General features: G+C 35.7%; 44 protein-coding genes and 1 tRNA gene (2 of these 45 running past the window's edge). 28 read left to right on the top strand and 17 right to left on the bottom strand.

Annotated features, from left to right (window positions below):
- The 3 genes from AAGF08_RS09835 to AAGF08_RS09825 form a co-directional block, all read right to left on the bottom strand.
- Positions 1–3,717, bottom strand: the 5' portion of a protein-coding gene (locus AAGF08_RS09835; protein WP_343510984.1) for a translocation/assembly module TamB domain-containing protein. The gene continues 1,242 nt to the left of window position 1, outside the view; 3,717 of the gene's 4,959 nt are visible here — the first part of the coding sequence; the start codon lies at positions 3,715–3,717; the stop codon falls past the left edge of the window.
- Between the two features lie 267 nt (positions 3,718–3,984).
- Positions 3,985–4,419: a VOC family protein gene (locus tag AAGF08_RS09830; RefSeq protein WP_343510983.1), complete on the bottom strand. Its 435-nt coding sequence runs from the start codon at positions 4,417–4,419 to the stop codon at positions 3,985–3,987.
- Positions 4,416–5,048, bottom strand: coding sequence for a hypothetical protein (locus tag AAGF08_RS09825; RefSeq protein WP_343510982.1), 633 nt, complete (start codon positions 5,046–5,048; stop codon positions 4,416–4,418). Before AAGF08_RS09825 ends, AAGF08_RS09830 begins: the two co-directional genes overlap by 4 nt.
- A gap of 297 nt (positions 5,049–5,345) precedes the next feature.
- Between AAGF08_RS09825 and AAGF08_RS09820 the strand changes: the two genes are divergently transcribed.
- Complete coding sequence (locus AAGF08_RS09820) at positions 5,346–5,885, top strand: hypothetical protein (RefSeq protein ID WP_343510981.1); 540 nt, start codon at positions 5,346–5,348, stop codon at positions 5,883–5,885.
- A gap of 76 nt (positions 5,886–5,961) precedes the next feature.
- Positions 5,962–7,074, top strand: coding sequence for an endo-1,4-beta-xylanase (locus AAGF08_RS09815; protein ID WP_343510980.1), 1,113 nt, complete (start codon positions 5,962–5,964; stop codon positions 7,072–7,074).
- Between the two features lie 71 nt (positions 7,075–7,145).
- On the opposite strand, the gene AAGF08_RS09810 is transcribed toward AAGF08_RS09815, so the two are convergent.
- From AAGF08_RS09810 to AAGF08_RS09785, 6 genes are all read right to left on the bottom strand, one after another.
- Positions 7,146–7,868 (bottom strand): 3-ketoacyl-ACP reductase, encoded by a 723-nt coding sequence (locus tag AAGF08_RS09810; RefSeq protein ID WP_343510979.1) that lies wholly within the window; start codon positions 7,866–7,868, stop codon positions 7,146–7,148.
- A gap of 67 nt (positions 7,869–7,935) precedes the next feature.
- Positions 7,936–8,667 (bottom strand): subclass B1 metallo-beta-lactamase, encoded by a 732-nt coding sequence (gene bla, locus AAGF08_RS09805; protein ID WP_343510978.1) that lies wholly within the window; start codon positions 8,665–8,667, stop codon positions 7,936–7,938.
- Positions 8,668–8,770: 103 nt separating this feature from the next.
- Positions 8,771–11,779: a PVC-type heme-binding CxxCH protein gene (locus AAGF08_RS09800; protein WP_343510977.1), complete on the bottom strand. Its 3,009-nt coding sequence runs from the start codon at positions 11,777–11,779 to the stop codon at positions 8,771–8,773.
- A gap of 165 nt (positions 11,780–11,944) precedes the next feature.
- Positions 11,945–13,738 (bottom strand): hypothetical protein, encoded by a 1,794-nt coding sequence (locus AAGF08_RS09795; protein WP_343510976.1) that lies wholly within the window; start codon positions 13,736–13,738, stop codon positions 11,945–11,947.
- 175 nt (positions 13,739–13,913) lie between these two features.
- A complete protein-coding gene (locus tag AAGF08_RS09790) occupies positions 13,914–16,577 on the bottom strand; it encodes a heme-binding protein (protein ID WP_343510975.1) in 2,664 nt (887 codons plus the stop codon).
- Between the two features lie 274 nt (positions 16,578–16,851).
- Positions 16,852–18,237, bottom strand: a complete 1,386-nt coding sequence (locus AAGF08_RS09785; RefSeq protein ID WP_343510974.1) for a metallophosphoesterase family protein — start codon at positions 18,235–18,237, stop codon at positions 16,852–16,854.
- Positions 18,238–18,604: 367 nt separating this feature from the next.
- Here AAGF08_RS09785 and AAGF08_RS09780 point away from each other — a divergent pair, with 367 nt between their 5' ends.
- The 6 genes from AAGF08_RS09780 to AAGF08_RS09755 all read left to right on the top strand — a co-directional run bounded on the left by AAGF08_RS09780 (position 18,605) and on the right by AAGF08_RS09755 (position 24,871).
- Positions 18,605–19,324, top strand: a complete 720-nt coding sequence (locus tag AAGF08_RS09780; RefSeq protein WP_343510973.1) for a hypothetical protein — start codon at positions 18,605–18,607, stop codon at positions 19,322–19,324.
- A 9-nt stretch (positions 19,325–19,333) separates the two neighbouring features.
- Positions 19,334–21,166 (top strand): CHAT domain-containing protein, encoded by a 1,833-nt coding sequence (locus AAGF08_RS09775; protein WP_343510972.1) that lies wholly within the window; start codon positions 19,334–19,336, stop codon positions 21,164–21,166.
- 185 nt (positions 21,167–21,351) lie between these two features.
- Positions 21,352–21,942 carry a hypothetical protein gene (locus AAGF08_RS09770; protein ID WP_343510971.1) on the top strand — a complete coding sequence of 197 codons (591 nt, stop codon included), beginning with the start codon at positions 21,352–21,354 and terminating at the stop codon, positions 21,940–21,942.
- A gap of 1 nt (position 21,943) precedes the next feature.
- Positions 21,944–22,630 carry a DUF2490 domain-containing protein gene (locus AAGF08_RS09765; protein ID WP_343510970.1) on the top strand — a complete coding sequence of 229 codons (687 nt, stop codon included), beginning with the start codon at positions 21,944–21,946 and terminating at the stop codon, positions 22,628–22,630.
- Between the two features lie 276 nt (positions 22,631–22,906).
- Complete coding sequence (locus tag AAGF08_RS09760; RefSeq protein WP_343510969.1) at positions 22,907–23,383, top strand: DUF4440 domain-containing protein; 477 nt, start codon at positions 22,907–22,909, stop codon at positions 23,381–23,383.
- A gap of 273 nt (positions 23,384–23,656) precedes the next feature.
- Positions 23,657–24,871: a tyrosine-type recombinase/integrase gene (locus tag AAGF08_RS09755; protein WP_343510968.1), complete on the top strand. Its 1,215-nt coding sequence runs from the start codon at positions 23,657–23,659 to the stop codon at positions 24,869–24,871.
- Positions 24,872–25,093: 222 nt separating this feature from the next.
- Here the strand turns inward: AAGF08_RS09755 and AAGF08_RS09750 are convergent, their stop codons facing one another.
- The 3 genes from AAGF08_RS09750 to AAGF08_RS09740 are packed head-to-tail and all read right to left on the bottom strand — an operon-like array spanning position 25,094 to position 28,996.
- Positions 25,094–27,754, bottom strand: a complete 2,661-nt coding sequence (locus AAGF08_RS09750) for a UvrD-helicase domain-containing protein (protein ID WP_343510967.1) — start codon at positions 27,752–27,754, stop codon at positions 25,094–25,096.
- Between the two features lie 50 nt (positions 27,755–27,804).
- Positions 27,805–28,425: a hypothetical protein gene (locus AAGF08_RS09745; protein ID WP_343510966.1), complete on the bottom strand. Its 621-nt coding sequence runs from the start codon at positions 28,423–28,425 to the stop codon at positions 27,805–27,807.
- A 1-nt stretch (position 28,426) separates the two neighbouring features.
- On the bottom strand, positions 28,427–28,996 hold the full coding sequence (locus AAGF08_RS09740; RefSeq protein ID WP_343510965.1) for an SH3 domain-containing protein: 570 nt from the start codon (positions 28,994–28,996) through the stop codon (positions 28,427–28,429).
- Positions 28,997–29,678: 682 nt separating this feature from the next.
- Between AAGF08_RS09740 and AAGF08_RS09735 the strand changes: the two genes are divergently transcribed.
- The 16 genes from AAGF08_RS09735 (at position 29,679) to AAGF08_RS09660 (ending at position 50,872) form a co-directional block, all read left to right on the top strand.
- The gene (locus tag AAGF08_RS09735) at positions 29,679–30,020 is read left to right on the top strand and encodes a hypothetical protein (protein ID WP_343510964.1); all 342 of its coding nucleotides are present in this window, start codon (positions 29,679–29,681) and stop codon (positions 30,018–30,020) included.
- 141 nt (positions 30,021–30,161) lie between these two features.
- The gene (locus AAGF08_RS09730; protein WP_343510963.1) at positions 30,162–30,737 is read left to right on the top strand and encodes a hypothetical protein; all 576 of its coding nucleotides are present in this window, start codon (positions 30,162–30,164) and stop codon (positions 30,735–30,737) included.
- The gene (locus AAGF08_RS09725) at positions 30,734–31,513 is read left to right on the top strand and encodes a BrxA family protein (RefSeq protein WP_343510962.1); all 780 of its coding nucleotides are present in this window, start codon (positions 30,734–30,736) and stop codon (positions 31,511–31,513) included. The genes AAGF08_RS09730 and AAGF08_RS09725 overlap by 4 nt, the downstream gene beginning before the upstream one ends.
- Positions 31,491–32,030 carry a hypothetical protein gene (locus AAGF08_RS09720; RefSeq protein ID WP_343510961.1) on the top strand — a complete coding sequence of 180 codons (540 nt, stop codon included), beginning with the start codon at positions 31,491–31,493 and terminating at the stop codon, positions 32,028–32,030. Before AAGF08_RS09725 ends, AAGF08_RS09720 begins: the two co-directional genes overlap by 23 nt.
- A gap of 4 nt (positions 32,031–32,034) precedes the next feature.
- The gene (gene brxC, locus AAGF08_RS09715; RefSeq protein ID WP_343510960.1) at positions 32,035–35,634 is read left to right on the top strand and encodes a BREX system P-loop protein BrxC; all 3,600 of its coding nucleotides are present in this window, start codon (positions 32,035–32,037) and stop codon (positions 35,632–35,634) included.
- A 6-nt stretch (positions 35,635–35,640) separates the two neighbouring features.
- Entirely contained in the window at positions 35,641–39,306 is a 3,666-nt protein-coding gene (gene pglX / locus AAGF08_RS09710) for a BREX-1 system adenine-specific DNA-methyltransferase PglX (protein WP_343510959.1), read from the top strand.
- 54 nt (positions 39,307–39,360) lie between these two features.
- A complete protein-coding gene (locus tag AAGF08_RS09705) occupies positions 39,361–41,595 on the top strand; it encodes a hypothetical protein (protein WP_343510958.1) in 2,235 nt (744 codons plus the stop codon).
- Positions 41,596–41,605: 10 nt separating this feature from the next.
- The gene (brxL, locus tag AAGF08_RS09700) at positions 41,606–43,657 is read left to right on the top strand and encodes a protease Lon-related BREX system protein BrxL (RefSeq protein WP_343510957.1); all 2,052 of its coding nucleotides are present in this window, start codon (positions 41,606–41,608) and stop codon (positions 43,655–43,657) included.
- A gap of 140 nt (positions 43,658–43,797) precedes the next feature.
- Positions 43,798–44,478, top strand: coding sequence for a hypothetical protein (locus AAGF08_RS09695; RefSeq protein WP_343510956.1), 681 nt, complete (start codon positions 43,798–43,800; stop codon positions 44,476–44,478).
- A gap of 116 nt (positions 44,479–44,594) precedes the next feature.
- Positions 44,595–45,233 carry a hypothetical protein gene (locus tag AAGF08_RS09690; RefSeq protein WP_343510955.1) on the top strand — a complete coding sequence of 213 codons (639 nt, stop codon included), beginning with the start codon at positions 44,595–44,597 and terminating at the stop codon, positions 45,231–45,233.
- A 103-nt stretch (positions 45,234–45,336) separates the two neighbouring features.
- Complete coding sequence (locus AAGF08_RS09685; protein WP_343510954.1) at positions 45,337–45,816, top strand: hypothetical protein; 480 nt, start codon at positions 45,337–45,339, stop codon at positions 45,814–45,816.
- A complete protein-coding gene (locus AAGF08_RS09680; protein WP_343510953.1) occupies positions 45,813–46,124 on the top strand; it encodes a hypothetical protein in 312 nt (103 codons plus the stop codon). The genes AAGF08_RS09685 and AAGF08_RS09680 overlap by 4 nt, the downstream gene beginning before the upstream one ends.
- A gap of 28 nt (positions 46,125–46,152) precedes the next feature.
- Positions 46,153–48,231, top strand: a complete 2,079-nt coding sequence (locus AAGF08_RS09675) for a hypothetical protein (protein ID WP_343510952.1) — start codon at positions 46,153–46,155, stop codon at positions 48,229–48,231.
- Between the two features lie 302 nt (positions 48,232–48,533).
- Entirely contained in the window at positions 48,534–49,409 is an 876-nt protein-coding gene (locus AAGF08_RS09670) for an AAA family ATPase (protein WP_343510951.1), read from the top strand.
- On the top strand, positions 49,390–50,364 hold the full coding sequence (locus tag AAGF08_RS09665) for a DUF3871 family protein (RefSeq protein WP_343510950.1): 975 nt from the start codon (positions 49,390–49,392) through the stop codon (positions 50,362–50,364). The genes AAGF08_RS09670 and AAGF08_RS09665 overlap by 20 nt, the downstream gene beginning before the upstream one ends.
- 52 nt (positions 50,365–50,416) lie before the next feature.
- Complete coding sequence (locus tag AAGF08_RS09660) at positions 50,417–50,872, top strand: JAB domain-containing protein (RefSeq protein WP_343510949.1); 456 nt, start codon at positions 50,417–50,419, stop codon at positions 50,870–50,872.
- A gap of 141 nt (positions 50,873–51,013) precedes the next feature.
- Here the strand turns inward: AAGF08_RS09660 and AAGF08_RS09655 are convergent.
- The 5 genes from AAGF08_RS09655 to mltG form a co-directional block, all read right to left on the bottom strand.
- Positions 51,014–51,098 (bottom strand) — tRNA-Ser (locus AAGF08_RS09655).
- Positions 51,099–51,226: 128 nt separating this feature from the next.
- On the bottom strand, positions 51,227–53,062 hold the full coding sequence (locus tag AAGF08_RS09650; RefSeq protein WP_343510948.1) for a DUF885 domain-containing protein: 1,836 nt from the start codon (positions 53,060–53,062) through the stop codon (positions 51,227–51,229).
- An 81-nt stretch (positions 53,063–53,143) separates the two neighbouring features.
- Positions 53,144–54,127 carry a YihY/virulence factor BrkB family protein gene (locus AAGF08_RS09645; RefSeq protein ID WP_343510947.1) on the bottom strand — a complete coding sequence of 328 codons (984 nt, stop codon included), beginning with the start codon at positions 54,125–54,127 and terminating at the stop codon, positions 53,144–53,146.
- 12 nt (positions 54,128–54,139) lie between these two features.
- On the bottom strand, positions 54,140–54,544 hold the full coding sequence (locus AAGF08_RS09640; RefSeq protein ID WP_343510946.1) for a thioesterase family protein: 405 nt from the start codon (positions 54,542–54,544) through the stop codon (positions 54,140–54,142).
- Positions 54,545–54,546: 2 nt separating this feature from the next.
- Complete coding sequence (gene mltG, locus AAGF08_RS09635) at positions 54,547–55,590, bottom strand: endolytic transglycosylase MltG (RefSeq protein WP_343510945.1); 1,044 nt, start codon at positions 55,588–55,590, stop codon at positions 54,547–54,549.
- A gap of 89 nt (positions 55,591–55,679) precedes the next feature.
- Between mltG and AAGF08_RS09630 the strand changes: the two genes are divergently transcribed.
- The 4 genes from AAGF08_RS09630 to AAGF08_RS09615 all read left to right on the top strand — a co-directional run.
- A complete protein-coding gene (locus AAGF08_RS09630; RefSeq protein WP_343510944.1) occupies positions 55,680–56,108 on the top strand; it encodes a (deoxy)nucleoside triphosphate pyrophosphohydrolase in 429 nt (142 codons plus the stop codon).
- 6 nt (positions 56,109–56,114) lie between these two features.
- Positions 56,115–56,744 (top strand): L-threonylcarbamoyladenylate synthase, encoded by a 630-nt coding sequence (locus AAGF08_RS09625; RefSeq protein ID WP_343510943.1) that lies wholly within the window; start codon positions 56,115–56,117, stop codon positions 56,742–56,744.
- A 32-nt stretch (positions 56,745–56,776) separates the two neighbouring features.
- The gene (locus tag AAGF08_RS09620; RefSeq protein ID WP_343510942.1) at positions 56,777–57,397 is read left to right on the top strand and encodes a WbqC family protein; all 621 of its coding nucleotides are present in this window, start codon (positions 56,777–56,779) and stop codon (positions 57,395–57,397) included.
- An 84-nt stretch (positions 57,398–57,481) separates the two neighbouring features.
- A protein-coding gene (locus tag AAGF08_RS09615; RefSeq protein WP_343510941.1) for an ATP-dependent Clp protease ATP-binding subunit crosses the window boundary here: on the top strand, positions 57,482–57,671 show its 5' end (the start). It continues 2,342 nt past the right edge of the window; only the first 190 of its 2,532 coding nucleotides appear in the window; the start codon lies at positions 57,482–57,484; its stop codon lies off the right edge, out of view.

Raw genomic sequence — 57,671 nt, 5'->3', positions numbered from 1 at the left:
TAAGTCTGTACTTTCTTTTACATTTAATTCTGCTTCAACAATTGGGAGATTTAAATCACCTTCTATAGTAACATCAGCATCAATTGTCCCTTTCCCATAAAAAAGCTCATTATCCCGATCTGTTGAATTTATTACCATAAAATTCTTAGCGGTCAACTTTAGATCAAATCCAGGGTTAGTGAAATCCGATGTGAGAACCGATCCGTTTATTTCAAAAGTGTTATTTTCAGTGTCCCTGATGGTAAACTGATCAAAATAGATTCCATCATTATCGGCTTTAATCGTTTCATCAGAAAGAAGATATTTGGTGCTCAGTTGAGCTGGAATAAAAGAAGTTTCGATGAACTGAAAATCGCCAGTATACCTTGGGTCGTTTGTAGATCCATTTGCGGTGAAGGAGCCCTTCAAATAACCTGATGCATCTAGAATTTGATCTTGGGAAAGTGAAGCTATTTTCGACATCTCGGCCTTCAACAAATCTAGTTTAAGATCAAACTCCCCACCAGTTTCATTCGCAATGAATCCCCCATTCAAATCCAGATCTAACCCTCCGTCTCTTAAACTTAATGCAATAATGTAGTTGCCGAGACTCTTGGCTGTAGCTTTTAAATTTAAGTTGCCAATTGGGACTCCAATTGCTTTCAAGCTATCTATTTGAAGTTCTCCCATCAGACCAATCGCACCAAAAGGGTTTTCCACTACAAGTTGCCCGTTTAATTTTCCACCAGCAATAGTTTCCTCTGGGTTGAGCAATCCTGTGAACGTAGAAAGTCTGAAATTTTGGAAATGGACAGCTATGTTTTCTTCTGTAAAGCCAGGAATATTCTTTTCAAACGAAATCTCCTGACCATTTCTAGAAAAACTGAAATCTTGAAATGCCAAGTTTCCTGTGGAATATATGATTTGGTTGGAGATTGGTACAGACCAATTATTCTTATTTAGAATCAGGACTTCTGGGTCTATATGAAGGACTATTGAATCTCCATCTAAGCCAATATCAGACGAGATATGATAAAGTTGTTCTTCTTCCTCAAATGCATCAAAATCAAAATATATTCTTGAATCTGCTAACTCTCCTGTGAAGAGGGTTCTTTCCATATTTAATGGGCCCGCTGTAAGGTTTTGGAATCCCAAATCGAGTTGTAGTTTTTCAATAGAAGAATTGAGATTTAACTCTAAACTATCTATCTCACTTCCTGAATAGATTACGAAAGGAAGATCTAACCTTGCCGTAAGAGAATCGAGATTTTGATAAAAAGATAATTGAACACCTGCTGAATCCAATTGCTCTAGGCCTTGTAAAAATACTTCACCTAGAATGGGATCATCAACAATTGATAATTCCATATTCATCACAATATTACTATCTAAAGGTACTTGGGTTGAATCAATTTTATCTAAATAATGAAGAAAATGATTTTCAAGTCCCTGTGCTAATGCTGTTGGGTTTGTATTGGTTTCCAAGAATCCTTTCAGCAGTTTACTATCAATAGAGATATTGGTGGAATCTTGATTCAGAAGGGCATTAATATCAATTTGACCGGTCTGATATGTTTTTTTATCATAAAGCACTAATCCATCATGCAAAAAGGCTGAAGCTCTGAAATCATCTAAATCTCCTTCAATATCTGCTTCAAACATAAATTTCGCTCTCGACTCTTTAGAGGAAAACCCTAGTTTATAAAAATCTGCTCCTTTTAAATCCAATTCCAAACCAATTTTGGAATTCATTGAATCCAAAGCAAGACTGCTCACAAAATCAAAATCTAAATATTCTGAATCTAGTAAAAGACTAATATCCCCAATTCCATTATTGAGATCACCATTTAATTGAAGACCTGAGTAATCAGCCCCATAAAGCTTCAGCTTTTCAAAGTCTGATTGGAGATTCGCATTCAGTTTATAAATACTTGTGCCATTTCCATTGGCTTGAAGATTAAAAGAGAGCGTGTCTAAATCCGGATTATTGAGTAGAACTCCTAATTGCAATTGGGATAGCTCAAGGTCGATATCAAATGCAATCTGATCCAAATTCTGGTAGCTTGCATCAAGAAAGATTTTTCCTAAATCGGAGTCTAAATCCAATTTTGCGATCATATCTTGGAGAGTTCCTTTTGTAAGTGCTTTAATGGAAATACTTTCTGGGAACTGTATTCCATAGTCTTGCTCGCTGACAAATTTTGCCAGGTTATTTCTTTTTGTCTCTAAAGTGATAGCTGGGAAATCAATATAAAGTGAATCCATTTCAAGCAGGTGACTTATACTCCCATTCGTTTGAAAAAATGTGTTTCCCCAGCCTAAGGTTAACTCAGCGATTTCTAATGTTGAGAGGTCTCCATTTGCCGCTAGATTACCCGTAAATGGGTTCTTGGCCAATTCTTGGATCAGCGTATCTTTTGCTAATTCTGGAGCAAAAAAGTAGCTGTCTTGAATATCAAGTTTTAGGTCGTTTATATCTAGTTCAAATTTCGATTGATCCGGATTTTTTATTAAATCTTGAATTGATAAATACGACAAACTAGCGGAAGACAAAAGTTGACTTCTATTAGTTTTTACATAGAAATTTGAGACGGTTAGTTGCTGATTTCCAACTGAGGCTGCTAATGCAAAATCCTTCAATTCAAATCCACTTCCCTCTAAAAATTGAAATTCGTCTAGGCTAATGCTTGCGGATTGATCAGCTAAAGTAATATCGCTGGCTTGTAAATTTAGATTCTCTAGAAGAATTAACTCTGGATTAAAGACCCCAATCTGAGGATCTTTGTCTTTTGTTTTGTATTCAATTTGATTGTTTTCAAGGGCCAAAGATTTTAAATCTACCAACCATTCAGGCCATGTAAAATCACTTGAATCATCTTGTGTGTCATTTGATTCAAGGCTATCAGAAGCCGAAAAGTCATGGAATAAAATATTTGAATTCGAAAGATCGATTTTGTTAATAGCTATTTTTTGATTTGGCAAATCGATTTCAGGGATCTCTAGTAATAATCCTCCAATTCTAACCTGTGCTAATTGCTTATCTAATGGATTTTCATAGTCTAGACTAACATCTAGAAGATTCAATTTTTCAATTCGGACTATTGGCAAAATTGACTCTCCATCTGATTCTTCGGAGGGAGGAAATGGCTTGGTTTGTTTGTATTGAACGGATGATTTTTTTAGGGAAACATATTCTATCCCAAAAATATAATTCTCCAAATCCAAGGTTGGGATAGCCAATCCGAAATCGTCAAACTTTAATGATGCTTCAATTCCTGAAACTTCATCTATATAGCTGATATCAAATTTTTTGAGTGAAATGGGAGAAAGAGAAATGTTTAAAGCAGTGCTATCTTGAGTTGTGGTATCGGAAACAGTTTCCTTTTCAGGAGAGGAAAAGGAATCTATTAAATATTCATAATTAAATTTGCCGTTACTTTCCGGTCTCTTAATTCTGGCAATTAATCCTTCCCAATCGAATTTACTTACGTGTATGGAACCGTCTTGAATAAGAGGGAGAAATGAAACACCTGCTTCCAGGTTTTTGGAATAAACCAGTGTATCTCCGTTCACATCAGATAGGTAAAATTCTTCAAGACTTATATTTCCTGAGAAAGTGATAAAGAGTCTCCCTACACTGACATCAGCCCCTGTTTTCTCATGAAGATAGGAAGTAGCTTTGTCCACAATTATCCCTTGACCCCAAGGGCTTCTTATAAATAAGATCAAGGCTATCATCAGGATCAAAAGAGAACCTAAAACAATACCGGATATCCTCAGAAATTTTAATAGGTAGCGTTTGATATTAACAGATTAAAGAATGAGTCTTATGCGAATTTTAGTTATCCTTAAATAAAGACCAAGAAATAGGCCAGAATTTTAGCGATATTGATAAGATTAACACTTTCGAGCTAGAATTATTAAAATACTCAGAAAATAATTAACCCTGAAGTTGTAATGAATATTTAAGCTTCAGGGTTTTGATTTATACTTAGAAGATTTCTTTTACTCTTCTCCTTCTTTCAAGTTATAATTAACCATCCATCCATTCCCATATTTATCTTTAAAACTTCCGAAGTAAGAACCCCAAAATACTTTTTCGTATGGCATTTCGACTTCCCCTCCCTCAGATAAACCATCAAAGAATCTTTTTCCTTGCTCTTTGCTATCTGGCATTAGCGAGATGTAATTGTGATTTCCAACATCCAGTTTGTGGCTGAGACTTGGCATGTTGTCACTAGCCATGATTTTTACTTCCTCAGAGATTTTTAGCGTCACATAAATCACTCTTTTTTTCTCCTTTTCGGTGAACTGATCCATTCCTGGGATTTCGCTGAAATAATTAATTCCGCCATCAAAATCACCTCCGAGTATACTTTTATAAAACGACATGGCTTCTTCGGCCTGTCCGTCAAAATTTAAATATGGGTGGATTTTCATAGTTTTTGGGTATTAAGTGGAGTGTCTACTCCATTCTTTTTATCCAGGTAAAAACTTAAGGCCGACAATAGCAGGCCCAATAATACTACCGAGCATGCAGCTATCCAATTGATATAAGAAACCTGAATTGCAATTAGTTGTAAAGAAAGCCCTGCAAGCCAGACTAAATGTCCATTTCCAGTTCTTAAAAATCGAGCCTTTACATTATAATTACTCCTTCCTTCATCAATAATAGGCCTGAAAAAATCCCGGTATTGCCAAAGCAGAATCAAATTTAGCAGCATTAAAAATCCGAGAACGAAAGGCGTGCCTCTCCAGTCAAGAGATATGGTCACCATCAAAATATTTCCAATCAAAGGAATCATCATAATGCTTCCCAAAAGTTTATAGCGAGTAGTGACTAAAAGATAGCCGATGACTATTTGGCTATAAGCTATAAATCTTCCATAAAAACCAAGCCCGTATGGTTCAAGCTCATCAATCAACCATACTGGACCTATCCAACCGAAAAACTGGTGTTCATGGAATAGTTTTGCCATCCCAGCTCCCCAAAAGGTAAATCCTAAGAATATGGAAATCCCTTGAATCAAAAAATAGGAAAGCTTTTTCTGGAATAGTTGATTGATCATTTATAAAAATATTCAATTATTCATGAAAATGGCAATTCTTAAATCTGTGTTCTTTGATTGAAAAATGCTATAAGACAGTTTGAATTCAAGAATCTATTAGAGCATAAATAAGAAAAAATGAAAACTGTATCCTTCAAAATATTAGTAGTAATAGATTAAATAATGATTATTTGAAAGGGGTTTGCCATACTTTGAATTTGAAAGCATGGGAGAACTATTATTCTTCACCGTTTGTATTTTTTTCTATAACTAATTCTATCAATTTCATTATTTTGGATTCTACAAATTTTTAAAAATATGGCAGATGCAAGTGAACTAGCACCGGGAAGTAAGCTCAACCATCCTAAATTTGGAACTGGGATGATTTTATCTGTAGATGAGACTTATTATAAGATTTATTTTTATGATACGGAAGAAGTCAAAACTTTGGCAAGGGATTATGATGGTTTTACCATTGAAGAAGCAAAAGTTCCCGATTTTCCGATGCTGACTATGAAGGATGTTGAGAGAGCAATTAGAGAAGCCTTAATCCAAACCTCAGAGCGGGCACCAATTGTCCCTTTGGGTGGGAAATGGATGGGTGGAAATGTGATTTTTGAACCCAATGATGAAAATCTTCAAACGAAAGAAATTCCAATGGCTACATTCTTTCACAAAATCGTGATGGTCAGAGAAAAACTTCGGGTATTGGAACAAAACATCAATAATCATCCTAAATTGGATGATGAGGACCGGGTACATCTGCAGCAATATATTACTCGCTGCTATGGTTCGTTGACAACTTTCAATGTACTCTTTGCCTATAAGGAAGACCAATTTAAAGGAAGCGGATCCTAGGATTTGTGATATAAGATTTTTGATTTCGAATTCTCGAATCCAGTAAAAAATAAGATTACCTTAAACCTATTTAACAATGATCAAAAACACGATTCTTTTCTTAGTAATGACCTTGCTTTTGGCTTCTCATAAACCAAAAGATCAAGGGCTGAAGGACATTTTTAAAGAGAGCTTTTCTATAGGAGTTGCGTTGAATTCCAGGCAAGTTTCTCCCGATGCCACCCAGGAGTTTAACTTGATCGAGACACATTTTAATAGTTTGAGTCCGGAAAATGGATTGAAATGGGCATTGGTTCATCCTCGACCTGAAACCTACAACTTCGATTTTGGAGATGAATATGTGGCCTTAGGTGAAAAACTAAAAGCCTTTACTGTAGGACATTGTTTGGTTTGGCATCAACAGGTACCTAATTGGGTGTTCGAAGATGAAGCGGGAGATTTGGTAAGTAAAGATGTGCTTTTAGGTAGAATGAAAGAGCATATTCAAACAGTTGCTGGAAGGTATAAAGGCCAAATCCATGGATGGGATGTGGTTAATGAAGCTTTTAACGAGGATGGAAGTTTCCGCGAATCCAAATGGTTTCAAATAGCAGGAAAGGATTTTATCAAAGAGGCGTTCATAAATGCCCAAAAAGCAGATCCTGATGCAGAGCTTTATTACAATGATTACAATGTCTGGAGAGCATCCAAGAGGAAAGGGATTTTGGATTTTGCCAAGGAAATGAAAGCTGAAGGAATTAAAATTGACGCCATTGGAATGCAAGGTCATTATCAACTGGAATCACCGACTTTGGAAGAAATTGAGCAAGGAATCATAGATATCCATGAGGCTGGATTTAAAGTGATGATTACTGAATTGGACGTGGATGTGCTGCCAAGACCTAGAAGGGCAGAAGGAGCTGACTTGAATATGAACTTTGCAAATTCTGAAGAATTTAATCCGTATAAAAACGGTATCTCTCCGGAGGGAAAAGCCAAATTGGCCCAGCGCTATTCGGATATCTTCGCTATTTATGAAAAGCACAAAGACAAAATCACGCGTGTTACTTTCTGGGGCTTATACGACGGTAGATCCTGGTTGAATAATTTTCCGGTTCGGGGAAGAACAAATTATCCCTTGCCTTTTGATAGGGATATGAAATTGAAAGAAGATGTCTTCAACAGTATCAAAGAGGCAGTTGATAATTAATAAAAAAGCGGAACATAATGAGTATGTTCCGCTTTTTTGTGCTGGTTTAAGAATGACTTAAAGATATTTTCTCAAGGGTTTGTTGACCAGAGACCCACTTCCTTCACTAATGCGCGTTTTGGCAGTTTTAGATGAGCTATCAACAATTCAGCAAAATCTTCTGGTTGCAAGACTTTTTCTGGATTTCCATCAGTCAAGTTATTGTCCATGGCTAGGTCTGTTGCAATGGTACTTGGGCTCATGCTAAAAACGCGGATATCAGACTTCCTCACTTCCATCATCAGTGATTCGGTCAAGCCATTTAGGCCAAATTTGGAGGCACTGTAAGCACTTGTCATCGCATTTCCTTTTTGGCCAGCTGTGGAGGAGACATTTACGATATCGCCTGATTTCCGTGCTAGCATTCCGGGAAGAACTTCATGGATGACATAGTAAACGCCGAATAAGTTAACCTTTACAATGTTTTCCCATTCGCTTACTTCTAGATCTAGGAATTTGCCAAACTTCCCAGTTCCTGCATTATTCACCAAAATATCAGGAACTCCAACTTCATAGATTAATGATGCAATGGCACTTTGGATACTCGAAAAATCAGACTGATCAGCCACTGCGATTGCTACTTTCAATGAGGAGTCAATTCCTGCAACTTCCTCTTTTACTTTTAATAGATCGGATTCTGTTCTTGAAAGTATTGCTAAGTGAACGCCCTCCTGGGCCAAAGCTATTGCAATTGCTTTTCCTATTCCTTTTCCTGCGCCTGTAATCAGCGCTACTTTTCCTTTTAGTGATTGCATATTTTTCTTTTTCAATTTCTATTTGATTAATCAAAAAGTAAGTGATAGAGTTCAAAAGGAAGTAGTTTTACTTTGAAAACAATTCGATCGTGTAATCAAGCAATTCCACTCCTCCAATTTTCCCATGACCGGGAATCACAATCCTGGTTTCTGGGAATTTAGATTTTACCTTGCTGACTGTGGATGGCCAAGCAGAAACATTGGCATCTTCAAGATTGCCATTTCCGGCTCCTATTGCTTTAATCATGCATCCACCAAAAATCACCTTGTCTGAATGCACATAGGACACAAAATTGTCTTTGGTGTGTCCTTCTCCCAAAAATTGATTGACGATTTTTATTCCTCCTGCTTCCAAATTTAATTTCTTTTTAAAACTGATTTCTGGAACTGGATATCCAGCTGACTTCGCCAAGTCGATTGTTTTGGCAGACGCATAGGAGGGAATTCCTTTGGAATGAAATTCATTTAGTCCACCCAAACAATCCCAATGAAAATGAGTGGCAACGACTCCTTTGACTTTTGCTTGCTGGTCATTTTCTAACCAGTCGATCAATTCCAAACTGGCTTCCTCATTTGCAGGAGTATCAAAAACTAAAGCATCACCGGCATTGATTACGATCATTCCATTGCATGCCACTTTTCCAAAATCATCCGTGTTTAGATAGCTAATATGGACAAAGGTATTGTCGCTGATTTGCTCGATTTGAAGGGTTTCTGATTTGTATACAAATGTGTTTTCTTGAGCAAAAAGGGAAAAGGTCAGCAAAAATAGAACAAAGAAAAAGTATGTGCTTTTCATTTTTTTAAAAGGAATTCGATGGAATATTATACAAAGGGATTTACAAACAAAATCCCAGCCTGTTTTTACAAGCTGGGATAATCAATGAATAGTTTAAGAAAATTTATTTCCTTAAGGTTTCCATATAACTCACCAGATCAACAATTTCTGTCTCAGAAAGCGGGAATTTCGGCATGAGCGATTCATTCTGCTGGGTTACACTTTCTACATCCACTAGCTTGTAAATTTTTTGTTCCCCACTTCCCACTAATTTCACTACCAGATCATTTTCGGTTTTAGAATTGACAATGCAAGTGAACTCAGTCCCATCCTTCATTTTCACCAATTGTGTTTCATAGCCAAATCCCATTCCTTCAGATGGATTGATGATAGCATTGATCATAGCTTCCTTGGATAATTTATCGCCTATTTCTGTAAGACCCGGACCAAAATCAATTCCCTCACTTCCTATTTTATGACAAGCCAAACAGTAATTAGAAGCAATGGTTTTTCCCTTTTCTACTGAACCGGAGGCTGCAAGCATTTTGGGTACATCATATTTATTTTCAGAAGCATCCCCAAAGAAATCATTTGCCTCGGCCCGGATATTTCCGTTCCAAGAAGACAATAATATTTTCTGTGCAATAGGAAGCACATCCGCTGGGATTTTATTGGTTTTTGCCAGCTCCCATAAATAAGGTTCAGAATTAAATCCTTTTGCTGCTTCTGCTGCCGCAGTTCTGATTTCAAGAGATTTTGAATCATCAGTATAGATAGCAGCAAGCAACCTTGCCATGCGCTCATTATCAATAGTACCAAACTTCTTAATGGACAGAATTGCTTTTTCCTGATCCGGATTCTCAAAAGACTTTTCTATGTCATTCATTCCATATAGTGAAGCATAGATATTCGCTGCCATTTGAGAATGCTGATTGTTATCACTTTGGTACACCAAGGCTTCCAACCGATCTTTGTCTTCTCTCAATTGATACTTATTTACGATATCCAAGAAATCCCGATCATCGCTTATTTCTTTCGCAGTTTGCTTGGCAAGTGTTAGAACTTGGTTGTCAGGGTTTTTTGAATCAAAATATATTTGTCTTAAAATAATCAACTGGTCTTCTTCTGGAGCATTTGCCAAAAGAGCCTTTAAAGTACCATTCTTTTCAACTGGGTTTTGAAAATCCAATGCTCTATAAAAAGCCTGATTATTTCTGCCTGGCTGTGAAAGAATGATTTTTCCTAAAAGTTCAGATGTGTTTTTGGCTCTGGATCTCCAAACAATATCTTTGGCAGCTTGGCTCTCCATCCAGCCGGAACCTACCTTATCCAAGTAAATAGGTAGATATTCATCCCAAAAGCCTTCTGCTGCAATTCCTAATGCCTCCAGATACCACCTGTCTCCTGGCTCATAATTGGCAGCTAGTTTTTGCCACACTTCAGAATTGTCTTTATAGCGAATTGCTAAGGCAACCTCTCTTCGTACGGCAGCGGATTCATCACCAGCCATTTTTAATAAAAAGTCAGTATCATTCATTTTATTGATCCGATAGGCACGTACAGCTGCTACCCGGACATTTTCATCCGTATCAGTGGAGGCAGTTTTGATGTAATCGTCACCGTTTGGCAACTTAGTCAAAACCCAAAAAGCCCGAGCCCGCATTCTACTTTCACCAGTTGTAAAAAGTTGTTCCAACTCATCTTTTGCTTCTGCTCCTTTTGCCTGCAAAGCCATAAAAGCTTTGAAGTGCGTTGCCCGATTCGGGTTTTGCAATAAATTGATCAAAGAGGGAATGGAAGAATAATCAGGTTTTTCAACTTTATAATTCACTCCTTTTGGGGCTACTCTATAAATCCTTCCTTTATCCAAATCACCCATCGCATGACCACCTACTCCTGGATCGTACCAATCGGATACAAACAAAGAACCATCCGGAGCTACAGTTACATCCGAAGGTCTGAACCAATTGTCACGAGGATTTCCATCCAAAATGTTTATGATTTTTGCTTCGAAACCTGCACCAGCTGGAGTAATGGGATAAGATCTCACAATGTTTGGTCCCGCGTCGGAATGGATCATTTGATTTTGATATTCTTCAGGAAGTAATTTCCCTTCGTAAATCAATATTCCCGTAGGAGAACCTGCATAGGTTTGCAATAGATTAGGAACTACTCCCGGATCATTTAAATGCCAGTGTTGCTTGAAAACAGAATCCTCCATATTAATTCTTCTTGCTCTCCAATCTTGGCCTGTCATTTCATCTTTGAAGCCATAATTTCCATAATCCATTACATAGTTGATCCTGGTACTTCGATTACCATCGTCATCATTATCGGATTGCCACATTCTGCCATAACTGTCAGTTGCGACCTCAAAGTTGTTTCTGAAGTTCCAAGCTAAAATTTCCACCTCAGATCCATCGGGATTCATTCTAAATACCATTCCTTCACGATAGGGCGGGGTTTGGCTATTGACAGGTCTTCCTAAAGGATCGAGAATTGGTGAGCCATCCGCATAATGGATTCCTTTACCTTCATTGCCATAGTTGAAATATAATTTTCCGTCAGGTCCAAAAGTGAAGGAGTGCATCCCATGATCATGCTGAACGCCACCTACGCCTTCGAAGAGAATTTCTTTTTTTTCTGGTACATCGTCTCCATCTGCATCTGTGAAAACATAGACATAGGGACTGACAGAAACATACACTTTATCGCCAAAAACCGCGATTCCTAATGCGGCATTTATATCATTGCCTTGATAAAACACTTTTGATTCATCTGCCACTCCATCCCCATCGGTATCTTCCATGATTAAAATCCGATCGCCTTCGTCTCTCGTTGGATTTCGTGGATTCAGTGCTGTTCGGTAGTTATATGCTTCAGCGATCCAGACTCTTCCGCGATCATCGATATCCATATTGGTTGGATTAGACATCATGGGTTCGGATGCAAAAAGTGTTAATTCCAGCCGATCATCTGCGACTACTATTCCGTCAACAGCATGTTCTACTGAGCGTTTTTGCTCCTCAGTCAATTGTCCATATTCTTCATCAGTAAGCTTAGTTTTTTCAGGTTCCGAACAGGAAAAAATCAGACTAGCTAATAAGGCAAAAAAATAAAGAGGCTGTTTCATAAGTCCAAGGTTTTTGGGCAAAATTCAAAAGTTAGGAATTTATCCAATTTCTAAAGTAAAATATTGTTGGTATTGAACCAAAAGAGGCTAGAAGTTAGGTAGAAAAGTATTGTCAAAAAAAAATCCCTGTTTTACAGAAACAGGGATTTATAAAACTAGTCTGTGTTAGATTAAATTGGGTTTTAATGAATATAACTCTTGTTTAAGGATTTGTAATTGATCCTTCATTTTTAAGTAAATTTCTTCGGAGTCCACTTGTACAGATTTTAATAAATCCTGATAATATTCTATTCCTTGCTCCAGATTACCTCTGAATTTTTCCAAATAGTTTTCCTGCTTGGAAGAGGGGCTTGATACTAGTTTTTGAAATTCTTGCTTCAAGTGGGCCACGTATAATTGGGCTTCCTTCACAAATACATGAGGTCGATCAGGGTCTAGGTTAAGATTCAATTTTCCGTAGATATGGGCGACCATTTCTTTTAGACTGAAAACACCTTTGAAATAGGCCAGATTCGGACCTGGACAAATTGTAACAGCATTTAGGTTTCTCCGAGGAGATGCACCATTAGATAAAATTGCCGAAGCACTTAAACCTTCACATAAACAATCTTTTTCCTCGATTTCCTTTAATTGATCAACGGAAATTTCGCCATTTTGCAATTGTTTACTTTTCAGGTTTTGGTACTGTCTCGATGCAGTACAAATGGGTTTTTCAGTAAACTCAGTACTAAAAGAAAGAAACTTTTTATAGCAAGGGCTTCCTGGTCTGTTTTTTTCAATTCGTTCTATCCTTTGTTTTTCTCCAGAACTAGTCCTTAGATTATTGAATGGAACCCCCAAAGGAGAAGCATGGCTTAGATAGTAATCCGATTTTTTAGAATTGATTATTCTTTGAAGGGTGTCATCGTCTACAGAGGTAGCTTCCGGAACGAGAAGGAAAGGACTTCCCCAGCCTGTTCCGTCCAATTCATAGTAATTTCTAAGAAAGGTATCTTCCTTAGCATTACCAATTCCACCTTGATAAGTGATCTTGATAGCTATTTGATTTGAGGAAACCTCAATCCCTTTTTCTGACAAAGCTTTTTGGTATACTTCAAAAAGAGAATCTTTAAGAGAATTTCTATTACGCTTGAATTCCTCCAAAATGGGACCTATCAAAAAGCCATCTGTGGCAAATGCGTGTCCTCCACAGTTTAATCCTGATTCAATTCGAAATTCCGAAACCCAAAGCCCTTTTTTTGCGAGGAATTTACCTTGAATCAAAGCTGATCTATAATCTGAAACTTTCAGAATAATTCCTTTTTCAGGATTCTTGTTTCCTTTTGGAAGAAAACAATCGAATTTTTCTGCATAGCTATACAGGGCAGGGTTTAATCCAGCTGAAAAAACGACTGATCCGTTTATTTTTGAGTTAGCAAAACCACGGAGGGCTGAAAGAGCATCCGAAAACTCTCTTGGAAGCGTATCACCATTTTTATCATAATTAAGTTTATCCACTTTCGTCATGATATTCACGTCAATTGCTCCGGGTTGAATCAATTCTTTAATTTTTTCAAAAAGTAGAATTCTCTCTTCGCCATTACTTGCAAGAAAACCCTCGATCAGTGATTTCAGTGGATTTTCTTCAGGAAGCAATTCTGAAAATTCTTCGAGTAATTCAGCGTTTTCCAAACCTTGTTCTTTGATTTTCTGAATTTGACTTGCTACGATATCAAAAGTTAAATTTAAGAAGGCCGTTATTCTATTGGCTCGGTAATCTTCCTGGTTTTCAGGGATTTCCTTGAACGGGATTCCAAATTTTTGAGAATAAATTTTTCTCATATCCTCTAGCAGGTGATCATCCATAATTGAAATCACACTGGAAATACCAAATTTTGCAACTTTCAGAGGACTGTCAACAGTGAATCCTAATCCCATTACCGGGATGTGGAAAGAATGTGGAGGTTTTGCTTGAATCATATTTTTACAACTGATACGAAGCTTCAAAATTACTTGCAAAAATTCCCCAAATAGATCTTTTAGGTATGGCTTTACTCAGGATTTGAAGTGATATAAATCAGTTTATTAATTAAAAAAGGGCGAGGAAAACAGACCCTCCTGTTTTCCTAGCCCTTCTTCGTTACTTTATTTCAACCTATTTTTGCTGCTCCAAGAAAGTGATCAAAGAGGATAACTCCTCATATGAAAGAGAGTTTGCCAATCCAGCCGGCATGATAGAATTCTCCATTTCCTTTCTGCTTTTAATATTCTTTTTTTCCAAAGTTGTAGCAATGCCGGTAATATCACGCAGGGTAAGCTCCTCGGCTGACTCTGCTGTGACAAATCCCATGTAAGATTTTCCGTCATTGGTTTCAATTAGAAATGAAGCAAATCCTTGAGAGATTGAAGCGTTGGGTTTCAAAATGGATTCTGTGATTTGGTCACGGTTCATAATTGATCCGATTTGTCCCATGTATGGGCCCTTCATTACTTGCCCTTTTTCAATACTATGACAAGCAATACAGCCCTGACTAGTAAATAATGCTTTACCTTTTACTGGGTCCCCCTTCACTTCAGCCATCGCTAAGATCACATCTTCTATAGAAGATTGCCCCACTTGACCTTTTTTGTTTTTAATGGCTTCAAAATCAACATTTGTCTCTTCTTCTACCACTACTTCTTCCATTACCGTTCCCAATTCTACAATTTCCATTCTATTACGATCATTCAAACCAGCAAAGAAATTCCTCTTTGAGGGATTGGCCTTACTTAATTCTTGTAATAAGAAATCTTTGATTTTTGAAGAAGACTCCCATTCTATCGCTTTGTAGTATGGGCCATGTGTATCTGGTCGGGTACTCCACCACCAACTTCCATCATAAGGCGCCTCTTCCTTATATAATCGGGACAACGTACTTAATACTTCATCCTTCAAAGCCTGATCATCTGATTTCTCATATGCAGCAATCAATCCATCAACCGCCTTTGGATCATGCATGTAGCGAAGTGCCCAAAGTGCTAATTTTGGATTGGAATTTATCGCTTCTACAGTTGCATCTACAGCATCTAATTCTACCAAAGACCTGACAGCTAGATGAGATAAAATAATATCTGAGTTAGGCGTAGCATGCGGCCCTTCTTTTCCCGATTCAGGAATTTTAGTAGAAGCCGGAGCTTTAATCTCCAATAATGTTTCTGCAGCATCAAGCTTTCCTAATCTACCCAAGCCTACAATTGCAGCTGCTTGAACTCTTGGGTTAGCGTCATGAACCGCAGCAATAAATGGTTCTTCCGGAACAGCTTGCAAGCAGGTTTTTCTATCAGCTAAAGCCCGTAAAGCAAATTCCCTTATTTTATCTTCTTCACTCAACTTCAATAACTCTTCTACTCCGTTAGCACAAGTTGCTTGCGCATACGTATAAATTCCTGCAACTCGATTCTGAAGAAGGAGTGATTTGTCTTGAGCGATTTTCAAGGCTGCCATTGCCGCCTGATCTAGCTCTCTGGTCAGTAATTCTTGCTGCGCATGAAAGCGGGTTACTGAATTCCCAGCTTTTAAAAGTTCTCCTAAATCTTCAACCGAAGCTGCTTTAAGGTTGGGGAATGCCTCATAAGTCCAGTCTTTTGGAACAACCTTAACTACATAGCCTTTGTCTGGGCTTCCTTTGTATCCCGCTCCATCCCATGCTGCCATAAACATTCTTCCTGAGCCATCTAGATCTACGTCGGTGATCTGGGAAAGCTTGATAAAATTCTCGTCTTTTTGGGTAAAGCCCGGACCATCCATGGTCACTCGATGAATGTACAATTGACTTTTTCCCCAGTCCGCCATCATCGGAACGTGATTATATTCCGCAGGCCATCGATCATCGTCCATAAAATAACTTCCGGTTCCGGATCCTCCACCAAGATCAGCCAATGCAGGAATGATTTCATCTGTAAAGTTTTTGAATAGCGTAGGATATCCGAATTCACCACTCTGTACATAATGGATAAAACGGATATTCCAGCCCCCACCATCATTGGTGTTTCCACGGGTATAAATATTCATAAATGGGTCAATGGCTACGTCATATATGTTTCTGGTGCCATGCGCATAAACTTCCATTTCTGTGCCGTCAGGTCTCACTCTTACAATACCGCCACCAAGCATTGTCATTTTTTTGCCTGTTCTATCTTCAGCTTCATGGAAACCAAAGTCACCCACTGCGATGTATATCCATCCGTCTATACCCATTCGGATGCCATTGGTAGCATGGTCCGTTCCTCTGCTTCTTAAGGATGCAGGAGAACAAATATTTTTAATTAAAGGATTGGCAGGACCATCCGCTACTCCATCTTGGTTTTTGTCTACAAACTCTACTAAGTCCATTCTTTCGGCTTCGCCGGTTGATTCGTTGAAAACGGTATGTAACACAAAAACCTGATCTCCAACAGCCATGATACCTCTAGGATTATCCACTTTCACGAATTCAGTATGGGTTTCGTAAGTACCGTCATTATCAATATCGATAAGTTTGATGATACTCCCTTTTCCAGGTTCTTTTCCAAGCGAACCCATCATATCAACGCCAACAAATACTTCTCCGGTTGGCAAAGCAGCAAGACAAGCGGGGCTAGGCACAAGATCAGGACCGGCAATATTTGTCATTTCCAATAAGGTACTGTCTGGAGGAATGTTATTTGGATCAAACCCTGTAGGGCTATAATATTCCATAAGTTCCTTGTTATCTACCGTGGTTGCTGGTTTGTATTTAGAACATCCAACAAGCCATATGAAAGCAAAGGATATGAATAGTGTTATTCTGGTTTTATACATTCTAAAAATATTAATAGGTTTATATTATCGATCTTTATATTCATTTTCTAAGCTTCAAATATAAAGGATTCATATACTTAAAGTCTTAATTCCCATCCTTTCATTAACCGATTGAGAGGTGGTTTTTGATGAGCGGTTTCGATTGAATGAGATGAACAGAAAGTTTCTTTGATTACATTTTTCTTAGGCTGAGTTTAATAAAGATCAGGATAAAAAATACCCTTGATGAGTTGCAACAAGGGTATAATGAATAGCTTTTTAGAAATAATTGGAGCTAATTTTGATCACTTTCGATTTTCTCATCAATAGCTTTTGCTCGTAGCTCTATAAATTTATTTGGTCCATTTTCTGTTTTGATCAATTCAAAAGAATCATATAATTCACCGATGGCAGTTCGACTTTCAAAGAATAAATGATCTCCCTTAATGGTAATCACTTGAAAGAGTTGGATGTTCTCACCACTTCTATCTTTAGTAGCTCCCAGTTCAGTCCAGTCTCCGCCAACTTCATACATTTTTCCACCGCTTACTGAGACTACATAGACCGTTCCCGTTTGGTCAAGAAGGTTTACTCCTTCCAGTATATTTTCTCCCGGGGAAACCCTCCCTCGTGCATAGCTATGATCGTGACCTTGCAGTGCTAAGTCGACTTTATATTTATCAAAAATAGGCTTCCATATTTCTCTTAATGTCGGATTATCTCTTCCTGAAGATGCAGAATACATGGGGTGGTGATATGTAACGATTATCCACTTTTGCTCCGTATTTTTCAATAATTCCTCCAACCATTCAGCTTGGATCTCTAAATCTTTATTGCTATTCAAAGAAATGATTCTAGTATCCTGATAGTCCATGTAATAAACAGTCTCTTCCAATCCCTCAGGGCCATTTTTGGGGAGTGTAAATTGTGGATTCCACTGCAGCGATAAACTTCTTGCTTTTGCCACCATCTCCACAGAGTCTTTCGCGCGGTATTCATGGTTTCCTGGCGTTGGAACTGAAGGAATCATACTATGAATAAAGCCTCCTGCAGTAAACCATTCATGCCATTCCTGCTCACGATGAGCTGAATTAATTAAGTCACCTGCGTGAATGAAAAACTTAGCTTCCGGCGCTGTTTTAAATCCTTCTCTAATCAGTCTGGACCAAAGTTCCAAAATATAGTTTTGGGCATCTCCAACATATAGAAATGAGAATTCTTTTTCCGGATTTGTAGAAGCAGTTTCAAATTGGAACCATTCACTCCACCTTTCTCCATCACCCACTCGGTAAGCATAGATTGTTTCCTCTTCCAGTTCTTTGATTTCTAAGGAATGATAATGAGCTATGACTTCAGCTGTTGCTATTTCACTAGCATCAAAGATTTCGGTATTAGCAAGAATGGTCTTTTTATTTTGCCAAAATTTTGGATCACCACTTGCCTTAGCAATTTCTACGAAGGCTGAATCAATTTCTGGAGAGGTTCTCCAAGTGATATTTATTTCTTCTGATGGGTTTTGCCCAAAATTCAAGATAATTCTGTCTGGATAGTCTGTTGGTTTGCTCCAATCAGTATGGAATTTTGGCTCTTTATATTCCACTGTTTGTTGTGATAATCCGGGGAAATAAAAGTGTAAGAGAGGTGCGAAAAGGATTAGGTGTTTAATGATCTTTTTTTTCATTGCTAGGTTTATTTCAGGTCTCAATCCCTAAGTTATGTTTAAAAATGACTTTCTTCTTATAGTTGGTTGACACTTCATGTAAAATAGATAAAAACTAACATACAGGTGATTTATGATTCAATTTGGGTACTCAGATAGAGTTGTAAGATTCTTAGTGAACCTAGCGATAAGTGGAGAATTGAAATAATCCAGACCATGAAAAGTAAATTATTGGCTGAAAAAGAAAGTATTTCACCTGTCAAAAGTAGCGTGCTTTCTATTTTGGAAAATCAAATTGAATAAGAAGAATTAATCGAAAAAATAGGAGGATTAAAATTTTTGAATGTAAATTGATTCTTTTAAAACTTTAACTTTTAACTATAAATCTATGGCTGGCTTAGCACAAAAATTTAATGATGTATTACAAAAGGAGCTTAATTTACATGCAGCTTGGTTCCCAATTACTAACACATTTGAAATTGGCGATTTTGGTCTTTTTGATAATGGACTGTTTAGAACCGTAGGAAATATTAAGCGCGATTATCCAGAAATTGAGCTAGTTGTAGATAAAGGGAATGAGGCTTCAATAGATTTCAAATCAGATGGTACATCGATGCAATCTCTAAATGCAAATGGAGAAGCAGCTACTCTTGGTTCATTAGGGAATGCAGATGCAAAACTGAAAATCAAATTTACCCAAGAAAATTCAATCGTATTAAAAGCAAAAATGACCAGCGATGAATTGAAAAATATTGATGAGGTAGGAAGAAAACTGGCTTTAAAGAGTTCGTGGAATAAAAAGTACAAAGTTGTTTCTACCGTATATAATGGAGAAGGGAGTGTGATAATTTGCTCTAGGGAAGCCGGAACTGAAGTGACTATTTCTGCATCTGCCGATGTTTTGAAGCAGGTAGAGGGAGGAAAAGTTGATGGAGGGTTAGAGATTCAATCCAATAAGGAAAGTGTCTTTTCCTCAATAGGAGACTCAGGAGTGATTGGGCTGAGATTTTTTAAATTAAAATGGTTAGGACAAGGGATTAATGTTTTAGGGGGATCAGAGGGAGAAGTCGAAGTTCTCAAAGATGTATTAGAAGGAGATGATTTTTAAAGATATTCTATGCAGTCTATTTTAATAGAATATCTACGGTTTGATGACCTTGCCACCGGTGTTATGATGCCTGATAAATCTTATTTAAGATTGAAAGCTTCAGAACCTGTTGGAAGCGTGAAAATCACTATCGGACATAAAGAATTACTCCAAAAGCTATATGATCTTCGATATGAGGTGAATTTTTCGCAAGAAGAGAAAAAGGAAAAGATAATTGAGCTTTCAAAGCTTATAAAAAGTTTTATGGCCGATTTTTCAGCAAGTGAGGAAGAGCCTATTCAAATAGATTTGGTGCTAAATCCATCTGAGTTGGGGTTATTGCCTTTTGAGCTTTTATTGGATGACCAAGATATTCCTTGGTTTACTAAAGAGGACAAAAAGGTAATTCTGACCAGAAGAATACGGCAAAATTTTATAGCTAAAGAAGAAAAATGGCCTATAATTCCAAAAGTCCTTTTCGTCTATTCTAATCCTACATATGGGAGTTTTCGTGAAGTGCCATGGAAAGAACATAGAAGCTTTTTGAAATACGCACTCAGGTCATGGATTACAGAGGATATGGATCAAAATGACGAAAATGAAGTTTTTACTATAATTCCTAATGCAAGCTTACTCGACTTAAAAAGCAAAATAACTGAAGCAGATAATTCCGGTAAACCCTTTACTCATATTCATGTCTTAGCTCATGGCACAGAGATCATTGAGCCATTCGATCGGGAATTCGGTGTTGCTTTAAGCAATGAAAATAATAAGCCATCAAAAGTTGAGGACTTTGTTACGATTTTTGATGAATTGAAAATCAAGCCATTTACAGTTACTTATTGTATCTGTGATAGTGGAAATTTCATTAGTCCGATTAGTGGAGAAAAAAATATTGTCCATTCTACACATAAAAGAGGCGTTCCTATCGTCATAGGCTCTCAACTCCCTCTATCATTCGGAGGTGCCAAAGTAATTGTTAGAGATTTTTATAATTCTTTATTGGGAGGGGAAGATGTCAGAAGGGCAATTCACAAAACCAGATGTAATTTATATACGACATTAAAGGAAACCCACGACTGGATGAGTATGGTTGCGTATGTGAGATTGCCTGAGGGATATGCCGATTACTTATTGGAAAATAATATTAAAAGGGAATTGGCAGCTTTAAAAACAATCCGGTCAAATGCAGATAAATTAATTGAAAGTCAATCGGGAACGATCGATGATTATGATTCCTTGATCAATGATTTAAACTCCCGAATTAATATACTCGGTATTCAGATTGAAAATGATGATAAACGAGATAGCCAATTGTCACTGGAAATGGTCGGTTTGATGGGGAGTGCCAGTAAAAGATTAGCAGAAATTTATTTTTACAAATCTAGACTAAGTGATACCGATAGTTTGGAATTAAGGGCCCAGCAAAGGAAATGCTTGGAAGAATCGCAAGTATGGTATAAAAAAGCTTCCTTGAGTAATTTATCACATCATTGGTCTTTAGTACAATTCATAAGTTTACATTATGTATTGACTGGGGAGGTGTTAGTAAAGTATGCAACAGCAGCAGAAATTGCAATTGAAAATGCGATAATAGAAAATCCAAATGAGGTATGGGCCTATGGATCTCGACTAGAGCTGGGGTTATTATTAAATCAACCGGAGAGTGAATTAATGGAAACATTAAAGAAGTTGGAGGATCAGGCAAAAAAGATTGACTCTCAAGATAATTTTCCTTTACGCTCCACGCATCTTCAATTGATGCGCTATAAAGAATGGTGGATTGCGGATAATGAATATTCTGAAGTTAAGGATAAAAGCTGTTTACAGAAACTGATTTCTCAGGTTGAATCAACTTTTTGATTTTATCTTTTGAATAAGGATTATAATTTTTTCCAAAAAACCTTCTATTACTTTTAATCCATCTAAACTAAATTCAAAGGATTTGTATGCTTATTTATCCTTTGTCTTGTCAGTTTGGTGATTTCTAAGCTTTTTCTCAAGGGAGTCGTATATATTTGAATCAGTTTTGGGCAATAATGAAATCTATGATTAATCATCTTCTCAGACTTCTTTTCATACTTCCCTTTCTTTGGGTGTTCAGCCAGGCAGCTATGGCACAGGATAAGATGGAAAGAGAGCTTCGTATAAAAGAAATAGAAGTTCCAAAAGAAGCGAAAGAATGGATTTCTGACACTTTTGAAACCACCAAAAGACTAAAATGGTATCAGGAAATCTATGAGTCAGGATATTCTTTCGAAGCAAAATTCAAAAGTAAAGGTAAATTTTACAGTGTCGAGTTTGACTCCCTGGGACTTATTCAGGATGTAGAGATTGAGATTGATTTTAAGGAAATTCCGAGAGATGTTCGAACTGGTTTAGAGAAAGAGCTATCCCCAGATTATAAAAAGTCGGATATAAAACGATTACAGATCCAGTATTCAGGAGCCTCAGAAGATTTAAAGGATTTTTTTCATAAGAATAGCTTCAAAAGAATCTTGACTCGCTATGAAATCGAGTATATAGGTCTTGATGAAAAAGGAGTTTCAGAATTTTGGGAGGGGTTATTTTCTGATGAGGGAAAGCTTATTAGAAAACGTAAAATAGTAGTAACACCAAGCGAAAATCTGGTATTCTAAGATGGAAAGATTTTACTTGGTCCTTTTCTTTCTTTTCCTAAACATTGCAAACTCTTTGGGTCAGAAACATCAGTTTTTTTCTGGGTTCTTTCCTGAAGCGGCAATTACGAAGAAGCTAAAAAATGATCAAAAAATTATTGTCAAGATTGAGCATCAGGATATTTTATATAATAATTCCGGTGAACAAAAAGATGAATTTCAATTCACCCATTATAGAACGGACCTGATGGCTTTTTATGATCTCAAGTTAAATCCATCTAAAAGTATAGCTGTTGGATTATTTCACAGAATTCAGGATGGTGCGAATGCTAATCGCTTGATTCAGCAGTTTGCCTCCGTAAATAGGCTGAGAGGGATGAAATTGGCACATCGCTTTAGGACGGATCAAACGTTTACCAAAGGAGAGGCGGCGGAAATCAGACTTCGATACAGGGTAGCAACAGAGATTCCCCTTTCTGGAAGCACGTTAGATCCTGGAGAGCACTATTTAGTTTTATCAAATGAGCCGATTTTCAGTCTTCAGGATGGGGAATTTGAGATTGAAAATCGTTTGGTTTTTTCATTTGGTAAACTGATCCAATCGAGCCAAAAACTTGAATGGAGCATAGATTATCGTACTGATAAATTTATCCAAGAAGGTTTTCGAACCCGTCTTTGGGCCAAGGTTGGCTATTTTTACAGTTTTTAATAACAGAAATAAGCAAGTGATCCTGTATACCAATTATCTTTTTTAATAGAGCATTTGATTTAGAATATTGAATCTGAAAAAAAGTGATTGGAAGCTTTCTTGGTGATTATAATTTTTATTGATATCATTTTGTGTGTTATGTTATTTAGCAAAGACAGAGTTTAAACTATTTTTCCACTTCAAATCATGTGATGAGCTTTTGCATTAAAAAAAGTTTTTATAGTTTTAGTTAGTAACCATTTAATTATTAATATTTTAACTATAAAAATTCAGATCATGAAATACGTAGTTACATTATTTTTTCTATTAATTTTTACTTCCTGTCGACAAAGGACTAGCCAAGAAGAAATAAAGCCAAGCTTTGATATTCCTTCAGAGCTTGAGAAAATCGAACAACTGAGAAGTGCATTTGAGAATACGGTCAAAGAGAAGCGATATGATGAATTGAGAAAATTTGCAACTCCAGACTTAATATCGATTGGACCTGGAAGTGAGGATTGGATAGCCTATAGAAAATTAAGGGAAAAACATGGCAATAAGTTTCGGTATGACAGTATAAAAATGAGACCCAAAGAAACTGTAATTATTTCAGATTCAATTGCCTATGATTTTGGAGTCAGCTCCATTTATTACACAGATGAAAATGGGATCGTCCATGAATTGGAGGATACATTTATGCTTCTCTTGAAAAGAACAAAAGATGGAGAATGGAAAATGTTTCGGGAAATCGCCTCTGCACTTGTAAAAGAATAAACCTACTGGTCAGTTTCTTAAATTGAAGCTCATTTCAAAATGTCCTCTTTGGTTTGTAGAAGCATAATAATTGTCTTAAAGATTGTAAACGAAAAAGCCCAAGCAAAATGCTTGGGCTTTTGATGCAGAGGAGGAGGGATTCGAACCCCCGGTACCTCGCGGTACAACGGTTTTCAAGACCGCCCCTTATAGCGTTTAAAGCCATGTTTTCATTTTGAGTAAAATAAATTCTGGTGCTGTTTGGATGGTTTTGCCACCAAATAGCCACCAAAAATGTTCCGTACTAAAATCATTCTAAAATCAGTCAGTAAGCTTACAAATCTTGGAAATTTAGCCATAGAGGTCACTTTTAAGTCAAAGTCCAAAAGAACAAGGGTTTATATTCCAACTAAAGAAAAGGTAATTAGCCACCATTTTTTAGGTAGTAAAATATCTAGATCACATCCAGATTACAAGGCAATTTGGGTGAGAGTTGAGGGAATTCATGCAGAAGTGAAGCAGGTTTTGAATGATCTTGAGAAAGAATTTGGATTCTGTACTGCAGAATTATTCAGAGAGAAGTTCTTTCAGCAAGAAGAGCCTAAGGATGAGGATTTAATCTCTTATTTAAATGGGTTTATAGAGCTCAAGAGGTTGACCCTAAAGCCTAAACTAGTCTCAAAACTTGAGGCTATTAGAAATCATTTAAATGATTTCTTAAGTGGAAAAAAGATTTATCCCATAGAATTCAATCAAATGTTCGTTAATGAATTGTCTAAATTTTGGAGGGATGAAAAGGGGTTACAACCCAATACCATCGCTAAGAATTTTAAGTTTATTAGACAGTTTTTAAATCATCTTTATCATGAAGAAATTCTGACCTCTTCAAAATATCAAAGACTCCAATATCCTAAGGAAGTAGAGACTTTTGCAATAGTTCTTACAAAAGAAGAAGTGAAATGCTTAATCAACTATCAACCTGAAACCTCTTCTTTGGAAAGGGTAAAGGATTTATTTTTGGTGTTGATATTTACTGGACTCAGATTCAGTGATGCTGTCAGGATAGCACCTTCTTGGGTCAACAGAGACTTCTTAATGGTAAACACCCAAAAGACAGGAGAGAGAGTATCCATACCTTTGCACTCTCATTTAAATGAATTACTTCTGAAATATGAGTTTGATTTGAAACCCCTGCACATTTCAAATCAAAAATTCAATGACTACGTGAAGGTTCTATGTAAAAATGCTGGAATCAAAGATAAAGTGGAGGTAGTGAAATATTTGAAAGGAACCAAGGTATATGAAACAATTAGTAAACATAGGCTCATTTCCAGTCACACAGGTAGGAGAACCTTTATTACTAATGCAATCTTAGCTGGGATCCCTTTATCTGTAATTCAGAAAATAACTGGACACAGGAAGTTGAGTACTCTTCAAAACTACGTTAAGATTGTGGATGATTCTAAAAAGAATGAATTTGAGAAATTCTCAAACTACTTTAGTCAATAGGGATAATTTAATCTCCCCATATTGGATTAAGAAAATTAAAAGTAATATCTATAATATTTTTTTCCAGCCCTAGCCAAAAGGTTTGGCTATGCGCAGTGGTGGATTTTTGAGCACAAAACTGTCAACACACCACATAAATTGATGCGAGGTAGAATGTTCAATTAACCACTTCACCCACCCTTGGGCCAAAACGTCTGTTATTAACTACCCTTCTTTCCGTTTTTAGTTGTTTATCCATTCTGTTGTGGTGTAGTCGCAACCGTATAAGTAGTTAGTGCAACCGTAAAATTTATATATATTACCATTTTTTGATTTACCTGATTTTCTCAGCACAACATCTGCTGTTTTGCAAGTTGGACACTTCTTATTTGGTGACTGTCCGCTTTCAACTTCTAATTCTGCGATGAATTTAGATTTGTAAGAACTGTCAGTTACAAAATAAACTTTTTCTTTTGCTCTTGTCATTGCAACATAGAACAACCTTCTTTCTTCGCCATTTTCAAATTGGTCTGCTTCACTTAATAACAAATTCAAAACTTGGTCGTCAGACATTTCGGAAGGGAAACCAAATTTTCCAGAATTACAATTAAGGACTAAAATTATATCACCTTCTAGTCCTTTGGCTTTGTGAACAGTCATAAACTTAGCCTTAAGTCTTTTAATTTCTCCTTCTTCTGTCTTTACGCTGTATGAAATCACTTCATTTGTTTTGTCAATTTTGAATACAAAATTTCCGTTTTTAATTCTATCAATATCAAATCCATATCTACCAAGAATTATAATCTCTTTGTCTTCAATTTGGTCATCAAATTCAAATAGTTCATTAAATATCTTTTGAACCGCTAGTGTATCATCTTGATTGTCTGTTATTGAATAATGAATTTTATAATCTGTGTTCTTTGTGCTGGAAATTCCCTTTAATTCTTTTTTAGCTTGGTTTGGGTTTTTCTGTATGAATTCGCTCGATAGACTAATAAGTGGATTGTGAAAACGATAGGTTGTTTCAATTTTTGATTTTATTGTAAATCCAAAATAATTTTCAAACTCTTTGAAAAGTGCTATGTCACTACCACTGAAACGGTAAATTGACTGCCAGTCATCACCTACGCAAAATAGTTTGCAGGATGGATTACTGGTTTTGATTGCCTTTACTAATTGATAACGACCAATTGAAATATCCTGAAACTCATCAATGATAACATAGCTAAATTTCCGTTTGTGTTTGCCACTCGCGATATGCTTAGAGGCTTTGTTAATCATATCACTAAAGTCTATTTCGTTCCTTTCCTTTAGATGATTTTCGTAGCGTTCAAAAATTGGTTTAATGATTTCAATAAATAATGAATTTCTATCTCTGGAGAATTTGTTCTGAGTTTGTTTATTTCTATTGATAACATCTTTTATTGAATAATTATTTGATTTCATTAATGTTATGAAAGTCCCAAACAAAGTGATAAAACTATTTATTTCATCTTTTGCAGCCTCCGAAATAATTTTCCAAATCTCTTCTGGTGATTTAGGTTTAAGAATAACTCCTACAGACTTTAAATTTTTCGTTAGGTTTTCAAATAAAATACCTTCTCTCATTTCATAGCTGTAACTTTCAATTAATATTGTTCCATTTCTTCTATGAGTGTCTCGCTTCCATTCCATATCTGCACGATACTTTTCACTTGGAGAACGTGTTCCATCTCCTGTGAACCAACTCGGCACATTCCCGTTTCTAGAAATTCCAAAATGTTCTATATAAATTTTTTGTCCATTTTGAATTACTGTGAAATCAGGTTTGTATTGTCTGTAAGCTTCCGTAGCGGTGTCGTGTTCATAAGGGAATTCGTATTCATAGTTCACGCCATTAAACAAGAGGAAATTTGCTATTTTACACTCTTCAATGCTTTTGACTATTTCCATTTTGTAAGTTTTCTTTCCGTTTACTAGAACTTCTTTTAGTTTGTAGCTTTTAAAATTTTGGTCTTTAATGTATTGAATGTATTCACCTTTATTTTCAAATTCAAATTGCGATTTAGCTGTTTTTAAGAAGTTCGTAAAATACTCAGTGACTAATTGAAGGTAATTTGCACTCTTTATTAACTCCGAAAAATATCGTGTAAGCAAGGGTTTGAATTGTGCTTCTTCAAAAATACTTGGTTGTCTTCCTTCTACTTCAACTATAATGTCTTTTCCAAATTTGTGGAAGGTTTTTGCTTCTACTCCTTCAATATCAATTCTCTCGGCAAGTGTTGTGGCAGATTTATTTGTGAATGAAATGAGTAAAATCTCTTCTGGTCGAACTTTATATCTTTTAAGAACATAGTTTACTTTTCCAACAATAGTTGTTGTTTTACCAGAACCTGCACCTGCAATAACAATGTTATTGTCTTCATCTGTTACAACTGCGGTTCTTTGTTGAATATCAAGTTTTCTTCCTTCAATATTGTCAAAGAACTTGCTGTATGTTTTTAGTTCTTCCTTTATAAATTGTTTATTGAAGTCATTTCTCAAAGCCGTAGCATTATTGAAATAATAATTAAAAGTCTTGACTGAATTAACTTCTTCACTTGAAAGATTAATGAATTCAAAGAGTTTCCCTTTGATTTCATTAAAAAGATTTGTTTGCTCTGTTTTCCAAGTTGTCAGTTGATAGTTTGTGAAATATCCGGTTTTAAGGTCGATGTATTTTGCAAATTTGTTTTTAGCTGTCCTTATCCTGTCTAGCTTTGATTTGAAAAAGTCGTATAGCTTTTGTCTTTCTATTTCACGTTGTCTAGCTTTTTCAGCTTCAAGTTCTTTCTTCTTCCGTTCATTTTCCTGATGTCTGCGGTAAAACCAAACAACTATTATAGTCAATAAAATAAGTAATAGAAAACTTCCAATTTCTTTCATTTAATGCTGTTTGTGGAGTACTGTTGTCTTAGGGTTGCTGATAACGTTTCTTAGGTGCTGTTAGCACCAGAATTTTTTGTACCAATTAGTTTTTGGAATTCATCCTTCAGCTGAATTTTTACTTGGAATATATTCTCGTTCAATAGCTTATTAATATATTTTCTTAATTCACTCTTTTCTTTCACAAGTGATTTGTCTATTGAAATCAAGGTTTTATTATTCCCATAACTCTCAAAAATCCCCAACTGAACAATCAATTCATTGTAGTTTATCATTTGATGGTAAAATATTTTAGATGTTTCGTCAGCAAAAAATATTTCATTCTTATGAAAAAAGATGTTTAATGAATAAATATCTTCTGCTATTTCTTCAATAATTTTATCTTCTGGATTCTGAATAGCTTTTTTTGCTTTGATTTCAATTTCTATAAGCTTTCCATAAACATCTTTGATAACATTAGCTCTGTCTTTGTGTAGGTCGGAAAATTTCACTTGATGTTCAAAATCGATTTTTCTCAACTTATATTCAAATTCTTTTAATTGACCCTCTAGCTTGTTTTTGTAAGTTTCTAATCCTGCTGTAAAGAATTTTTCAATGAGTAGTTTTACCATCCAGACTGTAAAGCCTAAAACTGATGAAAGAGATAAATATTTTACAATTTCAACCCACATTTTATTCGGATTTAACAAAATCTTGATGTATGTAACCTTCCTTCCAATTTGCTCTCACTTTTACCCATTCTCCTTGCCTTTCAATCAAAAATATTTCGGTGTCTTTATCTAAGGATTTGAGTATATCATAATTTGTTCCTGGGCCTGCTCTCAGATTTACTTTTGAACTTGTTTTTCCTTCTTTATATTTACTAAGGTCAACCCGTTTGAATATGCAACCTTGGTAAGTGATTGTATTATTATCTACTAATTCAAAAAGACCTACTCCGCCTTGGTTAAACATATTTGAATTGATATAAATTACTCCGTTATCTATATGGTAATCTACTTTCATTTCTTGCTTTACGCCAAAGAAAGACATTGAATAATAGCACTTGCCATTTTTAAATGTAATCACCCCAATACTTGAGCAAGCTATCTCTTTGCCAAGTTCAACTCCCCATCCAAAAAGGCTTTCATCTTTCTTTTTCTCCTTAGGAACTTCTGTATATATGAAAGTTCCTTCCAGTTTATTGTAATTACAAGATGAAAGAACTATCGCGATGATAAAAAGTAAAATTATTGATTTCATGGTTCTTTAATTTTGGTGCTAACATTGGTAAAAAAGCAATTACGTGTATATCCATTATTGATTTTATTTACAGTTAGTTGTTAATCCATTGAATATCAATATTTTAAAATAATTAATCGACAACAAATGACAACAAACGTTTGTTGTTGGATAAATAGAATTGATAGAGAAATATATCATTTTACTTCTGATACCTTAACAAAACTATAAGAACGGCAACAAATTTTTTAGTTGCAATACCCAGTACAGGGTATTTTTTATTCAGGCTAACACTAAAAAAAGCCCACCAAATCATTTTGGTAGGCTGCGCGTTAAGTTAATAGGGTATTGCAACTTTTAATTAATTTAAGGATTAGTTTTCAAAAAACAAGCTTAACGTTCTTTAAATCCATTGAATCTTTGGCTAGGTTAAATTACATTCCATTATTATCCATATTACATAGCTACAGCCACCTTTTTTTCTTTTGTTTCCTGCATAAATTCCTTTTATCGATTGATTTTTATTGCTACAATAAATGAAAATAATCAATTTCATACTACACCCAGCATTGGGTATTTTTTGGCCAAAAGAATAACTTTTTTAAAGAAACACTTTAGTTTATTGAAATGACTACTCTTAATAAACTAAAATTATGACTAGTGTTTCACTTAAGAATTTGATCATATTGTAAAAAGCTTTTTAATGAAAGATTTATACTATAACACCATAAATGACGAGGAATTAAAAGCGAGACAGATCATGGCTAAAGAATGGAATCAATTTCAAGTTCCACAGGAGATTGATGAGCGAATAACTGAACTTATCTATTGGAATGAAGAAGATGAGCATGAAGTACTTTTAAAGCTCATGGATGAATTTGAGGCGATAGAATGTTACATCCAAAAGTGTCTCTGGTTTAGTTCAACAAATTACTATAAACGGAAGGAAGAAGAGGCTAAAGGAGCCTTTTATCAGAGTGCCTTTTGCAAGGATGCATGTGTCCCCAAAAGATTTAGAAGTTCTAGACAAGACTCAGCTATTTAAAAAGGAAAAAACTCACCCTTTCCAGTTGCTTTTATCAGTGGTCTAAGGAATTTCAAATTAAACTCTTATTTTTAACTGACTTATTTTTCAGCAAAAGCTCTAAAAAAATGACGTACAATTCACCCTTTAGAATTACTTAAATTGGAAAAACTAAAAGATGCGATTCGAAAAATTGATTTCGATGCTGAATCTTATGGTGGATTCAATGCTGGAGATTTTCAGTTTCAAAGGATGTTTTTTATGGAGGAGAAAACTCTTGAACAAACTTTTGAAGAGATAAATGTTTTTTTAACTCAAAACGGTTTCGAGAAATTAGATTTTTCTTTTTTTAAAAGGGAATTAAGTATTGAAAATGAGGTTGTCAGTGTATCAGCTGACCCTTATGTTAATGAATCAGATAGAAGACTCATACTTACTATTCAAAGATTTGACCCAATTGAAAACCCTATTGATCGTGTTTTTTTGGAGCTAATTAAACTTAAGAAAAAGTTTTCTGACCCAAAGTTTAATAGTAGCAAAGACTTATCTTTAGTTTTGAGTAAAGAGGCTCTAAAATTTTCGGAACTTTTTGTATTGAATGGTAATGAGAGTCCAAATCCAGAAAGATTAAAAGAACATCTGGCTAATATGTTTTTTTATGGTTTATTAATTCTTGGAAATCATGGGTTTGATTTTGAAGAAATCTTAATGGAGAAGATTAGAAAAGGTATAAAATGAAGTACAATACCGATATAAATGCATTTGGAGGAATCCAAGACTATCATATGGTGCATGAGGCACTTAGAAGCTATGCAAATGGTGAAATGGACCTAAAAAAAAGGATGATCCAAGACAATGTGTTTGGGATTCGAACTGAGGAAGGGAGAGGGAGATTTTATCGAGGAATAAAGTCTAGCATTCTTACATTTCAAAATGATGATCATCAAAGAATTTACAACTCATTTTTTAATGAATTGGACACAAGATTCCCATACAACTTGCTGGTTTTTTGGCAACTCGTGATTAATAACAAATTGTTCCAAATTTTGACACGAGACTTATATTTAAAATTTTATTTCCAAGGGAAAGCTACTATTACTGGGCAGGACGTTTTGTTTTTTATTGCTGATCTTAAAGAAAGAGATCAAGAATTTAAAGATTTGAATTGGACTCCTAAATCCATTGGACCAGTAGCATCAAAATATTTAACAGTATTAAGAAAGCTAGGACTTGTAGATGGTACGCAGAAAAAGGTTATCAAACATATCCAGATTTCAGATAATGAATTTACAACCTTCCTCTATTTGCTTAGTACGCTTTATCCAAGGAATGAAAATCTATTGAAAAATGATTTTCAGATATTTTCATTTGTATCTCCAGAAAGTTTTCCTGAACGAGTCAAGAAGGTCGCAAAAAAAGGGTTGATAGGAATGAGCTACACTGGTACTAAGCTTACAATAGAACCAATCATTGATTATAATAATCTAGCCGATGGCATTTATAGACGAGCATAAAGCAAAGTTTGATAACCTAAGAGCAAGCTTAGAAATCCAGAACAGGGATCAACTTCGCAGAAAAGCTAATGGAGGAAACAGTATCATCTTTATTTATCCCCCTAAAGAGGAAAAACTTTATTTGAATAAGTTGACTGAGTTTGATGACCAATTAAATCTAGTACAAATTGATATTGCAAAATTATTAATAGAATTTATTGATGAGGTTTCTATTGAGTCTATCGAGCGTAAGTACTCTATCTTTAAGGCCACACCACATAAAGTATTTTTGCCTTTTGTCCAAAGGATAATTAAAGCGATTCAAAAAGTTAATGATGAAGGAAAAAGCCCTGTTTTGGTAAGAACTGGTGCTTTGTATGGTACAGGAATAGAAAATGTAAACATCATGGAAAATAAAGTGGTCATGGGATTGACCCATCCACTCATTATTTTCTATCCAAGTAAAACTGAAAACGGCAACCTCTACTTCCTTAATTTCAAACCTGCATCTAAGTATAGATGTACTGTAATTGATTAAAATTATGACTACTATAAAAGATATTCTTAAGCTTGATCTTCAAGAAGATATAAAGAATGTAATTGACCTTGAGGATGTTTCTCAGGATGAGATTCAATCTGAGATTGAATCTTATATAATCACAGATGGATTGGGGAAACATTTATCCAAGTTCATTTCTCAATACACAAGTAATATTAAGGAAACAGGAGTTTGGTTATCTGGATTCTACGGTTCTGGGAAGTCATATTTTGGGAAAATGTTGGGCTACTTAATAGCAAACCCTAACATAAATGGAACTAGTGCTAGAGATCGCTTTATTCCAAGGCTCACAGGGGTAACTAACCAAAGTTTAATAGAGAACGATATTAGGAATCTGAATGCCATTAATAGCAAAGTGATTTTTCTGGATATCGCTAAGCAAAATACAGATAATGGATTAGCATTTACGCTCTTTGCTAACTTCCTAAAAAGCATAGGTTTTAGAGATGATGTTCTAGGTTACTATTCATTTCACCTTATGCTTAAGGACAAGTTTGATACTTTCCAAAGAGACGCAGCCCAATTATTAGGTGACTCTTGGGATCAAGATGAGGAAAACTTTATAGAAGCAATTTTTAAGGTTAACTCAGAAAAATATGGCAAGAGTGAAGAAATCACATCTCAAGTAATCAATACTTACAACAGCAACATTCAAAACTTTTCTTCAAGTAAGTTCAAAGAGGAGTTGGAAAAGTATCTGGTCAAGTTCCCAGATGAAAACTTGGTCTTTATTTTCGATGAAGCCAGTGAAGCACTAGCTCAAAAGAAGTTTAATTTATTGGATTTAGAAGCAATAGCAGAAAGCCTTTCATCAATTAGTAACAAAGTCTGGACAATAGCCATTGCCCAGGAGAAATTGGATGATGTAATTAACAATGCTAATGTTAATAAAAGTCAACTCACAAAAGTGACAGACCGCTTTAAAACTAAACTGCATCTTGAATCAACAGAGGTGGATGTTATTATTCGCAATCGCTTATTACTTAAAAAAGAGGATGCCTATCAAGATTTGGTAAATTACTACAAGAAGAACGAAGGCCAAATTAGTGATGCAACCAACTTAAAATCATCATTCCCAACTAAAACGACCACAGCTGAGCAGTTTGCCACCTACTATCCATTTCACAAGTACCAATTTGATTTATTACAAAAGTTTCTCTTCAGTTCAAATGCGCTCGTGGCAACACAGATTGCTGCTAGAGGCATGATCATTACCACATTTGATGTGCTAAGGAAAGAGATGAGAAATAGAAAGCTATATGGTTTCACCACAGCTCATGATCTATGCACAGAAGCACAAACTGCTCCACCTGCGGATCTGGTAAACAAATACAGCAATGCAAAAATTATTTTAGACAATAAAGGTGTATCCGTTGATGGTGAGCTTCTATTGAAGACATTACATTTTATCAATGAATCTGAACTCACTTCACCTACGGCAGAGAATATCACCAAAACCTATATAGCTGACATGGCATCGTATTATGATGTCAAGCCTAGTATTGAAAAAGCATTAGACTTACTGGTGGAGGCTAAAATTCTGTTGGTTTCTAACAACAATTATAAAATCACATCCAACCTAGAAGGTAAACTTCTGGAAGAGATGAAGGATTTTGATGTCGAATTGTTTGTAAAGAAAAGGGAGTTAGTAACATACCTTAAAAAGCTTCCTGTATTTAGACAAGTAGCAGTAATCAATGAAGACGCTGTTCCCTATAATTTTAATATTCTTACTGATTTGGATGATGAAATTATCCCATCCAACAATAAAAACCTTAGGCTTACTGTATACAGTTTATTTAATATTAATGAGGATCGACAAGATTTTATTGAAGGGATAAAATTGGACACTCAGTATCAAAAGGATTTAATAACACTTGTCCCTGATAACGGCAGATTTAATGAAATCGACCACTTACTCGAAGAAGTAAAACGCTATGGGTATATGGAAGGGAAGTATGCTAACGATGATGATGCCAGCAAAAGACAGATTATCCGTGAGTTTTCTACCATAAAGGAAGAAAAAGAGAAGGACCTAATCAATCTCATTGCTGAAGCCTATGCAAATGGCTCACTGATTTATTTGTTTGATGAGAACCTTTTAAATAAGGATAACTTCAAGGTGTCCACAAATGAGATACAGAGAAAGCTAATAAAAAATATTTATACCAAGCGGCTAAGTAAGCAACTTTCTGAAGCAGTAGGTATTCAGCTAATTAAGGAGGATAATGATGAGAAGCTACACAGATTCTTCTCTGGAGATGAGTTCAAATTCTTTGATACCAAAGGAAACTTTACAGGAGATCACTTAAAGATTATTGAAGAAATAAGTGCCAAAATAAAGACTAAATACATCGATGGGAAAAGTCTAGAAGAGGAATTGTCAGCAGCTCCCTGGGGTTTTTCCTATGGCTCTATCTCCACAGCACTAGCAGTTTTGTTTCGGGCAGGTAGGTTGGTTGTGAAATTTAATGATACAGAGTATTTCTCTTACACAGACAAAGCCTCTCATGAAGCATTTAGTACCAGTACAAAATTTAGATCTGCTCGTTTTAAGGCGATCACTAAAAAGTTAGACGCATCTCAGAAAAATTTACTCGTCCAAAGTCTGCTTGATTTAGATTTTGAAAAGTATACTGGTAATAAAATCACTTGGAATGTTAGTGATTTTGAAGCAGCGGATGCAATCACAAAATTAGCTGAGACTTTTATCACCTCTTTGAGCACTCTAAATAATACTCAAAGTGATTTTGATAGTTTATTCCCTAAGGCAAAGGAATATAAAAATACTCTTCAGTCATACAATTTTAAGACTACTGAAGCGAACTACATTGAAAAGGTCCAAGACTTTCTTCATGATAAGGAGAACTACATCAACGCAATAAAGAGTACTATACAAATAGAAAAATTCATTAAAAAGAATTTAGATAAAGTTAAAGGCTTTAAGCGATTTGTCAACTCTGTAGAAAGTGAGTTGGCAAAAGCAGGGATTCAAAATTCAACCATTGAAACCAATACGGTAACCTTTAATAATGCTATAAAAAGTGATGTAATTGAGCAATTTAAAGATATTCAAAATACTGCGCAAGCCATCAAGGATGCTTATTATGAGCTGATGACTGACAATGCAATTTCAATGAGCAGTGCCTATGAAGCCTTAAAAACTGGAATAGAAAAGGCTCTAGTATACCTTCACCAGAACTACCCTCCAGAGCTAAACTCTGTTAATAGAAATAGGCTTAATTCACTTTTAAACTACTGTGAGCCAAAAATTATTAATGGTGTTAAACTGGAATATCATATTGAATGTCAGGATTCCAACTTCTCCTTATCAGACATTATTAACTATACTGCTATTGCTCCTTCAAAAGAAGCGGAGCTAGAATTGGTCAAGGCTAGTTTTGTTAAAGAAGTTCCCCCAACCCCAACATCTGGGAAACCTAAATCACCTAAAAAAATGAATCTGACCATTGATAAGAAGGTGATGACCGCTGGGGAATATAGAAAGCTCTTAGCCTCTCAGATTCAGGGAATGGCAGGTATGCCTGATGAAGATCAAGTAGAAGTAACTCTAAATAATTAAGTAACCATGAAACTTTCAGAACATGTAGAGCAAATTCGTTCACTGATCATTAAGTCATTTGATAATCAATTCTCTCGATTAGGTGTGGGGACTTCTAAAATGATGGATCTAGAGCGGATTCCAACTGAATTACATAGCAAGCGAGAAAAAGTAGAAATTTTAATAACAAATCATATTGGAGAAACAGGAAGCTATGAAGAAGCCAGAGAAAAGGCATTAGATGAGCTTACTTTTACCCTATTCAATCGTCTAGCCGCAATTAAGGTCATGGAGGCACATCATCTGTTTCCTCCGATACTGACAAAAGAAGCTGAACATGGAGACCGTTCTTTTGGCCATAAGGTTTGGTTAGAAGAGCATCCTGAAATGCAAAATGAGGAGTTAGAAGGCATTCGTAACTATTTCAAGCATGAGTTCAATCTCTTAGGAGAATCCATCCCTTTATACCATAAAGATTACCCCTATGCCTTATTGCCTTATGTAATAGACCTAAACGAAATTGTAGATGCATTTAATAAGGTTGAGAAAGATTCAACTATTGAGGATGATATCTGGCAAAGTGATGATATTCTTGGTTGGCTTTATGAAAGCTACAACAACGTAAAAAAGCAAGCCCATAAGGATAGTGGTGATAAAACAGAATACAACAAAGTAAGTCTTCAATCTCAAGTATATACTCCCCGTTGGGTGGTTGAGTTTTTGGTCCAAAACTCACTAGGTAAATTATATTTGGAAATGTACCCTGATTCTGAAATCAAGGATGATTTCAAAATTGCCAATGCTCCACAAAAACGAATTAGAGAACCCAAACCTTTACATGAAATCAAGCTAATTGATCCTGCTTCAGGCTCAGGTAATTTTTTATTGTATGCCTTCGAGTTTTTCTACAAGCTCTACCAAGACCAAATAGACAATTTTGGGGCGGATTATGATGAAGACGGTATCGCACAACTCATTATAGAAAATAACCTGCATGGGGTTGACTTAGATGACCGAGCCATACAGCTAGCTCAATTGGGTTTATGGGTGAAAGCCAAGAAGAAGGTACGCTCTATTGGGAAATTGAACTTTAATGTGGTCTCGTCTGATTTCTTTTTGCCAGACTTTGAATTCGTGAACCACATTTTTAAAGAGGGTACCTCTGGTGCTAAGCAATTAGCCATTATAGAAGAAATTTGGGCTGACCTTCAAAACGCCTATAAGTTTGGCAGTTTAGTGCGGGTTGGCGAAAAGCTGAGCATACAATTGCATGGCTTACAACAGTCTAGTGGAATAACTCTTTTTGGGGAGCAAGAAGTGGAGGAATATGAACGCTTTAAAGGTGAATTCTTTAAGAACTTAGAAACAGCCGTAACACGCTTTGCTGCACAACAAGGCAATTCCTTTTTGACGGATAAAACCAAAGATGCCATTACCTTTTTAAGGCTGATTACCCAACGCTACGATATAGCTGCCGCAAACCCACCATATACAGATAGTGCTGATTTTGGACCTGACTTAAAAACGTTTGTTGACACCAATTACAAAAAGCCATACAAGTTCAATACAAACCTTTACGCAACGTTTATTAAGCGCTGTTTTGAATTAACAATTGAGCATGGAAAAGTAGCCATGGTTCACCCACCAACATTTATGTACATCAAAACTTTTGAGGATGTACGTAAATACATACTGGAGAAATCACACATTGATTTATTTGTTGAATGGGGTTACTTAGGAATGTTCAACCCATCAGCTAGGGTTGATGCTGCCATGTATGTGTTGGATAAAAAAGCTAAAGAAGGGGATTCAACATTTATTAAACTCAATCATATTTATGAAGGGAGACGTTATGAAGCTTTTGTCGATGCCTATGATAATTTAATTACCAATAACCAACACTCTAATAACTATAAACTCCCTCAATCCAAACTAAAAATCATCAAATCCTATCCTTTTATTTATTGGATTAGTGATGAGTTTAGGGAGAAGTTTACAGTTGGAATAGTTTCAGATGAAATAGATGTTGTTAAAGGTATCTCTTCTGGAAATAATCATCGTTTTTTACGTTTCTGGTATGAATTGAATAATGAAAATGAATTTGAAGAGGGGTGGAATTATTATACTAAAGGTGGCCCTTTTAAAAAGTGGTACGGTAATAACTGGCTCCTAATAGACTGGAAGAATAATGGGGATAATGTAAAAGATTATCCGTCATCAGTAATTAGGAATGAGAAATATTATTTCCAGCAAGGAATAACATATAGCGCAGCAGGCTCAAAAGGCACATCATTCAGATATATGCCAGAGAACTTCATCATTGATGCAGGAGGTCCAGGTATTTATCTTGCAAAGAATTATAAAAACATTAATTATACTCTAGGATTTTTCAATTCTAAACTAGCATTTTACATTATTAATTGTTTGAACCCAACAGTTAATACTAATCAAGGTGATTTAAAAAGGATTCCTTTTCTGATTCCAAAAACGACATTAGAAAAGCAGGTTGAAGAATTAACTTCTCAAAACATTAAGATTTCTGAATTATTTGATAGCTTCAGTCTTGTCGAATATAATTATGACAAATCTCCTTTTCTTTTCTATAATAACGGTGAATTAAAAATAAGGATAAAGAAGTTTTTTGATTTTGAGAATTATCTAAATACTCAAGTACTTATCAACGAAGCCATCATCAACGAGAAAATCTTTGAGGTATATGAGTTGACAGAAGCCGATAAAGCCATGGTATTGGCGAAAGAGGGTGAAAGTATTGGAGCATTGCCTGTAAGCTCAGCTGCCAAAGCTGCTTATCTCGCTAATGAGGTAGCAGAGTTTCCTTTGGATAACATTCGAGAATACATCCAAAACCTACCAGAACGAGAGTTTGAAGAAAGCACAAGAGAAGCCATAGAAAATGAGTTTCCACAACTCTACCAAAGCAATAACGATTTGGAAGAGTTTTGTATTCGTCATCAAATCAACCCAATAAACGTATGGTATTGGTTTAAGGAGAGTAACATTATCCCTAAACAACGCATGAACGATTTAGCCATGGAGTTCTTAGCAGATTTATTGCGTGAAATCTTAATGGAAGATGATGATGGTATTATTCCGCTCGTGCCTAATGCAGGAGAAAAAGTATTGCTCGATCGTATAGAAGAAAAGTTTATAGAAAAAGGGTTTAGCATGGCACAATATTCTAGCTTCGACAGTGTATTGGGTAGAGAGCTAAATCAATACATCAACAGCCACTTCTTCAAGGTATTTTCAGATCATCTCAACCTGTTTATGTACTTACCCAAAACACCGTTTATTTGGCATTTAACCTCTGGTCTAGAGCAAGGCTTTGACTGTTACATCATCATTTATAAATGGAACAGAGATAAGCTGTTAAGCATACGCTCACGCTACATAGAGCAAAGAGAACGCTCCCTAGAAAATCGTCAAAGTGATCTAAGAGCCAAAGGGTTGTTAACTGCGGCAGAGCAAACAGAACTGGATAAGATATATAGACAGCTGAAAGAAATAGAAAGCTTCAAGCAGAAGATAGACGAGCTGTTGGCTGAAGGTTATAACCCCATCTTAGATGATGGTGTGGGTAAAAACATAGCTCCATTACAAAAGAAAGGAATGCTAGCGTACGATGTGCTCAATGCTGGGCAGTTAAAGAAATATTTAAATGCGGATTGGTAACACGGTAATAAAGGAGCAATGTTTAATAAGCTTTTTAATTTTGATAGGAAATAAATGATTGACAACTGGTTCAATTCTGACATAAATGATATTTACACTTCAAGCAATGTTGTGGTATTTATTGATGAATCTAAGGAAGCACGGTTTCTTGTAGACAGTCTGGTTAAAGGCGTCAAAGTTTTTGAAACTAAAAATGAGTTTGATGAATTAAAGGTGAAATACGAAATTGAAAAAGGAAATAAGAATGAGAACAAATATTTCATTTATACTTCAGTTTCAAGAGGAAATTTAAAATTCATCCGTGAATACTGTGAGACGAACGGTTGCGTAGAAATAAAGTACCTAGATCATTATCTAAAAAAGAAAGTAGCCCAGCATCTTAATTTAAATATCAATCTCCCCAAGGAAGAGCTTATCTCTGCTGCCAAAGTGAGTGTGGGAAAGGGAAAAACCTATTGGATGGATTTGAGTCATAAGGGGGCCACTGAGATATTTGATTTAGAAAAAGAGTTACTGCCCTTTTTGGATAACCCGAAAAACTACCTGAAGAAATTTGATAATTCAACTCAAGAAATATTCTTTAAAAAAGTCAATGAATTAATCGATCAAGAATACTTAGAAAAGCCTGCCAACACTTTGGCTACTGAAGTAGTAAAAAGTCTATTGGATGGCTTATTTAATAACAATCCCCATCCTACCCTTTTAAATATATATCACAATTGGTTGGATAGTCTTAGCTATAAGAAGTCTTTTCAAGGATATTTATCGAAATACAAGCTTTCACAAAAGTCAAAAATTTTTGAAATTCATCCATCTCATCCATTTCAAAAAATTGATGAGCAATGGTTAAAGGTTATTGGGGAAAATATAACCAATGAGCAATTTATATCCTCCATTATTCCCAAGATCAATCAGAGAATAGCTGATAAGTCAGCTCAAAATTTAGAAATTACTTTCTGGTCTGATGTTAAAACTCTTCTTGAATTTGATGCTAAGGATATCAATCAATTAAGCTCCTTTAAAGAAGTTGTTGAGTTCTATACAAGACATTTCTATAAAGTAGATAGAGCAATAAGACGGTTATACAGTTCATTTTTGCATCAAAAAAATATTATTGAACCAATACAGGAATACTATAAGAGCTTGACTGTTGTTTTTTTAGATAAATGGTTCAAATACATTGATGCATATAGTTCAAATCAAACAGGTACTATTCAGAAAATTCTAGATCAAAATGAGGGGAATATTGCTATTATAGTTGGTGATGGTGTTTCATGGGAGTTTGCAAAAGACATACTCGATGCTTTTGATATGTCTCAATATAGCTTTGAAAAAAATATCATGTTGGCTGGGCTACCATCAGAAACAGAACATAACATGAGTCAATTATACGTTGATTCAGGTTTGGTCCTTGGAAGCAAAAAAGAACGGGAGGAATATCTAGTAGTTAAAAATCCTAATAAAGAAATCGCATTTACAGATTTAGAGAAAGTAAATGAGTCTACATCTGTAATAGATTGCTTAATCTGTAGTTGTAAAGATCCTGACAAACTTGGAGAATCTTACCAGCAAAGTGCCTTAAAGTACTTTTTAAGTACTGCAAAAATATATGCTGATAAGATTAATCAGTTACTCCGAAATGGTTTTAAGAGTGTCTATCTAGTAACTGATCACGGTTACACCCTTACAGGTATCCTTGAAAATTCCGATAAAATAGATGTGAATTTTTCTGGTGTTGTGAGTAAGAGCGAAAGATTTATTAGAACAAAAAGTCCTCAAGATTACAATAATGACCTGTTAATAGAAAGAGAAATAGAATACAAAGAATTCAAGTACTGCTATTTTGCTAAGAGGTTAGGACCATTTAAATCTCCAGGAGTATATGGATTCAGTCATGGAGGTTTGTCTCCACAAGAAACCCTGATTCCATCCTTTAAATGGTCAAATAATAAGATAGGCCAAGATTTATTGAACGTTCGTATTACCAATAAATCAGATTTACTTAATGTTACTGGGGAGTTATTTTCTCTAAAATTGATAGGAGAAACAGAAGGGTCAGGTTTGTTTTCTATGGAAAGGAAGGTGGTTGTTCTCTTTTTTTCAGATGGCAAAAAATTCAATGAAAGCGATATTTTGACTATTGAAAAGGGAAAAGAAGTAAAAAAAGAATACCAATTCAATAAACACTCAACTATTTCCGTGGTGATAGTAGATGCAATAACCAAAAGCCAATTGGACAAGGCTACTATTACCCAAAATTCAGCAAGAGACCTAGGTGGTCTTTTATAAAAAATAGGATATGATTATTCTGGATAAGCTAGATAATAAATTACTAGATGCCTTTAGAGGATTTGTGGTTAAAAAGGACTTAGTAAGACTTGTGAAAGTTGGAGCCAATGTTCCAGTATTCGTGCTTGAATATTTAATAGCTAATTCATGCTCTACTGATGATGAAGAGAAGATCAAGCAAGGAATGGCAAATGTAAAGAAAGTCCTTTCTGAGCATTATGTAAATCCTGAGGAAAGTGACCTGATTCAATCCAAAATTAGAGAAAGAGGAACTTATAAAATCATAGATAAAATCTCAGTTAAGCTTGATACTACAAAAGATGTCTACTGGGCACAATTACAAAATAGCAACATAAAAAACGGGGTAATTTCTGATGCTATGGTTAGTGCTCATGACAAAATGCTGATGGGGGGAATCTGGGCAATTATTGATATTGAATACGATGCCTTCTCTAAAGATGGGAACAAAGGGACACCTTTTATCATACAAGACATTAAACCTATTCAACTTTCTTCATTTGATAACACTAAGCTAATTGATAAGCGCAAAGAGTTCACCAAGGAAGAATGGTTAAATGTGCTTCTCAGAAGTTGTGGGTACGAACCAGAATCTCCTGGAATGACAGAGAGGGTGAAAATGCTTCTGCTTTCGAGACTAATACCCATGGTAGAGTCAAATTTCAATTTTGTTGAATTAGGCCCCAGGTCAACAGGAAAATCATTTGTTTTTAAAGAACTCACTCCCTATGCAGTTTTGGTTTCAGGAGGTCAAGGAACAGTAGCCAAGTTGTTTGTACATGGCAGCACTGGTAAAGTTGGTGCTGTGGGTCAATGGGATGCAATTTGCTTTGATGAGGCTACTGATAAAATATTTAAAGAAAGAGATGCGGTGCCATTGATGAAGGATTACATGGAATCTGGTTCCTTTTCTAGAGCAGGATCTGGAGGAGAAATCACAGGTGTAGCTTCTATTATTTTAAATGGAAATATCAACCAACCCATTGAAACAGTGCTTCAAACTAGTCACTTATTTAGTGCGCTATCAGATGAAGTAAACAACGATACTGCTTTTTTAGATCGTATTCATTTCTACTTGCCAGGATGGGAGATGATTAAATTTTCTCCTGAAAACTTTACTAGTAATTTTGGTTTTAGTACAGATTACTTTTCAGAGTGCCTTAAATCATTCAGGAAGGTGACTTTTACAGATGTGATTGAGGAGTATTTTACTCTTGGGTCACATTTGAAGCAAAGGGACACAAAGCCTGTTAAAAAGACTGTCTCGGGCTTGATTAAATTAATGCATCCAGATGGGAATTTCACCAAAGAAGATGTACGTGAATATCTAGAACTTGCCATTGAGATGCGCAGAAGAGTCAAGGAGCAGTTGAAGCGAATAGGAGGTATGGAGTTCTGGGATACAAACTTCTCCTATATTGACAAAGAAACTCAAGAAGAACACTATATAGGCTTGCCAGAAGAAAAGGGGTCTCATCTAATTGAAAACACACCACTACAACCTGGTATTTGCTATACAAGTACAAGCGATGGTGAAAACCTAGCTTTGGTAAGAATAGAAGCTGTCATTACCTCTGGTTCTGGAAAGCTTAATATTTCAGGAGTTAGTAACACTGAGGTAAAAGAAAATATCAAGAATACTTTCCAGTATATCAAGGCAAATGAAAAGTCCATTCTAAATGAGCAACATTCTCTTAAGAACTTTGATGTAACCATTCAGGTCACCAATATGCTTGGTGCTTCAATTTCATCTGGAATAGGCTCTGCTGTTTATATGGGAATTATTTCAGCTATTTATAAAAAGAATTTAAAACCTGGATTGGCTGTTCTTGGCAATTTATCCGTAGGAGGAGCAGTAGAACGAGCAATAAATTTTGCTGATAAAGTCACTATGCTTTCTGAAAATGGGGCTAAAACTGTTATTGTCCCAATGGATAATTTAAGTGAGTTGACCAATGTCCCTGCCTCAGTTCTTGGTAATACAGATGTCCCATTTTATTCTAATAACCAAATGCTGATGCAAAAAGGGATTTTAGTGGATTAAAAGGATTCTAAAAATTATCAGTAACCTTAAAGTGAAGAATTATGGGTACCCAAACTATGAGTATAAACCCAGTTGATTTGAAATCTAACTTTAGGTTCTAAGTTAGATTTCATTTGTGGAGGTCAAGATTATAAATAAAAATGTCGAGAATAGAACAACTAAATAGGAACCCATTTCTTTCACTTCACGATTTATCTATTTTTTATGATTTTAAATTTGACCCAATAAAAGAATATATTAGTTATTCTAATAATCATATTTTAAAAGTTGAAGAAAAGGTCAGGAGAAAAATAATAAAGTGGGATCATGAGAATAGCTCTGACCCTGAAATTCCAGATGGATATGATGTTTATCAAAATGAAATAAATACCATAAGAGAATTTAGACCAATTTTGTATAATTCAATGTTTCTCACAATTTATAGTCTGTTTGAAAATGAATTTATAGCGCTTTGCGAATATGCTGCTAAAATCCAAGATTCTTCCCTTCACCCTAAAGATTTATCTGGCAAAAACTACATAGACCAATGTCGAAGGTATATTGTTAAGGTACTGGAAGTTAACCTTGATAAACTTAATACTGAATGGGAGGATATTACTAAATTTCAAACATTGAGAAACTCTTTCGCGCATAAAAATGGAATTCTAAAAGACAAGAGTGCTAAATACGTAGCGTTCATTAACAGGACAAAAGGACTTTCATTAGATGAAAAGACTTTTAAAATCAAGATTAAAAATTATGAATTTTTAATTTCTGTTATAAACAAACTTGTGAGATTTTTAAATTCTGCTATTGATAAAATAGTTGAACAAAAGGGCTGAAATAAATTAAATTTGGTAATTTTCAATAAATAGATACTGATTAGTAAAGAAACTAAACCTATCAGCTACCTCCTAGGGGAGAAATGGGAATGGCAGCAGAAGACTAAATTTTGAAAATGCATCACTTTAACCTACAAAGCTCGCTATTTCTATTCATTTTGAGTTTAAATTTTTCAATTGTAATTCAGGATTATTCGAAATTTAAAAGAGAGCTGGATTCTATTTATTTTCAAATTGAGGACAGCCTTCTAGAGGAGGGGGAGTTGGATTATTTGCAAAATGAAACAGAGAGTTTATTAGATGATTTGGAGGGATTTCTAAAAGATAATGATGACTTGGCAATTTTGGAGAGATCAAAGCTTGTAGACCTCCAAGAGGAAATAGAAGTTTTAACTGGATTCTTCTACGTTATTGATAAAAATAATGGGCAAATAGAGGGGAAAGATTTCTATAAGATAATCGAAAAGATTGGGGGCGAATTGATCTCCACTTCTACCAATAGTGAATGTGCCAACTTACTCGAAGTCGAAATTGGGGATTATAAGGCACTTTTTTTCGAAAATCATGCAAAATCCACCAGCTACAATGTATCCTATGAATTTGTGGATAAGAGGTATAATTTATCATCAATCAGTGGTGAAATGGGTCTAATCAGAAGAAATGTCCGTCACATATCCAATTCCAGAGATAATGAAAATTTTGATGTCCTGAGATTTAAGAGTATTTCATGTGTGGAAATAGATTATCCATTTTAGTGATTTTTTTCTCTGGGAGAGAATTGACTTCGGTAGTGGATTTCAAATTTTAGATGTAAGATAGTATGATGCTCATCATGAGGTATAAAATCGAGTCAATAAAATGAATTCACAAAGAGATCCTATTTTTGAAATTGTTGATGGAAGACTTGTTAGAATTGATGAGATTCAAGATGATTTGAGCTACATCGAAGAACTTCGGTACTTAAACGAACATGGGCCTAACCCCACCACTGTAAGAAAAATTAATTTCAATCAAAAAAAGTTGAAGAATCAGCTGAGTATTCTTAAAGAGGTATTGGATATAAAGTATGAGCAGATTAGAAGAAACCGTCTTTTTTTTAAGACTATTGAAGGCATTATTGCAGAAAAAAGGAACGAAATTCCATATCATGAAGATGAACTGAAATTTTTTTCAACTAAACTAGAAGGGTATGGAATCATAAAACTAAATGACATCATTGGGCACAGTGGCTACGATTTTTGGAAAGACTGTGAGCATGATACTGGTAAACCATTGATTGATAGATTTAATGATTTTATGCAGTGGTTGATTTTAGAGTTTGATATTCCAAAGTCATGAAAAGAATTTTAGCTTTTGCAATTCAAAACTTTGAAAAGGTAAAAGGGTATCCTGATGGAATCAATATGAAGCTGATGGAAGATTTTTTCTTTGAAGTTAAATTCAATACTCCAACATATACGTTACATATTCGAGATATTAAAATTGATTGTTACGAGCTTAAAGGTCCCAAAACTATTCTAACCACTAAGGACGAGGAGCTAATTATCGAAAAAATGAAGCGGATGCTATTGGACGAGAATTCATTCAAAAGAGAGATGATTAGGCATCTTGATGATTTTGAGCCAATTCAATTTGGAATGAAATAGTTGATTTTTCGCCTATTAAATTACAATTATGACTAAAAAGAACGAAATATTTTTTGACTTTGAAAGTGTAGGAAGACATGTGATTTTGCAGGAGGGTCAGTACTTGTCAAATTACAGCGCTGACAAATTGGATTTCTCGAAAGGACTTCCAAAGGGAATTTTTAATAAAAAGTATCCTGGTACTGGAGCTACTTATTGTGAGTTCAAGGCACCTAGGCCTTCAATTGTGGTTTTACCTTTTCGGAAATTAGCATGGGAAAAATCTCAGAGCTATAGTGCATATTATGTAGGTACTCTTCCAAATAATAAATCAAGAGAACCATCAGAAATTAAAGATTGGTACAGAAAAAATAAGTCCAAAAACCCAAAATTTTCTGTGGTAGCTGACAGTATAGGTAAACTAGTAAAAGCACTTCAAGATGAGGGAGTAGACCCCTATAAAAATTTCTTTCTGGTACTTGATGAGGTAGAATTACTTCAGATGCAATCAGGGTTTAGGAAAGTACTACCACTCTGCTTTGACTACTTTAAAAAATTTGAACAGAAGTGCCTAGTCTCAGCGACTCTTTTGAATTTCTCTGATAAAGAGATTGATAGCCTTCAAAAATATACCCTAGAAGTTTATACGGAGAAAAGAGATGAATTGGGTATTCCAGAGACTCGAGAAAAAGAGCCTCTTCAAATAAGAAATTTCTCAAAAAATCCTCATTGGGCAATAGCAAATCAAATTGTGGAATTCTTTTCGAAAGAATCAAAAGGTCATAAGGTTAAAAAATTTTTTATTGGGTTGAATTTTTTACAAGGGATCACAGAAATGGTTGAAATTTTTGAAGCGGCTAGTCTTGAGGATAAAGTTTCTGTCCATGTAAGCTCTGATAGTAAGGAGGCTTATTTTCGGAAATACAATAAGAAAGAAATAGTAAAAGGGATTCTACCAACTGAAATAAATTTAACTACCTGTATTAATTTCAGCGCTATTGATATTAATGAAGACGTGCATGCAGTGGCTATTTCCACAGAAATGATGATTCATCATTCATTCAGTTTCGAAAACCTTGTACAATTCTTTGGCAGGTCCAGAGTGAAACAAAAAAGTACAAACACCTTCGCCCTTGCTCCAGGAAAGAAATTGGATTATAAGAAGCCATCAGTTTCCATGAAAAAGAGAAAGTCAGATTTAAATGGGCTTTTAAAATTTGTAAATAAAAAAATTAGAGACGATAAAGATTGTTTCGAAATAAAAAGCACTTTGACTGAAACCAAAACAGGTCTGATCTACAAAAATATTGATGGTAATCCTGCTGTCAATTGGCTTTTAGAGGACTTGGAGAAATACGATCAGGTAAAGGTTGGCGATTATGATAAAAAAGCTAGAAGCCTGAAGAAAAAGCTCGAGAAAAGATTTGAAGTGGAAAATCAAGATCATCTCAAATATAAACTTACTTTTTTTCCAGAAACAAAGAACCAGGATGAAAAAGATGCTGATACTTTAGAAAAGTTTTTAGATAATCTCGATGAACACTATGAGTCCATCATGCTTGTGAATAGGTTCTTAAATCCAGACAAACTTCAGAGTATTAGAGTAGCTGCTTACTGGTATTTGTTTGGCCGCAGTTTTGGGTTGACTGAACAGGATTCATTAGTTTTAGCCAAAGGATACTCAGAAGTGACCAAACCCTTTGAATCATCAGCTATAATTGTAGAGATTCTGAGATTTTATATTAGGTATAGGAAGTTATACCAGGATCTCACTAATTCTGTATCAAAAAAGCAAAGTACACAGAGAAATGTAACCTCTGCTCAAGTGGTAAATTCAATCGAAGAATTGCCTAATTATAAATTTCATTTTCCTCACCTTTTCGAATTACAAAACACTGGAGTTGGTGGCGCCATAATTCTCAAGTACTTTCTTGGAATACGAAGTACAGGATCAACAAAATTGAGGTTTTCTTTAAAAGACACCAATTGGGAAAAACCACAGATGGTGAAGAAATTTCCATCTTTAGAGAAAGAGTTTAACAAAATATCCAGCATTCCTAAAGGTGAGGGTATTACCCCCTTTAAATACGATCCACAAAACTTGATTGATACAGAGTTTAAAGCTTAATCACTCATGTTTAGAGGGGGGTACGGACTTTTTATAAGTTAGATTTGAACCCCCTCCAAAAAATTTTTTTTATAAAATTTTTTCAAATTCTTCATCTATAAATACACGATAACAACATTAAGTCACTACCCGCCTTGCGCTTTGAATTGGGTTAGTACCCCCTTATCAAAATCACGAATCATTTTTGGATTTTAGATGACATTTCCAAAAATAAGTTCAAGTGTAGAGGAGGTCTTTTACCTGGTTTTGAGCAGTCTGAGTGGGCTGCTTTTTGTGTTTCACATAACTATATTATCACACTTATGGAGAATTTTGAGTTTAGAAAGGCCGCTCGAAAGAAGGCCAAAATTAAGATTGGGTTGCAAGGCCCAAGTGGTTCAGGAAAGACCACGAGTGCATTACTTCTTGCCTATGGATTGGTAGGGGATTGGACAAAAATAGCGGTCATAGATAGTGAGAATGGATCAGCTGATTTATACTCTCATCTAGGAGAATTCAATGTAATGGGCATAGCAGCTCCGTATTCACCAGAGAAGTACATAGAGGCTATTAGGATATGTCATTCTCAAGGAATGGAGGTCATTATCATTGACAGCATTAGCCATGAATGGGAGGGAGATGGAGGGATTTTAGACATCCATGGAAACATGCCTGGGAATAGTTTTGCCAATTGGTCTAAAGTTACGCCTAGACATAATTCCTTCGTTAATGCCATGTTACATACCCCTGTGCATATCATTGCTACAATCAGGTCTAAACAGGACTATGTAATCAGTGAGAAGAATGGAAAAGCTACTCCTGAGAAAGTTGGATTAAAGGGTGTCACTAGAGATGGAATGGACTACGAATTCACTGTAGCTTTTGACATTGATATCAGACATCATGCAAGGCCATCTAAAGATAGAACAGGTCTATTTGCTTCCAGACATGACTTAGTAATTGATCATGAATTGGGTAAGGAAATAAGAGAGTGGTGCGAACGTGATGAAATTAGATTACCTGATGAGAAAATGGATTTGGTACGAGCTATCAATAACTGTAAATCTATAGATCAGCTTCGTGAATTGTATGAGAATTCTGAAAATTTGAATCAAGAGCTTGTCTCTCAATTCAGTAGAAAGAAAAATGAATTATTTGAATTTAAATCATTCGAATCAAATGGAAAATTTACTGGATAGACCCTTAGTCCTAAATTCAAATCATGTGGCTAAGTCTGGAAGTTCATTTCTTCAGGCAAACACCGTTGAAATAGAGCTAGATGAGATTAGAGATAAGCATATCATTCCTGTCTTTTTAAAGGATAATGAACCAGCTATCTCACAAGTTGAATTTGTGGAGGCTGTTTCTGAAGCATTAAATGATGCGTTATCCCTAGATAATAGGTTTGATTTAGCTGTTCGTACTTCCCACCCAATCAAAGGAAGGATCTATGAAGCAAGGCAAAAAAAAGCTAGTGAGTTATTGCCTGGTGAAAAGACAATTTACTATGAGAGAATGGCTTTTATTTTAACTGTGCCTTCTATGACCAAGGAAATCAATGGTCAATTACTCCAACTCACTGTAGGTGGTGTGAAGGCATACAACTTGGACAATATGAATTCTAATAAAGGCGGTTATGAGCACTTTAAAATTTTCATAGGATTCAAGAATACGGTATGCACCAATCTCTGTGTCTCAACGGATGGAATTTGTTTAGATCTGAAGGTTAAATCTCTGCAGGAGTTGTATGCAAGGGCATATGAGTTGTTCTGCTCATTCCAGCCTGAGATTCAGATAAATAATTTGAGTCAGTTACCAGAGTATGAGCTGTCAGAGGCTCAATTTGCAAAGCTTCTGGGGAAAGCTCGTTTGTATCAGTATTTGCCAAAGGATGAGAAAGCTCAGATACCTGAATTACTTATCAGTGATACTCAGATTTCCAGGATTGCTGAGGCATATTATACAGATGATTATTTCTCTCGTCATAAATCTGGTAGTATTGATTTGTGGAGGGTTTACAACCTCTTTACAGGAGCAGTAAAAAGCTCTTATATCGATAAATTCCTTGAGAGGGAGCTGAATGCTTATGAATTTGCCCTCCAACTACAAAAAGCCTTAGAAGGGCCTCCAGAAGAATTCTGGTATTTAAATTAATTCAAATCCTACCCTTAGTTGGGTAGGTTTTTTCATTTTAAACCAAATTTCTATGAAACAACTAATTTCTGAAATAGAAGTGTCGTACAAGCCATCTAATCATGTGAGGAATTTAAATCCTATTAAATCTTCTAATTATGCTTATGACTTCATAAAAGATTTATTCAATCCTGAATTAATCCGTGCTAGAGAGGAGTTCATTATTTTATATTTAGATAACTCAGGTAGAGTTTTAGGCTATTATAAAGCTTTTATAGGGGGCGTATCAAGCGTTACTTGTGATTTGAAGATAATCTTTGGTGTGGCGCTAAAAAGCCTTTCTTCAGCCATAATTCTAAGTCATAATCATCCTTCAGGAAATTTAACTCCTTCGATGGTAGATTTAAAATTGACTAAGAGGGTAAATGAAGCAGCTAAGCTTTTAGATTTAAAACTACTTGACCATTTGATTATTAGTGATGAAGGGTACTGCAGTTTAGCAGATAAAAATCTTTTGAATGACTCATAAGAATTAAGTAACTTATCTCATGCTAGAAAGTCTAGCTTTTAATTCCAAACAAGGTTAGGCCACTGAATAGCCACCAGAGTTTAAATGAACATAAAAAAACCCTCATAGAATTGAATCTACAAGGGTTTTTAAGCTTTAATGCAGAGGAGGAGGGATTCGAACCCCCGGTACCTCGCGGTACAACGGTTTTCAAGACCGCCGCATTCGACCACTCTGCCACTCCTCTAGGTCTGGATCAGGTTTATTCCCTGATTTGGTTTGCAAAGGTATTATAATTGGCAAATTTTGCAAAGCCCCAAACACGATTTTATTCTAAGGTCCTGATTATTTTGAGATTAATTTTTTATAGACTCCCTAAGCTGCCTTTTTCTTGCCAATCCAAAGATCTACTTCTTCCTCTAAAAGGTTTAAGGGAAGTGCGCCTTGGCTCAAAACCAGATCATGAAATTCTTTCAAATCGAATTTGTCTCCCAATTCTATTTCGGCCTTTTGACGCAGTTCTTTGATTTTCAACATCCCGATTTTATATCCGGTTGCTTGTCCGGGCATCACCATATATCTTCTTACTTCCGAACGGATTGCCCCATCCGAAATGGAAGAATTTTCTCTGAAATAAGCTATCGCTTGTTCTTCGGTCCAGCCTTTAGAATGTAACCCTGTATCTGTAACCAAACGGATTGCCCTCCAGATTTCATTGACCAATCTCCCAAAATCGTAATATGGATTTTTGTACTGACCCATTTCTTTGGCCAATTCCTCTGAGTATAAGGCCCAACCCTCAACATAGGCATTGAAGAAAAACTGAGTTCTAAATTTTGGAATATCTTCCAGTTCCTGTTGAATTGAAATCTGCATATGATGACCAGGAATTCCTTCATGGTAAGCAACACCCTCCATTGTAGATTTGGGCATGGCGGTCATATCCGATAAGTGAACATAATAGGTACCAGGTCGACTTCCATCCGGAGTCCCCTGCGAATAATGTTGTGGGGCTCCATCTTGTTCCCGGAATGGTTCCACCCTTTTTACAACCAATTTGGCTTTCGGAAGAATTCCAAAATATTCAGGCAGTTTTTGAGTTATGGTGTCCAAGAAGGCAGATGATTCGTCCAGATACGCTTGACGGCCTTCATCTGTATTTGGAAAAAAGAATTGTGGATCACTGTTGATGAATTGAAAGAAATCTTTTAAATCCCCTTCGAAACCTACCTTTTCTTTGATAGCCAACATCTCACTTTGGATTCTTTCTACTTCTTTCAATCCAATCTCATGGATTTCTGAAGCAGTCATATCTGTGGTTGTGGCTTGATTTAGCAGGAATTTGTAAAATGCTTCTCCGTCATGATGTCTGGAAAGTCCTGTTGGGGTTTCTTCAAGGGTCGGCAATTCTTCTTTTAACCAAGCAACTAAATCTGTATAAGCTGGTTTGAAGTTGTTGATAAGTGATTCCTTGGCCTCCTCTTTAAGCTTTTCGGCTTGATCTGCTGTGATATCCCCATCGTTTTCAAGCTTTTCAATTTTGGTTAAAGCATCATTCCACAGTGGTGAATTGTTTTCCGAAGCATCAAATGGTTTCCCACTTATTAAAGCCTCAGATTGCTCAATGACATATTCATAAGCAAATTTTGGTGGCTTATATCCAGCCTTAGTTTGCTCTTTTGCTCGATCTAAAAGCTGACGGATGGCTCTTCCCAATTCAGAATAACGAGAAATCAAAGCCTCCATATCTGACAGCGAATCCACTTTATGGTAATTAATCAAAATATTTGGAAGATTTGTATGCATTCCTGTCATCTGATTAAAGAGATAACCTGATTTTCGGAAGTCATAAGATTTCTTCGCCTGTTCATATTGGTATTCCCAAAGCTTCCATGATAAAGTTGCTTCGTGATCTATCTGATCCATTGCAAATTTTTCTTTCATTTCCCGGACACTTTCCTCCATCCAATCGAGGATTTTCTTTTCAGCCTCCTCACTCATATCATCAATTTCACTGTAATGATCCTTTCTTCCTTGTGCTGTCAACTGAAGGGGACTCATTTGGAGGAGTTCCTCATATTCTTCATCAAACCAGGCATTTATTTCCTGAGTTTGGTCTTGTGAACTTTCTTGATTTGCGCAGCCTGCCAAAACCCCAATAGCTAGGGGAAGGAATAGGAAGTAATAAAATTTTGTGATTTTCAATTGCATAAGTCTGGGGATTGGATTTTAACAACTAGTTAAATATAGCGAATCAATTAATGAGATAATATTCGAGGATTAACGGAGTTCTTAATCGTTATTTCTGCTAATGATGGGCTCGTAAGATTCCTCCTCTTCAAATTCCTTCAGTCTTTTTTCTTCATCCACCAAATCAAGACTAACGTTCACTTCAAAGCAAACCAAAACGATCATGGAAGTAATCAGGAGCCAAAGCATCAGGGCTATTAACGTTCCTATTGAGCCATACAACTTATTATAGCTGGCAAAATTGTTCAGATAAAAAGTAAATCCATAAAAACCAAGGGTGATTAGAAGTCCAGCTAACCTCGCTCCGATAGAAAAGAACTTCCATTTGTCATGAACTGCAGGAGCAAACCTGAAGATGTATGCGGTAGCTATATAAAACATAGATAAAAGCACAACAAACTTCAGGGTTGTAAATAAAAAGATCATAAAGTCACTGTTGAAAACCTGAAGTTCATCCAATCGCTGAATGACCACACTACCTAAAATCATTACTGTACTTGCTGCGACGATCGTAAGCACCAAAATCAAAACAATACTTGCTGCAATTAGCCTAGATTGGAAAAAACCTCGATTTTCTTTCGTTTGATAAACTGAATTAAATGAGTTCATCATAGATACGACACCTTGTGTAGATGAAAAGAGTGCAAAGAAAAAACCTAATGAAATCAAGCTTTGCCTAGGTCTGGAAACGATGTCCATCACAGTTGTTTCCACTTGAGAGTAGAGTTCTCCCGGAAGCATTTCCTGAATAAAAGTGAGGATGTTTTGTGTGGTTACAATTGGAAAAAAATCCTGCAGATAGGGAATGATGTTCAAAAGAAAAAGTAGTAAAGGAAAAAGTGCCAAAGTAAAACTGAATGCCACCGAACCTGCACGTTCTATAATATCGTCCTTTTGAAGCTGAAGTATGAAGACCCGTCCTACATCGTACAAGTTTTTATCAGGATTCCCAAAATGAATCTTTTTAAAATACTTGGCCTTTTCTTGTAGGCGATCCTGAAATTTTCGAATCTTTTCTTTGACCACTAGCTACTTATTCTAAAAGTACGGTTTCAATAAATCTAATAAATTCTGGGGAGGTCTGGTTGGCTGATGGCTGTCTTTTTTTAAAAATGCTAAGGAAGTCCACCCTTTGGTTATCAGTTCCTTTTGTTCATTAAAAACTTCATATTCAAATTTTATTCGTACTCCTGGCATTTGAGGAATGGAGGTTTTGATGGTTAATAGCTCATCATATTTACCCGGTTTAAGATACGTGAAGTGGCTTTCCAAAACCGGCATCATGATACCATTATCTTCCATTTCCCTATAGCTAAAGCCAATATTTCTCATGGATTCAACTCTCCCAACTTCAAAATACATCGCATAATTGCCATAATACACATAACTCATTTGATCAGTTTCTGCGTATCTAACTCGAATTTGGGTTTCTGAAGAGTACATCCTTAATATATTTTTGCTGCATTGAGAGCAGCTTGATAGCGTCTGGCATTTGCATTATGCTGAGCCAGATTGGTTGCAAATGCATGATATCCTGAAAAATCTTCCTTTGCACAAAAATAAAGGTATTTGTGATCCTCAGCATTCAGCACAGCCTCTAAGGAATTGATGTCAGGTAAGTTGATTGGTCCAGGTGGGAGACCGGTATATTTGTAAGTATTATAAGGGCTCTCTATTTCTTTATGGATATTCAATACCCGTTTTAAAGAAAAATCACCAACAGCAAATACCAAGGTCGGATCAGCTTGCAAAGGCATATTTAGCCTTAATCTATTTAGGTAAACTCCGGCAATTCGTGGCCTTTCATCGGATTTTTGACTTTCAGATTGAACAATAGAAGCTAAGGTACTCACTTCTTTTGGGCTTAGACCCAAGGCTTCAGCTTTGGATTTTCTTTCTGCAGTCCAAAATGACTGATATTCCTTATACATTCTGTCAAAAAGAGCTTCCGGGCTAGTATTCCACCAAACTTCATAGGTGTTTGGGATAAACATGCTCATGATAGTTTCTTCATCAAAATCAAACTTTCTGATATAAACGGAATCATTAATTAATTCAAAAAACTGACTTTCGTTGATTTCGAGGTTTTTTGTTATTCGTTCTGCAAGATCTTCTTTGGTTCGGATATTATTAAAAGTGATTTTTATCGGAACTTGGTTGCCAGATCTTAAATGTCTCACCAATTCTAGGTTGGTCATTTTTGGACTAATGACATAAAGCCCTGGCTTGACAGATTCTTGATATCCTAAAACTTTCGAAACAAAGGAAAAGCTGACCATATCATTGACAACGTTGTCATCATACAATTGCTGACTGACCTGTTTGAAAGTAGCATTACTGGGGATTTTTAAGGTGAAACTCTGTTCCGTCTCCAGAAGAGTATTTGGGCTAAAAAACACCTGATAAAAATAAAAAGACATGGAAATCGCCAAGACTGAAAAGGAAATGATCAGGACGAGAAATATTTTATTTTTTTTATCGCTTAACATATGGCGTCAAAAATAGGAAAAAATACTTTTAGGGGAATTACTGCTGTGATCATGTGATGAATCTTTTTGCAAACTTTATATTTAACTCCATGAAAGCCATTCCTGTTACCTGTGCTATAATAATTCACCAAAATAAGATTCTTGTTGCCAAAAGATCCTCAACAATGAGCCAATCCGGTTATTGGGAATTTCCAGGTGGGAAAGTTGAAACGGATGAAAGTATGGAAGCCTGCTTGAAAAGGGAAATAAGGGAAGAATTAGGGCTTGAAATAAAGATAAAGTCAAAATTAAAATCTTCTGTTTTTGAATATTCACCAGAAAAAGTCATCCAGCTCTTTCCTTTTGTTTGTGATTGGAAATCAGGTGATCTTGAGATATTGGAACATGAAAAAGTAAGTTGGGTTGCAATAGAAGAGCTAGAGGATTTAAATTTAGCCCCAGCAGATATTCCTATTTATAGGGAACTTTCTCAAAATTGGCAGGCTTTTCGAAGTGAGTCCACCATCCAGACTAAATAATATAAGATGGCTGCTGAATTTATTCGTTTGTATGAGAAAAATCCTGATCCTAAGAGGATAAGGCAAATAGTTGAAACCTTAAGAGATGGTGGGGTAATTATTTATCCTACTGATACAGTTTATGGTTTGGGATGTGATATTATGAATTTGAGAGCAGTGGAAAAAATCTGTCGTATAAAAGGAATAAATCCTAAAAAGCATAATTTCTCATTTATATGCGCAGATTTGAGTAACATCGCAGAGTATACCAGGATGATAAGCAAGCCGGTTTTTAAGATGATGAAAAAAGGACTTCCTGGGCCATTTACATTTATTTTGGAAGCAAATACACATGTCCCGAAAATTTTGCATAGCAATAAAAAAACAGTAGGGATTCGGGTTCCTGATCACTCTGTCCCCAGAATGATTGTAGCGGAGTTAGGTCATCCGCTTTTATCTACCTCTATTCGGGATGAGGATGAAGTTATTGAGTATAGCACAGACCCTGAACTTATCTTTGAGAAATATCAAAATCTTGTAGATTTCGTGATTGACGGGGGCTATGGCCAAAATATTGGATCCACAATTCTTGATTGTACTGGAAATGAAGTAGAAGTTCTCAGAGAGGGTCTTGGTGATTTAGAAGATATTATTTGAAATAGGGGAAACCCCTAGTAGAACTATCTATTATGAAAAGAGTCGCGATTGACTTGCACTTTCTTCCCTGTTTAGAATTTTTTACTGCCATCATAAATGCAGATGAGATTTTGGTTTCTCCTTCAGAAATGTATCAAAGACAATCTTATCTCAATAGAACAAGAATTCGCCTCGCAAATAAAATCGAAACGCTAAGTGTTCCGATCCAAGGAAGAAGACCAAGACTTCCATTAAATCGAGTTTTGATCGACTATAATCAAAATTGGCAGAAAATTCATCTAAGAGGAATTCAATCTGCCTATGGTAAAGCACCTTTTTTCGAATTTTTTTTTCCCTATATAAATCCGATTTATGAAAAAAATCATCTCACTTTATATGACTTAAATCTTGAGATGCTGACAATATGTCTCAAGCTTCTTAGGTTTCGTGGCAAGTTGACTGTCAGTGAAAATTTGGATGAAGAAAGCCCTGATTTGGACTTAAGAGGCCAAATTAGCCCCTCAAGGTCGTATTCTGAAAGGAACCTCTATAGCCCAACACCTTACACTCAACTTTTTGGCTTAGACTTTGAGCCAAATCTTAGTGTTATTGATATTCTGTTTTGTACAGGCACAGAAGCAAATAAGCTTTTGTTAAGTTCTGTAAAAAAATAATGAACAATCAATAAAAGGATTGTGTTTTTAAAACAAATTCGGTAACATACGTACAGGAATATTAAACAATCAGAAAGGAATTAAATGGAAGCTAAATTTTCAAACAGAGTTAAAGAGGTGATCTCTCTCAGCCGTGAAGAAGCGCTTCGCCTGGGACACGATTATATTGGTACAGAGCACCTCTTACTGGGGATGATTCGCGAGGGTGAAGGTGTAGCTGTTTCCATTCTAAAAAAAATAGGAGTGCCTTTAGATGAACTTCGTGGGGCGATAG

The sequence above is a fragment of the Algoriphagus sp. SE2 genome (assembly GCF_039563885.1).
Taxonomy (GTDB): domain Bacteria; phylum Bacteroidota; class Bacteroidia; order Cytophagales; family Cyclobacteriaceae; genus Algoriphagus.
This window is presented reverse-complemented; position numbering and strand designations above follow the sequence as displayed.

Bases quoted from the DNA above. Each gene is read 5' to 3' on its own strand.
- AAGF08_RS09830 (WP_343510983.1), bottom strand. From the start codon at position 4,419: ATGAAAATCCACCCATATTTAAATTTTGACGGACAGGCCGAAGAAGCC.
- AAGF08_RS09825 (WP_343510982.1), bottom strand. From the start codon at position 5,048: ATGATCAATCAACTATTCCAGAAAAAGCTTTCCTATTTTTTGATTCAA.
- AAGF08_RS09820 (WP_343510981.1), top strand. From the start codon at position 5,346: ATGGCAGATGCAAGTGAACTAGCACCGGGAAGTAAGCTCAACCATCCT.
- AAGF08_RS09815 (WP_343510980.1), top strand. From the start codon at position 5,962: ATGATCAAAAACACGATTCTTTTCTTAGTAATGACCTTGCTTTTGGCT.
- AAGF08_RS09810 (WP_343510979.1), bottom strand. From the start codon at position 7,868: ATGCAATCACTAAAAGGAAAAGTAGCGCTGATTACAGGCGCAGGAAAA.
- bla (WP_343510978.1), bottom strand. From the start codon at position 8,667: ATGAAAAGCACATACTTTTTCTTTGTTCTATTTTTGCTGACCTTTTCC.
- AAGF08_RS09800 (WP_343510977.1), bottom strand. From the start codon at position 11,779: ATGAAACAGCCTCTTTATTTTTTTGCCTTATTAGCTAGTCTGATTTTT.
- AAGF08_RS09795 (WP_343510976.1), bottom strand. From the start codon at position 13,738: ATGATTCAAGCAAAACCTCCACATTCTTTCCACATCCCGGTAATGGGA.
- AAGF08_RS09790 (WP_343510975.1), bottom strand. From the start codon at position 16,577: ATGTATAAAACCAGAATAACACTATTCATATCCTTTGCTTTCATATGG.
- AAGF08_RS09785 (WP_343510974.1), bottom strand. From the start codon at position 18,237: ATGAAAAAAAAGATCATTAAACACCTAATCCTTTTCGCACCTCTCTTA.
- AAGF08_RS09780 (WP_343510973.1), top strand. From the start codon at position 18,605: ATGGCTGGCTTAGCACAAAAATTTAATGATGTATTACAAAAGGAGCTT.
- AAGF08_RS09775 (WP_343510972.1), top strand. From the start codon at position 19,334: ATGCAGTCTATTTTAATAGAATATCTACGGTTTGATGACCTTGCCACC.
- AAGF08_RS09770 (WP_343510971.1), top strand. From the start codon at position 21,352: ATGATTAATCATCTTCTCAGACTTCTTTTCATACTTCCCTTTCTTTGG.
- AAGF08_RS09765 (WP_343510970.1), top strand. From the start codon at position 21,944: ATGGAAAGATTTTACTTGGTCCTTTTCTTTCTTTTCCTAAACATTGCA.
- AAGF08_RS09760 (WP_343510969.1), top strand. From the start codon at position 22,907: ATGAAATACGTAGTTACATTATTTTTTCTATTAATTTTTACTTCCTGT.
- AAGF08_RS09755 (WP_343510968.1), top strand. From the start codon at position 23,657: ATGTTCCGTACTAAAATCATTCTAAAATCAGTCAGTAAGCTTACAAAT.
- AAGF08_RS09750 (WP_343510967.1), bottom strand. From the start codon at position 27,754: ATGAAAGAAATTGGAAGTTTTCTATTACTTATTTTATTGACTATAATA.
- AAGF08_RS09745 (WP_343510966.1), bottom strand. From the start codon at position 28,425: ATGTGGGTTGAAATTGTAAAATATTTATCTCTTTCATCAGTTTTAGGC.
- AAGF08_RS09740 (WP_343510965.1), bottom strand. From the start codon at position 28,996: ATGAAATCAATAATTTTACTTTTTATCATCGCGATAGTTCTTTCATCT.
- AAGF08_RS09735 (WP_343510964.1), top strand. From the start codon at position 29,679: ATGAAAGATTTATACTATAACACCATAAATGACGAGGAATTAAAAGCG.
- AAGF08_RS09725 (WP_343510962.1), top strand. From the start codon at position 30,734: ATGAAGTACAATACCGATATAAATGCATTTGGAGGAATCCAAGACTAT.
- AAGF08_RS09720 (WP_343510961.1), top strand. From the start codon at position 31,491: ATGGCATTTATAGACGAGCATAAAGCAAAGTTTGATAACCTAAGAGCA.
- brxC (WP_343510960.1), top strand. From the start codon at position 32,035: ATGACTACTATAAAAGATATTCTTAAGCTTGATCTTCAAGAAGATATA.
- pglX (WP_343510959.1), top strand. From the start codon at position 35,641: ATGAAACTTTCAGAACATGTAGAGCAAATTCGTTCACTGATCATTAAG.
- AAGF08_RS09705 (WP_343510958.1), top strand. From the start codon at position 39,361: ATGATTGACAACTGGTTCAATTCTGACATAAATGATATTTACACTTCA.
- brxL (WP_343510957.1), top strand. From the start codon at position 41,606: ATGATTATTCTGGATAAGCTAGATAATAAATTACTAGATGCCTTTAGA.
- AAGF08_RS09695 (WP_343510956.1), top strand. From the start codon at position 43,798: ATGTCGAGAATAGAACAACTAAATAGGAACCCATTTCTTTCACTTCAC.
- AAGF08_RS09690 (WP_343510955.1), top strand. From the start codon at position 44,595: ATGCATCACTTTAACCTACAAAGCTCGCTATTTCTATTCATTTTGAGT.
- AAGF08_RS09685 (WP_343510954.1), top strand. From the start codon at position 45,337: ATGAATTCACAAAGAGATCCTATTTTTGAAATTGTTGATGGAAGACTT.
- AAGF08_RS09680 (WP_343510953.1), top strand. From the start codon at position 45,813: ATGAAAAGAATTTTAGCTTTTGCAATTCAAAACTTTGAAAAGGTAAAA.
- AAGF08_RS09675 (WP_343510952.1), top strand. From the start codon at position 46,153: ATGACTAAAAAGAACGAAATATTTTTTGACTTTGAAAGTGTAGGAAGA.
- AAGF08_RS09670 (WP_343510951.1), top strand. From the start codon at position 48,534: ATGGAGAATTTTGAGTTTAGAAAGGCCGCTCGAAAGAAGGCCAAAATT.
- AAGF08_RS09665 (WP_343510950.1), top strand. From the start codon at position 49,390: ATGGAAAATTTACTGGATAGACCCTTAGTCCTAAATTCAAATCATGTG.
- AAGF08_RS09660 (WP_343510949.1), top strand. From the start codon at position 50,417: ATGAAACAACTAATTTCTGAAATAGAAGTGTCGTACAAGCCATCTAAT.
- AAGF08_RS09650 (WP_343510948.1), bottom strand. From the start codon at position 53,062: ATGCAATTGAAAATCACAAAATTTTATTACTTCCTATTCCTTCCCCTA.
- AAGF08_RS09640 (WP_343510946.1), bottom strand. From the start codon at position 54,544: ATGTACTCTTCAGAAACCCAAATTCGAGTTAGATACGCAGAAACTGAT.
- mltG (WP_343510945.1), bottom strand. From the start codon at position 55,590: ATGTTAAGCGATAAAAAAAATAAAATATTTCTCGTCCTGATCATTTCC.
- AAGF08_RS09630 (WP_343510944.1), top strand. From the start codon at position 55,680: ATGAAAGCCATTCCTGTTACCTGTGCTATAATAATTCACCAAAATAAG.
- AAGF08_RS09625 (WP_343510943.1), top strand. From the start codon at position 56,115: ATGGCTGCTGAATTTATTCGTTTGTATGAGAAAAATCCTGATCCTAAG.
- AAGF08_RS09620 (WP_343510942.1), top strand. From the start codon at position 56,777: ATGAAAAGAGTCGCGATTGACTTGCACTTTCTTCCCTGTTTAGAATTT.